The organism is Streptomyces sp. NPDC005962, assembly GCF_040629205.1.
GTDB lineage: Bacteria > Actinomycetota > Actinomycetes > Streptomycetales > Streptomycetaceae > Streptomyces.
On record NZ_JBEXVE010000001.1, the window covers coordinates 774,607 to 830,927 of the forward strand.

50 protein-coding genes and 2 pseudogenes are annotated in these 56,321 nt (G+C 70.6%); 25 read left to right on the forward strand and 27 right to left on the reverse strand.

The genetic code is table 11. From position 1 onward, the window contains the following. Positions 1-210: pseudogene (locus tag ABZ370_RS03705) on the reverse strand (NADP-dependent oxidoreductase); the annotation flags it as partial. Positions 211-434: 224 nt separating this feature from the next. Between ABZ370_RS03705 and ABZ370_RS03710 the strand changes: the two are divergent. Then, a complete protein-coding gene (locus tag ABZ370_RS03710; protein ID WP_358615804.1) occupies positions 435-1,412 on the forward strand; it encodes a TDT family transporter in 978 nt (325 codons plus the stop codon). A 97-nt stretch (positions 1,413-1,509) separates the two neighbouring features. Here ABZ370_RS03710 and ABZ370_RS03715 read toward each other — a convergent pair whose 3' ends face one another. Beyond that, on the reverse strand, positions 1,510-1,863 hold the full coding sequence (locus ABZ370_RS03715; RefSeq protein WP_358615806.1) for a hypothetical protein: 354 nt from the start codon (positions 1,861-1,863) through the stop codon (positions 1,510-1,512). 357 nt (positions 1,864-2,220) lie between these two features. Between ABZ370_RS03715 and hutU the strand changes: the two genes are divergently transcribed. The 4 genes from hutU to hutI all read left to right on the forward strand — a co-directional run bounded on the left by hutU (position 2,221) and on the right by hutI (position 7,830). Next, positions 2,221-3,882 carry a urocanate hydratase gene (gene hutU, locus ABZ370_RS03720; protein ID WP_358615808.1) on the forward strand — a complete coding sequence of 554 codons (1,662 nt, stop codon included), beginning with the start codon at positions 2,221-2,223 and terminating at the stop codon, positions 3,880-3,882. 92 nt (positions 3,883-3,974) lie between these two features. Then, positions 3,975-5,174, forward strand: coding sequence for an allantoate amidohydrolase (locus ABZ370_RS03725; protein ID WP_358616088.1), 1,200 nt, complete (start codon positions 3,975-3,977; stop codon positions 5,172-5,174). Then, the gene (locus ABZ370_RS03730; protein WP_358616091.1) at positions 5,171-6,547 is read left to right on the forward strand and encodes a formimidoylglutamate deiminase; all 1,377 of its coding nucleotides are present in this window, start codon (positions 5,171-5,173) and stop codon (positions 6,545-6,547) included. The genes ABZ370_RS03725 and ABZ370_RS03730 overlap by 4 nt, the downstream gene beginning before the upstream one ends. A gap of 86 nt (positions 6,548-6,633) precedes the next feature. Beyond that, positions 6,634-7,830 (forward strand): imidazolonepropionase, encoded by a 1,197-nt coding sequence (gene hutI / locus ABZ370_RS03735; protein WP_358615811.1) that lies wholly within the window; start codon positions 6,634-6,636, stop codon positions 7,828-7,830. A gap of 102 nt (positions 7,831-7,932) precedes the next feature. Here the strand turns inward: hutI and ABZ370_RS03740 are convergent, their stop codons facing one another. Then, a complete protein-coding gene (locus ABZ370_RS03740) occupies positions 7,933-8,880 on the reverse strand; it encodes an RNA polymerase sigma factor SigF (RefSeq protein ID WP_358615813.1) in 948 nt (315 codons plus the stop codon). 272 nt (positions 8,881-9,152) lie between these two features. Here ABZ370_RS03740 and ABZ370_RS03745 point away from each other — a divergent pair, with 272 nt between their 5' ends. The 7 genes from ABZ370_RS03745 (at position 9,153) to dacB (ending at position 16,167) form a co-directional block, all read left to right on the forward strand. After that, positions 9,153-9,521, forward strand: a complete 369-nt coding sequence (locus ABZ370_RS03745) for an STAS domain-containing protein (RefSeq protein WP_358615816.1) — start codon at positions 9,153-9,155, stop codon at positions 9,519-9,521. A gap of 183 nt (positions 9,522-9,704) precedes the next feature. Continuing rightward, positions 9,705-10,214: an ATP-binding protein gene (locus tag ABZ370_RS03750; RefSeq protein ID WP_358615819.1), complete on the forward strand. Its 510-nt coding sequence runs from the start codon at positions 9,705-9,707 to the stop codon at positions 10,212-10,214. 197 nt (positions 10,215-10,411) lie between these two features. Then, a complete protein-coding gene (locus tag ABZ370_RS03755) occupies positions 10,412-11,203 on the forward strand; it encodes an LPXTG cell wall anchor domain-containing protein (protein WP_358615821.1) in 792 nt (263 codons plus the stop codon). A 10-nt stretch (positions 11,204-11,213) separates the two neighbouring features. Continuing rightward, a complete protein-coding gene (locus ABZ370_RS03760) occupies positions 11,214-12,179 on the forward strand; it encodes a hypothetical protein (protein WP_358615824.1) in 966 nt (321 codons plus the stop codon). Beyond that, the gene (locus ABZ370_RS03765; RefSeq protein ID WP_358615826.1) at positions 12,176-13,228 is read left to right on the forward strand and encodes a neocarzinostatin apoprotein domain-containing protein; all 1,053 of its coding nucleotides are present in this window, start codon (positions 12,176-12,178) and stop codon (positions 13,226-13,228) included. Before ABZ370_RS03760 ends, ABZ370_RS03765 begins: the two co-directional genes overlap by 4 nt. 14 nt (positions 13,229-13,242) lie before the next feature. Then, positions 13,243-14,574 (forward strand): hypothetical protein, encoded by a 1,332-nt coding sequence (locus ABZ370_RS03770; protein ID WP_358615829.1) that lies wholly within the window; start codon positions 13,243-13,245, stop codon positions 14,572-14,574. Between the two features lie 201 nt (positions 14,575-14,775). After that, complete coding sequence (gene dacB / locus ABZ370_RS03775; RefSeq protein WP_358615832.1) at positions 14,776-16,167, forward strand: D-alanyl-D-alanine carboxypeptidase/D-alanyl-D-alanine-endopeptidase; 1,392 nt, start codon at positions 14,776-14,778, stop codon at positions 16,165-16,167. Between the two features lie 96 nt (positions 16,168-16,263). On the opposite strand, the gene ABZ370_RS03780 is transcribed toward dacB, so the two are convergent. Continuing rightward, complete coding sequence (locus ABZ370_RS03780) at positions 16,264-17,793, reverse strand: oligopeptide:H+ symporter (RefSeq protein ID WP_358615835.1); 1,530 nt, start codon at positions 17,791-17,793, stop codon at positions 16,264-16,266. 293 nt (positions 17,794-18,086) lie between these two features. Here ABZ370_RS03780 and ABZ370_RS03785 point away from each other — a divergent pair, with 293 nt between their 5' ends. Both ABZ370_RS03785 and ABZ370_RS03790 read left to right on the forward strand, forming a co-directional pair. Beyond that, positions 18,087-18,767 (forward strand): response regulator transcription factor, encoded by a 681-nt coding sequence (locus ABZ370_RS03785; protein WP_358615838.1) that lies wholly within the window; start codon positions 18,087-18,089, stop codon positions 18,765-18,767. Positions 18,768-18,789: 22 nt separating this feature from the next. Continuing rightward, positions 18,790-20,040: an ATP-binding protein gene (locus tag ABZ370_RS03790; RefSeq protein WP_358615841.1), complete on the forward strand. Its 1,251-nt coding sequence runs from the start codon at positions 18,790-18,792 to the stop codon at positions 20,038-20,040. A 49-nt stretch (positions 20,041-20,089) separates the two neighbouring features. Here the strand turns inward: ABZ370_RS03790 and ABZ370_RS03795 are convergent, their stop codons facing one another. Further along, complete coding sequence (locus ABZ370_RS03795; RefSeq protein WP_358615844.1) at positions 20,090-20,626, reverse strand: GtrA family protein; 537 nt, start codon at positions 20,624-20,626, stop codon at positions 20,090-20,092. A gap of 165 nt (positions 20,627-20,791) precedes the next feature. Here ABZ370_RS03795 and ABZ370_RS03800 point away from each other — a divergent pair, with 165 nt between their 5' ends. From ABZ370_RS03800 to ABZ370_RS03815, 4 genes are all read left to right on the forward strand, one after another. After that, positions 20,792-21,931 carry a 5-(carboxyamino)imidazole ribonucleotide synthase gene (locus tag ABZ370_RS03800; protein WP_358615846.1) on the forward strand — a complete coding sequence of 380 codons (1,140 nt, stop codon included), beginning with the start codon at positions 20,792-20,794 and terminating at the stop codon, positions 21,929-21,931. Beyond that, a complete protein-coding gene (purE, locus tag ABZ370_RS03805; RefSeq protein ID WP_358615849.1) occupies positions 21,928-22,461 on the forward strand; it encodes a 5-(carboxyamino)imidazole ribonucleotide mutase in 534 nt (177 codons plus the stop codon). Before ABZ370_RS03800 ends, purE begins: the two co-directional genes overlap by 4 nt. A 1,042-nt stretch (positions 22,462-23,503) precedes the next feature. Beyond that, positions 23,504-24,703, forward strand: a complete 1,200-nt coding sequence (locus ABZ370_RS03810; protein WP_358615851.1) for a dipeptidase — start codon at positions 23,504-23,506, stop codon at positions 24,701-24,703. 172 nt (positions 24,704-24,875) lie between these two features. Further along, positions 24,876-26,303 carry an alkaline phosphatase family protein gene (locus ABZ370_RS03815; RefSeq protein ID WP_358615854.1) on the forward strand — a complete coding sequence of 476 codons (1,428 nt, stop codon included), beginning with the start codon at positions 24,876-24,878 and terminating at the stop codon, positions 26,301-26,303. 102 nt (positions 26,304-26,405) lie between these two features. Here the strand turns inward: ABZ370_RS03815 and ABZ370_RS03820 are convergent, their stop codons facing one another. The 6 genes from ABZ370_RS03820 to ABZ370_RS03845 form a co-directional block, all read right to left on the reverse strand. After that, complete coding sequence (locus tag ABZ370_RS03820) at positions 26,406-27,173, reverse strand: cupredoxin family copper-binding protein (RefSeq protein WP_358615857.1); 768 nt, start codon at positions 27,171-27,173, stop codon at positions 26,406-26,408. After that, a complete protein-coding gene (locus ABZ370_RS03825; protein WP_358615859.1) occupies positions 27,170-27,736 on the reverse strand; it encodes a YceI family protein in 567 nt (188 codons plus the stop codon). Before ABZ370_RS03825 ends, ABZ370_RS03820 begins: the two co-directional genes overlap by 4 nt. An 83-nt stretch (positions 27,737-27,819) precedes the next feature. Then, the gene (locus ABZ370_RS03830; RefSeq protein WP_358615862.1) at positions 27,820-28,929 is read right to left on the reverse strand and encodes a cupredoxin family copper-binding protein; all 1,110 of its coding nucleotides are present in this window, start codon (positions 28,927-28,929) and stop codon (positions 27,820-27,822) included. Between the two features lie 49 nt (positions 28,930-28,978). Further along, a complete protein-coding gene (locus ABZ370_RS03835) occupies positions 28,979-30,397 on the reverse strand; it encodes a CopD family protein (RefSeq protein WP_358615865.1) in 1,419 nt (472 codons plus the stop codon). Next, a complete protein-coding gene (locus ABZ370_RS03840; protein ID WP_358615868.1) occupies positions 30,325-31,056 on the reverse strand; it encodes a hypothetical protein in 732 nt (243 codons plus the stop codon). The genes ABZ370_RS03835 and ABZ370_RS03840 overlap by 73 nt, the downstream gene beginning before the upstream one ends. A 224-nt stretch (positions 31,057-31,280) precedes the next feature. After that, positions 31,281-32,621: a UDP-glucose/GDP-mannose dehydrogenase family protein gene (locus ABZ370_RS03845; RefSeq protein ID WP_358615871.1), complete on the reverse strand. Its 1,341-nt coding sequence runs from the start codon at positions 32,619-32,621 to the stop codon at positions 31,281-31,283. Between the two features lie 178 nt (positions 32,622-32,799). Between ABZ370_RS03845 and ABZ370_RS03850 the strand changes: the two genes are divergently transcribed. Beyond that, on the forward strand, positions 32,800-33,963 hold the full coding sequence (locus tag ABZ370_RS03850) for an acyl-CoA dehydrogenase (RefSeq protein ID WP_358615873.1): 1,164 nt from the start codon (positions 32,800-32,802) through the stop codon (positions 33,961-33,963). A gap of 53 nt (positions 33,964-34,016) precedes the next feature. On the opposite strand, the gene ABZ370_RS03855 is transcribed toward ABZ370_RS03850, so the two are convergent. From ABZ370_RS03855 to ABZ370_RS03885, 7 genes are all read right to left on the reverse strand, one after another. Next, positions 34,017-34,679, reverse strand: a complete 663-nt coding sequence (locus ABZ370_RS03855; RefSeq protein WP_358615875.1) for a class I SAM-dependent methyltransferase — start codon at positions 34,677-34,679, stop codon at positions 34,017-34,019. Positions 34,680-34,749: 70 nt separating this feature from the next. After that, positions 34,750-35,232 (reverse strand): hypothetical protein, encoded by a 483-nt coding sequence (locus ABZ370_RS03860; protein ID WP_358615877.1) that lies wholly within the window; start codon positions 35,230-35,232, stop codon positions 34,750-34,752. A 121-nt stretch (positions 35,233-35,353) separates the two neighbouring features. After that, positions 35,354-36,202 carry a helix-turn-helix transcriptional regulator gene (locus ABZ370_RS03865; protein ID WP_358615880.1) on the reverse strand — a complete coding sequence of 283 codons (849 nt, stop codon included), beginning with the start codon at positions 36,200-36,202 and terminating at the stop codon, positions 35,354-35,356. Between the two features lie 25 nt (positions 36,203-36,227). Then, the gene (locus tag ABZ370_RS03870) at positions 36,228-36,758 is read right to left on the reverse strand and encodes a DUF6879 family protein (protein WP_358615882.1); all 531 of its coding nucleotides are present in this window, start codon (positions 36,756-36,758) and stop codon (positions 36,228-36,230) included. Then, positions 36,733-36,990, reverse strand: coding sequence for a hypothetical protein (locus ABZ370_RS03875; RefSeq protein ID WP_358615884.1), 258 nt, complete (start codon positions 36,988-36,990; stop codon positions 36,733-36,735). The genes ABZ370_RS03870 and ABZ370_RS03875 overlap by 26 nt, the downstream gene beginning before the upstream one ends. Before the next feature lie 167 nt (positions 36,991-37,157). After that, positions 37,158-37,910 carry a DUF6250 domain-containing protein gene (locus tag ABZ370_RS03880; protein ID WP_358615887.1) on the reverse strand — a complete coding sequence of 251 codons (753 nt, stop codon included), beginning with the start codon at positions 37,908-37,910 and terminating at the stop codon, positions 37,158-37,160. Positions 37,911-38,032: 122 nt separating this feature from the next. After that, a complete protein-coding gene (locus tag ABZ370_RS03885; protein ID WP_358615890.1) occupies positions 38,033-39,349 on the reverse strand; it encodes an LCP family protein in 1,317 nt (438 codons plus the stop codon). Between the two features lie 107 nt (positions 39,350-39,456). Here ABZ370_RS03885 and ABZ370_RS03890 point away from each other — a divergent pair, with 107 nt between their 5' ends. Then, positions 39,457-39,987, forward strand: coding sequence for an acyl-CoA thioesterase (locus ABZ370_RS03890; protein WP_358615892.1), 531 nt, complete (start codon positions 39,457-39,459; stop codon positions 39,985-39,987). A 111-nt stretch (positions 39,988-40,098) separates the two neighbouring features. Here ABZ370_RS03890 and ABZ370_RS03895 read toward each other — a convergent pair whose 3' ends face one another. Continuing rightward, positions 40,099-41,727, reverse strand: a complete 1,629-nt coding sequence (locus ABZ370_RS03895; protein ID WP_358615894.1) for an IS200/IS605 family accessory protein TnpB-related protein — start codon at positions 41,725-41,727, stop codon at positions 40,099-40,101. A 150-nt stretch (positions 41,728-41,877) separates the two neighbouring features. Between ABZ370_RS03895 and ABZ370_RS03900 the strand changes: the two are divergent. After that, a pseudogene (locus ABZ370_RS03900) lies at positions 41,878-42,075 on the forward strand (acyl-CoA thioesterase); the annotation flags it as partial. A gap of 196 nt (positions 42,076-42,271) precedes the next feature. Here ABZ370_RS03900 and ABZ370_RS03905 read toward each other — a convergent pair. Beyond that, entirely contained in the window at positions 42,272-42,715 is a 444-nt protein-coding gene (locus ABZ370_RS03905) for an ATP-binding protein (protein ID WP_358615897.1), read from the reverse strand. A 243-nt stretch (positions 42,716-42,958) separates the two neighbouring features. Here ABZ370_RS03905 and ABZ370_RS03910 point away from each other — a divergent pair, with 243 nt between their 5' ends. From ABZ370_RS03910 to ABZ370_RS03920, 3 genes are all read left to right on the forward strand, one after another. After that, entirely contained in the window at positions 42,959-43,822 is an 864-nt protein-coding gene (locus ABZ370_RS03910) for a DUF5753 domain-containing protein (RefSeq protein WP_358616093.1), read from the forward strand. Continuing rightward, positions 43,819-44,040 (forward strand): DUF397 domain-containing protein, encoded by a 222-nt coding sequence (locus ABZ370_RS03915; RefSeq protein WP_358615900.1) that lies wholly within the window; start codon positions 43,819-43,821, stop codon positions 44,038-44,040. Before ABZ370_RS03910 ends, ABZ370_RS03915 begins: the two co-directional genes overlap by 4 nt. Positions 44,041-44,404: 364 nt before the next feature. Beyond that, positions 44,405-44,935, forward strand: coding sequence for a hypothetical protein (locus ABZ370_RS03920; RefSeq protein WP_358615902.1), 531 nt, complete (start codon positions 44,405-44,407; stop codon positions 44,933-44,935). Positions 44,936-45,230: 295 nt separating this feature from the next. On the opposite strand, the gene ABZ370_RS03925 is transcribed toward ABZ370_RS03920, so the two are convergent. From ABZ370_RS03925 to ABZ370_RS03940, 4 genes are all read right to left on the reverse strand, one after another. After that, a complete protein-coding gene (locus ABZ370_RS03925; RefSeq protein WP_358615905.1) occupies positions 45,231-45,674 on the reverse strand; it encodes a hypothetical protein in 444 nt (147 codons plus the stop codon). A gap of 91 nt (positions 45,675-45,765) precedes the next feature. After that, the gene (locus ABZ370_RS03930; protein ID WP_358615907.1) at positions 45,766-46,548 is read right to left on the reverse strand and encodes an FHA domain-containing protein; all 783 of its coding nucleotides are present in this window, start codon (positions 46,546-46,548) and stop codon (positions 45,766-45,768) included. 7 nt (positions 46,549-46,555) lie between these two features. Then, positions 46,556-48,541 carry a serine/threonine-protein kinase gene (locus tag ABZ370_RS03935; protein ID WP_358615910.1) on the reverse strand — a complete coding sequence of 662 codons (1,986 nt, stop codon included), beginning with the start codon at positions 48,539-48,541 and terminating at the stop codon, positions 46,556-46,558. A gap of 71 nt (positions 48,542-48,612) precedes the next feature. Next, on the reverse strand, positions 48,613-50,049 hold the full coding sequence (locus ABZ370_RS03940) for an LCP family protein (protein WP_358615913.1): 1,437 nt from the start codon (positions 50,047-50,049) through the stop codon (positions 48,613-48,615). A 257-nt stretch (positions 50,050-50,306) separates the two neighbouring features. Between ABZ370_RS03940 and ABZ370_RS03945 the strand changes: the two genes are divergently transcribed. Continuing rightward, positions 50,307-51,326: a glycosyltransferase family 2 protein gene (locus tag ABZ370_RS03945; RefSeq protein WP_358615916.1), complete on the forward strand. Its 1,020-nt coding sequence runs from the start codon at positions 50,307-50,309 to the stop codon at positions 51,324-51,326. 58 nt (positions 51,327-51,384) lie between these two features. Here the strand turns inward: ABZ370_RS03945 and ABZ370_RS03950 are convergent, their stop codons facing one another. From ABZ370_RS03950 to ABZ370_RS03960, 3 genes are all read right to left on the reverse strand, one after another. Then, complete coding sequence (locus ABZ370_RS03950) at positions 51,385-53,016, reverse strand: LCP family protein (RefSeq protein WP_358615918.1); 1,632 nt, start codon at positions 53,014-53,016, stop codon at positions 51,385-51,387. Between the two features lie 70 nt (positions 53,017-53,086). Further along, positions 53,087-54,775 (reverse strand): LCP family protein, encoded by a 1,689-nt coding sequence (locus ABZ370_RS03955; protein WP_358615920.1) that lies wholly within the window; start codon positions 54,773-54,775, stop codon positions 53,087-53,089. A 234-nt stretch (positions 54,776-55,009) separates the two neighbouring features. Next, positions 55,010-56,137 carry an LCP family protein gene (locus ABZ370_RS03960; RefSeq protein ID WP_358615923.1) on the reverse strand — a complete coding sequence of 376 codons (1,128 nt, stop codon included), beginning with the start codon at positions 56,135-56,137 and terminating at the stop codon, positions 55,010-55,012. Positions 56,138-56,321 lie beyond the last annotated feature (184 nt).

Genomic DNA, 56,321 nt, shown 5'->3' on the forward strand with positions numbered 1-56,321 from the left:
CTGCGGCAGGCCGAGGGCGCCGGGGTCGGCCGAGGTCAGCGGGCGCATGGCGGCGGCGACGCTCATCAGCCGGTTGCGTACCAGCACCTGGCCGCGGCCGGCCGTGGGGAGCGGCGCGTGGACGACCTCGAAGTGGTCGGTGGTGAGCGGCCCTTGCGGCCGGGGCCGGGCGGCGAGGCGCACCTCGCGATGGGTGGCGGGCAGGGACACGGCGGGCTCCGGGGCGTGAGGTGGCAGGTGGGGACGCCGTGACGCTAACGAGTCCTTGCGGAATGTTCTTCATGTGGCGCGGCGGCCCCGAAGATCGCGCGTTTCGTGGCTGTCGGCGTCCCCTGTTTGCGTCCCCGGATGGCCTGGCGAAGTCGCGGAGGCGGCCTACGGGGCGCACGGTGGTTTGCGGTGGGCTCACCGGCCGAATCTGAAAGGAGCCGGCGGTGGCCGTACAGCGCATCCCGCTCAACATTTTCGGCATGGCCTTCGGCTTGGCCGGTCTCGGCGGCGCTTGGGTGACCGCTGGTCAGGCCGGGCACGTTCCGGTGATCGTCGGAAGAGCCCTGATCGGACTGGCCTCTGCCGTGTGGCTGGTATCGGTGGGGTGGTACCTGCTCTACGTGGGTGGCGGCAAGGGGAGGCTCCGCGCCGATCTGGAGGACCCCGTGGCCAGTCCGTTCGCCTCGCTGGCGCTGATCGCCCCGATGCTGATGGCGTCCCAGGGGCTGGCGCCGTACAGCCCGGCGGCGGGGAGAATCCTGGTGGACGTCTTTCTCGTGCTGACCGTGTTGTTCGGCGGGTGGCTCACCGGACAGTGGATCTGCGGGCACATGGAACTGGACCGGATGCACCCCGGCTACTTCCTGCCCACGGTGGCCGGCGGCCTGGTTTCCTGCGCCAGCGCCGCGAGGGTGGGACAGACCCGGCTGGCCGAGGTCATGTTCGGCTTCGGCGTGATCTGTTGGTTCATCCTCGGTTCGATGATCACGGGAAGGCTGTTCCACCGTCCTCGCCTGCCCGAGCCGCTGCTGCCGACGATGGCGATCGAGGTGGCCCCCGCCGCCATCGCGAGCGTCGCCTACTTCGCACTCGATCAGGGCCGGGTGGACTTCATCGCGGCCGCGCTGGCCGGATACGGACTGCTGACGGTCATTGTCCAGCTCCGGCTGATCCCTCTCTACAGGCGCCTGCGGTTCACGGTCGGCACGTGGGCCTTCACCTTCTCCTGGGCCGTGGTGGCCACCACCACGCTGCACTGGATCGATGCCGGTGGACCGGCGGGCCACCTGGTTTACACCTACCTCGTTCTCGCGGCCATCACCGTCCTCATCGGTGGCATCGCGGCCCGGACCGTCCTGGCCCTGGCCCGTGGCGAACTGCTTCCGTCCTCGTCGCCCGTCTCCGGGGCGAACAGCTCTTGAGCGTCCTGCGAAGAGGGTGGGCCCAGTGGCCGAACGGGCCTTGGCGGCCCGCCGGTCGAACCGGCGGTCGAACCGGCGAGCCGCCAAGGAGGCGGGATCAGGTGAAGTGGATACACCTGACGGTTTTCGCGGGGGTGATGTTCCTCCAGTGGCCGGCGTCAACGCTCCTGTACAGGCCGGTGCACCTGCCCTGCGAGGGCGCGCCCGAGTAGAGGAACACCTTGCCCGTGGTGGTGTTCTTGACCGATCGCATCGTGAAGGCCGCGATCGACACGTCCTTGAGCGGCGCGGGCCGGAGGAACGTCTTGCAGGTGCCCCTCAGATCCTCCTGCGAGCACAGCGTGACGCTGCCCGCCGCGGAAGACCGTGCCTGCGCCGCTTCGGCGACGGGGACGGTGACCAGCCCGGCGGCAAGCGTGGCCACCACAAGGGTCGTTACCTGCTTGAACATGTCGAGACTCCTGTGGGTGAGCGCGTGACCTGCCGACCGGCAGGGACTCATTCCTGAATTCCACCCAGAAGACTTGAAGAACCCCAATATTCGATACTTGCTAAGGAAATGTTCTATGTGTTCGGTATTGGGCGCCGTTTGTAGCGGCGAAGTGCGGCTGCTGTCCGAGAAGGGTCGGCTAGTTACCGGGTTCGCGTTCGCAGCGGTGGTTGAGGCGGCGGCAGCCGGTCAGCCGGGACGTTGGGGGAATCACCCGGGTGTATGCCACCGCCAGCCCTATTGACTAGCTATATTCATCACAGTCAAGATGTGAATAACTCGATCCAGTGGACGTCGAACGGCAGGGAGGCACGGCCCATGTCAGGACCGCGACCCGTACGGGCCCCGCGAGGTACGGAGCTGAGCGCCCGGGGATGGCAGCAGGAGGCCGCCCTGCGGATGCTGCAGAACAACCTCGACCCGGAGGTCGCCGAGCACCCCGACAAGCTCGTCGTCTACGGCGGCACCGGCAAGGCGGCCCGCGACTGGCGTTCGTTCGACGCCATGGTCCGTACGCTGCGCACGCTGAAGCAGGACGAGACGATGCTCGTCCAGTCGGGCCGTCCGGTCGGCGTCATGCAGACCCACGAATGGGCGCCCCGCGTCCTGATCGCCAACTCCAACCTGGTCGGCGACTGGGCGAACTGGGAGGAGTTCCGGCGCCTGGAGGCGCTGGGCCTGACCATGTACGGCCAGATGACCGCGGGCTCGTGGATCTACATCGGCACCCAGGGCATCCTCCAGGGCACCTACGAGACGTTCGCGGCCGTCGCCGAGAAGAAGTTCAACGGGACCCTCGCCGGGACGATCACCCTCACCGCCGGACTCGGCGGCATGGGCGGCGCCCAGCCGCTCGCGGTCACCATGAACGACGGCGTCGCGATCTGTATCGACTGCGACCCGCGCGCCATCGAGCGCCGTATCGAGCACCGCTATCTGGACGTCCGCGCCGACAGCCTCGACCACGCCCTCCAGCTCGCCGTCGAGGCGCGCGACGCCCGCCGCCCGCTGTCCATCGGCGTGCTGGGGAACGCCGCCGAGCTGCTCCCGCGGCTGCTCACGATGGACGCGCCGATCGACATCGTCACCGACCAGACCAGCGCCCACGACCCGCTGGCGTACCTGCCGATCGGGGTCGACTTCGACGAGATGGCGTCGTACGCCGCCGAGAAGCCCGCCGACTTCACCCTGCGGGCGCGCGAGGCGATGGCCCGGCACGTGGAGGCCATGGTCGGCTTCATGGACGCGGGCGCCGAGGTCTTCGACTACGGCAACTCGATCCGCGGCGAGGCCAAGCTCGCGGGCTACGAGCGCGCCTTCGCCTTCCCCGGCTTCGTGCCCGCCTACATCCGGCCGCTGTTCTGCGAGGGCAAGGGCCCGTTCCGCTGGGCGGCGCTGTCCGGGGACCCGAAGGACATCGCGGCCACGGACAAGGCGCTCCTGGACCTCTTCCCGGAGAACGAGTCCCTGGCCCGCTGGATCAAGATGGCGGGGGAGCGGGTCCACTTCCAGGGGCTGCCCGCCCGCATCTGCTGGCTCGGCTACGGCGAGCGCGACAAGGCGGGGGAGCGGTTCAACGAGATGGTGGCCGACGGCACGCTCGCCGCGCCGCTGGCCATCGGCCGCGACCACCTGGACTGCGGCTCGGTGGCCTCCCCGTACCGCGAGACCGAGGCCATGCTCGACGGCTCGGACGCGATCGCCGACTGGCCGCTGCTGAACGCCATGGTCAACGTCGCCTCGGGCGCCTCCTGGGTCTCGATCCACCACGGTGGCGGCGTCGGGATGGGCCGCTCGATCCACGCGGGCCAGGTGACGGTGGCCGACGGCACGCCCCTGGCGGGCGAGAAGATCCGCCGCGTCCTGACGAACGACCCGGGCATGGGCGTGATCCGCCACGTAGACGCAGGCTACGACCGAGCGGACGAGGTAGCGGAGGAACGGAATGTCCGCATCCCCATGAGGGAGACGGGAGAGTGACTGTTGTGGGCAATCGTCCCGCTGGGCGGGACGGGTGGGCACAACCCACCCACGCACCCGCAGCCGCCGTCGAAACCCCGTCGTTCCACGAGATGTGGCGCGACCTCGCCCCCATCGGCCGCCACGCGGAAAGCGGCGGCTACCGCCGCTACGCCTGGACCGGTGCCGACGCCGACTGCCGCGCCTGGTTCCAGGCCCAGGCGGAGACCCGCGGCCTGACCTACGAGCTCGACCGCAACGGCAACCAGTGGGCCTGGCTCGGCGACCCGGAAGCCGGAGACGCCATCGTCACCGGCTCCCACCTGGACTCCGTCCCCGACGGCGGCGCCTTCGACGGCCCCCTCGGCGTCGTCTCGTCCTTCGCCGCCCTCGACGAGCTACGGTCCGGCGGCGCACAGCTCACCAAGCCGCTGGCCATCGTCAACTTCGGCGACGAGGAGGGCGCCCGCTTCGGCCTGGCCTGCGCGGGCTCCCGGCTCACCGCCGGGCAGCTCGACAAGGACCGGGCGCACGCCCTCCGCGACGGGGACGGGATCACGCTGCCCCAGGCCATGGAGCGCGCCGGGTACGACCCGGAGGCCATCGGGCCGGACCCGGAGCGGCTGGCCCGCATCGGCGCCTTCGTGGAGCTGCACATCGAGCAGGGCCGGGCCCTGGCGGACCCGGTCGACGGGACGGACACCCCCGTCGGCGTCGCCTCCGCGATCTGGCCGCACGGCCGCTGGCGGTTCGACTTCCACGGCGAGGCCAACCACGCCGGGACGACCCGGCTCGACGACCGCCGCGATCCCATGCTCACGTACGCGAACACGGTCCTCGCGGCCCGCAAGAAGGCCCGGATCGCCGGAGCACTGGCGACCTTCGGCAAGGTCGGCGTCGAGCCGAACGGGGTGAACGCGATCGCCAGCCTGGTGCGTGGCTGGCTGGACTCGCGGGCGCCCGACGAGGAGACCCTGGCCGCCGTCGTCGGCGAGATCGAGCGCGCGGCGGTCGAGCGCGGACAGCGCGACGGCGTGGACGTCCGGGTCACCCGGGAGTCCTTCACCCCGATCGTCGAATTCGCCCACGACCTGCGTGACCAGCTGTCCGGCCTGCTCGGCGGCGTTCCGGTCCTCCCCACCGGGGCCGGACACGACGCGGGCATTTTGTCCGCGTCGGTTCCGACCGCCATGCTGTTTGTAAGGAACCCCACCGGCGTCTCGCACTCACCCGCGGAGACGGCGGGCGAGGACGACTGCCTCGCCGGTGTGGCCGCGCTCGCGCAGGTACTGGAGGGGTTGGCGTGTCACTGACGGCGCAGACCTACTGGGCGGAGTACGCCTGGCTGGACGGCCAGGTGGTGCCGGACGTGGTCATCGTGGTGGCCACGAACGGGCGGATCAAGGCCGTGCGGCCCGGGAGTCCGGCACAGCATCCGGCCGGTTCCGTGACCCTGCGCGGGCTGACCGTCCCCGGCCTGGCCAACGCCCACAGCCACGCCTTCCACCGGGCCCTGCGCGGCACCGTGCAGGCGGGCGCCTCGGCCCACCCGTCGGACGGCGCCGCCCCGGACTCGTTCTGGACCTGGCGCACGCTGATGTACCAGGTGGCGGACCGGCTCACCCCGGACAGCTACTTCGATCTGGCCCGTGCCGTGTACGCCGAGATGGCCATGGCGGGCATCACCTGCGTCGGCGAGTTCCACTATCTCCACCACGCGCCCGGCGGCAGCCGCTACGCCAACCCCAACGCCATGGGGGAGGCCCTGATCGCCGCCGCGGCCGACGCCGGTATCCGCATCACCCTCCTCGACACCTGCTATCTCTCCTCCGGTTTCGGCGCGGAGCCCGATCAGCATCAGCTCCGCTTCTCGGACGGCACCGCCGAGGCCTGGGCGGAGCGGGTCTCCGCGCTCAAGGGCGACGGCAACACCCGCGTCGGCGCCGCGATCCACTCGGTGCGGGCCGTCCCCGCCGATCAGCTCGCGACCGTCTCCGGCTGGGCCGAGGGGCAGGCGGCGCCCCTCCACGTGCATCTCTCCGAGCAGACCGCCGAGAACGACGCCTGTGTCGAGGCGCACGGCTTCACCCCCGCCCGGCTGCTCGCCGACCACGGGGTGCTGGGCCCGCGCACGACCGCCGTGCACGCGACCCACCTCACCCCCGGCGACATCCGGCTGCTGGGCCACTCGGCGACCGGCGTGTGCATGTGCCCGACCACCGAACGGGACCTCGCCGACGGCATCGGCCCCGCCGCCCAGCTGCACCGGGCGGGCTCACCGCTCTCCCTGGGCAGCGACAGCCACGCCGTGATCGACATCCTCGAAGAGGCCCGCGCCCTGGAGCTGGACGAGCGGCTGCACACCCGCGCCCGCGGCCACTGGACCGCCGCCCAGCTGCTGCGCGCCGCCACCGCCGACGGTCACGCCGCGCTCGGCTGGGGCGCGGACACCGGCCGGATCGAGGTGGGGGCGCTCGCCGACCTCACCACGATCGCGCTGGACTCGGTTCGTACGGCGGGGCCGCCAGCCCGGCTGGGCGCCGAGACGGCGATATTCGCGGCGACCAACGCGGACGTCCGGCACACCGTGGTCGGCGGCCGCCATGTCGTACGGGACGGGGCCCACCAGCTCGTCCCGCGCGTCCCCGAAGCACTGGCCGCGGCCATCGCGGCCCTGCACGGCTGACGACCAGGCCGACCAGGCCGAGCACACCGGCCAGATTGACCACGCCGACCAGGCCGAGCCGGTCGATGAAGGAGAACGCCCCCACCATGACTACCGCCACGGACACGGCCGCGACCCCCACCACGACCGCTCTCATCCACATCTCCAGCCTCGTCACCAACGACCCCTCCCTCGGCGAAGGCCCCCTCGGTCTGATCCAGGACGCGGCGGTCGTCTTCGACGGTGACCGCATCGCCTGGGTCGGTGAAACAAGCAAAGCACCCGCCACCGACAACCGGGTCGACGCGGCGGGCCGGGCCGCCATTCCGGGCTTCGTCGACTCCCACTCCCACCTGGTCTTCGCGGGCGACCGCACCGAGGAGTTCAACGCCCGGATGTCCGGCCGGGCCTACAGCGCGGGCGGCATCCGCACCACCGTGGCCGCCACCCGCGCCGCCTCGAACAACGTGCTCAACGCCAACGTCGCCCGCCATGTGGTGGAGGCCCTGCACCAGGGCACCACCACCCTGGAGATCAAGTCCGGCTACGGCCTCACCTCGGAGGACGAGGCCCGCGCCCTGTCCATCGCCGCCGCCCACACCGACGAGGTGACGTTCCTCGGCGCGCACATCGTCGCCCCCGAGTTCGCGGACGACCCCGCCGCGTACGTCGACCTCGTCACCGGGCCGATGCTCGACATGTGCGCCCCGCACGCCCGCTGGGTCGACGTCTTCTGCGAGCAGGGTGCCTTCGACGGCGACCAGGCGCGCGCCGTCCTCACCGCGGGGAAGGAGCGCGGGCTCATCCCGCGCGTCCACGCCAACCAGCTCTCCTACGGTCCGGGCGTGCGCCTCGCCGTCGAGCTGGGCGCGGCCTCCGCCGACCACTGCACCCATCTCACCGATGCCGACGTGGACGCCCTGGCACAGGGCGACACGGTCGCCACCCTGCTGCCCGGCGCGGAGTTCTCGACCCGCTCGACGTATCCGGACGCGCGGAGGCTGCTGGACGCGGGCGCCACGGTCGCGCTGTCGCCGGACTGCAACCCCGGCTCGTCCTTCACCAGCTCGATGCCGTTCTGTATCGCCCTGGCCGTACGGGAGATGGGGATGACCCCGGACGAGGCGCTCTGGGCGGCCACCGCGGGCGGGGCGCGGGCGCTGCGCCGCGACGACGTGGGGCGGATCGCTCCCGGCGCCAGGGCCGACCTCGCGCTGCTGGACGCGCCCTCCCACGTCCACCTCGCCTACCGCCCCGGCGTACCGCTGGTCTCGGCGGTCTGGCGCGCGGGCACCCTCGTCTGAGGGCGGGCACCCTCGTCTGAGGCCAGGTCAGAACAGCAAGCGGGCGCGAATAAGGACCCGTCCCGGCGAGCGGGGGCGGGCCCTTATCCGTCTGCGGAAGCGTTACTCCTCGATCATCAGGCCCTTGCGGAGCCGACGGAGGGTGCGCGACAGCAGCCGGGAGACGTGCATCTGGGAGATGCCCAGTTCCTCGCCGATCTCCGACTGCGTCAGGTTGGCGACGAAGCGGAGGGAGAGGATCTGCTTGTCCCGGGCGGGCAGATCGGCGATCAGCGGCTTCAGGGACTCGACGTACTCGATGCCTTCGAGCCCGTGGTCCTCGTAACCGATGCGGTCCGCGAGCGCGCCCTCGGAGTCGTCCTCCTCCGGCTGGGCGTCCAGCGAGCTGGCGGTGTACGCGTTGCTCGCGGCCATGCCCTCGACGACCTCGGCGGTGGTGATGTCCAGGCGCGCGGCGAGTTCGCCCACGGTCGGCGCGCGGTCGAGCCGCTGGGCCAGTTCGTCACCGGCCTTGGCCAGGTCCAGCCGCAGCTCCTGCAGCCGCCTGGGGACGCGCACGGACCAACTCGTGTCCCGGAAGAAGCGCTTGATCTCGCCGACGATGGTCGGCATCGCGAAGGTGGGGAACTCGACGCCCCGGCCCGGCTCGAACCGGTCGATGGCCTTGATGAGGCCGATGGTGCCGACCTGGACGATGTCCTCCATCGGCTCGCTGCGGGAGCGGAAGCGGGAGGCGGCGAACTTGACCAGTGCCAGGTTCAGCTCGACCAGGGTGTTCCGTACGTAGGCGTACTCGTGAGTGCCTTCTTCGAGTGCCTCGATGCGCTCGAAGAGCGTCTTCGAAAGGGCCCTCGCATCGACCGGACTTACCGTCTCAAACGACGGGATTTCCGGCAGATCAGACAATTCGGCCAGCTCGTCGAAGGAATAACCGGCGATCGCCTGGGCATCCGCATCAGGGACGAGCTGTTCGGGTACGCGAGTCGACGAGACGGTGGCCCTGGTACTCCAAGACGGGTCGGTACGCGAGTCGTCGAGCTGGGGTGACATAGTCTCCTCCGTCGTTCTCGGCATATGGCTGCCGGATGCCGTGACGTTGCTGCTCCGGTGAGCGGCGCCTCCAAAGCCGGGCCGTGTTCGGATGTGTCCCTACTACGCCTACCCGTATTCACTGGTGCGTGGCAAGTCCACGTTGTCCATATTTGCCGAATTTGCCGAATTTGCCGAACTATGCGAAATGTTCGGCTACCGGAGTACCGGGTAAGGGCGTAAGGTTCGTTGCGCGCAATCGAAAGCAACGAGACGCCAGAAGAGGTGCGCACATGGACCGCGGGATGGTCGGCAGCGCCAGCAAGGGCCGACTCCAGGTCGAGGTTCGGCACCACGGGGCGAGCGCGGTCGTGACACCGACGGGTGAGTTGGATCACCACACCGCCGAGGTGCTGCGAGAGCCGCTGGAGCGGTGCGTGGAAGGGGGTCGCGTGCGGCTGGTGGTGGATTGCTCCCATCTGGAGTTCTGCGATTCCACCGGGCTCAATGTGCTGCTCGGCGCCCGCCTGAAGGCCGAGGCCCAGGGCGGGGCGGTCCACCTGGCCGGGATGCAGCCGGTCGTTGCCCGCGTATTCGAGATCACCGGCGCGGAGGCCGTCTTCACGGTCCATGAATCCCTTGACGCAGCGCTGGTCGAGTGATCTCCGCCACTCCTGTTTCCGGTATGTCGGCGGTGTTTCCTCGCGGCGTTGTCCGCGTCACACGAGCCGTACCGGAGAAGTGGGTGTTCTCACGCTTTGGCCGGGCAGGAGACAGGCTGAAACTGTTGAAGAGATCAGGTAACCCTTGTCCCTGAATCGGTGAATCGGTGAGGTGAAGCGCTGATGAGCACCACCCGGCCGTACCCGCCGGGCGACCGCGGCCCGGACCCGGACGGCCCTGCCGCTTCGGCTGCCCCACCGGCCACTCCCTCCCCTGGGCAGCATCGTCAGCTCCGCAGGCTCCATCTGATCGGAGCCAGCGGCGCCGTGCCGCGCGCCCGGGACTTCACGCGCGAGGCGCTGCGTGACTGGGGTTGGCTTCCGGCCGCGACCGCCGACCAGCGGGCCGCCGCGGAGGATGTGCTGCTCGTCGTCTCGGAGCTGGTCACCAACGCCTGCCTGCACGCCGACGGTCCCGAGGAGCTGCGGGTCAGCTGCAACGCGAAGGTGCTCCGTCTCGAAGTGGTGGACCTCGGCACCGGTACGCCCGCCCCGCGCACCCCGCACCGCGCCGGCCGGCCGGGCGGTCACGGGATGTTCATCGTCCAGCGGCTGTGCCTCGACTGGGGGGTCGTGCGGAACGCGGAGGGCTCCGGCAAGACCGTCTGGGCCGAGCTGGCCGCGCCCGCCTGAAGAGCACGGCCCCGGCCCCTTTCCGCTCGGATGCCGCTCGGATGTTCCCCGCGCGGGCGCTGAGCGGCGATTAGTTCCACGCCGATTCGGCGTGCTCTGTGTCTTCCCTCGGCAAGGTCCCCGGCGTACTGTCGGCGCCCGATCTGATGTGCCGTCAGTTACATTCGGCTGCGGCGCTTGACGAGAGGGGATCTCAGGTGTCCCAACCACAGCGCCGCGCGGCCGGCCGCGGCGGTGCCCTCACGTTGGCCGCGGCCGTGGCCGGTTCGGCGGTACTGCTCACCGCTCCGGCCGCCCACGCGGCCACGGTGGACGTCAACTATCAGTGCAAGACGCCGATCGGCGACAAAAGTGCCGTATCGCCCATCGATATCAAGGGCGTTCCGAGCGGCGGCGGCTACAAGCTCACCATGTCCTTCCAGAAGGGCGTCTCCTCCAGCCCGGTGGAACTGGGCAAGGGGGCCATGCATCCCAGCGCGCTCATCAAACTGGACGGCGCGGAGATCGGCACGGTGCCGGTCTCGGGCCCCGCCAACGACCAGGCCGTCCCCGCCAATACGCCCATCAAGATCAGCACGCTGACGGGCACGTACACCCCCAAGAAGAGCGGAAAGGTCACCTTCACCGCCTCGACCCTCACCATCAAGGCGCTGGGTACGACCACGACCTGCACCCCGGGCAACAGCCCCAAGCCCTCGCTGACCCTGGACGTCACGGCGGCGGGCGGTACCGGCGGCTCCGATTCCACCGGGGGGACGAGCAGCAGTGGCGGCACCAGCACCACCGGCGGCACGGGCAGCACCGGCGGTACGAGCAGTACGGGCGGCACCGGCAGTACGGGCGGCACCGGCAGCACGGGCGGCGGCCAGCTGCCGCAGACCGGGCCCGCCGACTCCGCCATCGCGCTCGGCACCCTCGGCGGCACGGTGCTCCTCACCGGAGCCGCCGGGGCGCTCTGGCTGACCCGCCGCCGGCGGGCCACCCCCTAGAGCCGCGGGCATGCCGCCCCGTACCGGCGCCGCGTTACGCGCGGGCGCCGCCGCACTGGGTCTCGCCGTGGCGCTGCTGGGCACGCCCCCGACGGCCGCCGCTGCCGCCGGGCCAGGCTGGTCGGCGGCGCCCGCGCCTGGCGCGGGGAACGCATCGGACGCCGCCGACCGGCCGTACTTCTACCTGGAGGGGCGGCCCGGAACCGTACTCCAGGACAAGCTGTCGGTCACCAACAAGGACAAGCGCCCCCACACCCTCCGCCTCCGCGGCGAGGGGACCGAGAGGACCGAGGGGGCCAAGGGAGCTGAGGGGCCCGAGGGGGCATGGATCGCGTTCGCCGCACCCACGGTCCGCGTTCCGGCCCGCACCCGCGCCGATGTCCCCTTCACCGTCACCGTCCCGCCCGACGCGGCGCCCGGTGACCGCTCCGGCGCGCTCGTCGTCACCGGCGGCGGCCACCGGACCGGCGTACGGATGCATCTGCGGATCAGCGGAGCCACGCTGTCCGCGCTCTCCGTCGAGGACGTACGGGTCGTACGGACCGGGGACGGCGGCGGGGCGGCCATCCGCTACGCGGTCGTCAACCGCGGCAACACCGAGCTGACGCCACGGCTGGCCGTACGCGCCGACGGCCTCTTCGGCGCGGTGCTGCGCCGGGACGCCCGGACCCTCCCCGTCCAGGTGCCGCCGGGGGAGCGGGTGCGGCTCACCGAGCGCTGGCCGGACGCCCCCGCCCTCGACGCGGTCGACGTGAAGCTCACCGTCACCGCGGGCGGCGGGGCGCACGCGGCGGCCTCCGCCACGTACACCGCCGCCCCCGGGTGGCTGCTCGCCGCCGCGGCGGCGACGGCGCTGGGCACGGCGGGCGGCGGCACCTGGCTGGTCCGCAGACGCAACCGGAGCCGGAGTCAGAGCCGGAGAGGGAGCCGCGGACGAAACCGGATCGGCGGCACCGAGTCAGGAGCGACCACGTGAACGCCGGTACGCACCACCGTCGGTACGCCGGGCTGCTGGCCGCCCTGCTCACCGCGCTCGCCCTCGTCGTACCGTCCCCCGGACCCGCCGCCGCGGCCGACGACACCCCGACCGCGAAGGTGTCCCGGGCGCAGGCGGGCACGGGCGGCACGATCACCGTGAGCGGCACCGGCTGGCGGCCGCGCGCCCTGCTGACCCTGCTCATCTGCGGTCAGAACATGATCGGCGGCACCAACTCCTGCGCCAACGCCGAGGGCAGGGCGGTCACCACCGGAGCGGACGGCACGTTCCGCCGGGAGCTGCCGGTCGCCGAGCCGCCCAAGCCCTGCCCCTGCGTCGTCCATGTCGCGACCGTCACCGGCGGAGCCGCCGCCGCGGACGTGGCGTTCAAGGTCGCCGGGCATCCTGTCGCGCCCCTGCCCGAGCAGCGCACCGGCGGTGAACGGCTCAGTGTGCTCTCCGCGCGGCTCGACGGTTCGAGCGGGCTGCTGACCTGGTTCGGCGCGCCGCCGCAGCGACGGCTCGTCGTCACCGTCGGCAATCTCGGCTCGACTCCGGCCCGCGATCCGGTCTTCCAGGTGGGCACCTCGCATGGCGTCTTCGCCCCCGGCTGGGAGGAGCAGCAGTGGCGGGGCACCGTCCAGCCGGGGAAGAAGGCGCAGGTCAAGCTACCGGTCGAGTTGTCGGCGGGCGCACACGGCGACTATCAGGTGTCGCTGAAGTACGGGCGCAAGGTGCTCGTCGAACAGCCGTGGAACGTGGGGCGGCCCTGGGGCGTCACGTTCTTCTGGATTCTGCTGTGCGTCGTCGTCCCGGCGGCGGTCTTCCGTATCGGCATGGCCGTCGTGGACAAGGTCCGGCCGCGCACACCCCCGGCCACCCCGGCCGACCCGGCTACCCCGGCCGCTCCGGCCACCGCTCCCGCCGCCGCGGCGCGGGGCGGCACCGTCCTGCCCTGGTTCACCCCGGACACGCTGCCGGGGGACCCCACGCACCACCTTTCCGCACCGTCCGAGGAGAACCGACCGAACTCGAAGGGAACGACGTGAGGACGCAACGAAGAGTGAGTGCGGCCGCTGTCGCACTGCTGCTCGGCGGTGCGGGCGTGCTGCTCGGCGCGAACACCGCGTACGGCGCCGAGGTCTCGTACGAGACCGAATGCCTGCCACCGCCCATCTCCGGACTGCCCCCGGTGGAGGGCACCACGACCGTGGACGTGCAGGCCCCGGCGACCGCCAAGGTCGGCGACGAGGTGGAGGTGGTGTGGAAGACGGTCCAGGCCGCCTCCAAGAACCCGCCGATCCTCGATCTGGAGGAGAACACCGTGCTGCCCACCGGCACGCTCACGGTGGGCGGCACGCAGACCGGTGAACTGGCCATGGAGGGGCCGCGGGAGAATCCGGCGATCCCCAAGGACAGCCCGATGATCCTGTCGGACATGAAGGCCAAGCTGAAGCTGACGAAGGCCGGTGAGGTCACGCTGACGCCGGGTGCGTACAACATCAACGTCAGCAAGCCGCTGTCCACCGACACCAAGTGCTCGGCGAAGGAGACCGTGAAGGCGGCCGCCACCATCAAGGTGACGGAGGGCAGCACGTCGGGCGGCACCACCAGCGGAACGACGTCCGGCACCACATCCGGAACCACCTCAGGTACCACGAGCGGAACCACGAGCGGAACCACCAGCGGAACCACCAGCGGCACCACCGCCGGTGGTGGCGGCGGCGATGGCGACTCGTTCACCGGCAAGGAGGTGCAGGTCGAGTACGCCTGCAAGACGCCCATCGGCGACAAGAGCGCGACCTCCCCGGTCCAGATCAACGCCACCAAGAGCGGCGGCAGCTTCGGCCTGACCGTGAAGTTCGGCAAGTCCGTGATGGACAGCCCGGCCGACATCCCCGCGGACTCGGTCAAGCCGTCCATGGCCGTCAAGGTCGGCGGCGCGGACAAGGGCAGCGTCACGGTGCAGGGCCCGACCAACAAGGGGCCCATCAAGTCCGGCGACCCGATCGCGATCCCGGATCTGACCGGCACCTACAAGCCGGGCGCGACCGGCAAGGCGACGCTCACCCCGGGCGTGCTGACGGTCAAGGCGCTCGGTACGACCACCACCTGTACCCCCGCCAAGGACCCCGGCGCCTCGCTGGAGCTGGACACGACGCAGCAGCCCGGCGGCACCTCGGGCTCCACCACGACCTCCGGCGGAACCAACACCTCCGGCTCCACCGGCACCTCGGGCAGCGGCACCAGTGGCACCAGCGGCGGACTCGCCGAGACCGGCTCGAACGACCACGGCGGCCTCACGGCCCTCGGGCTGATCGCCGGTACGACGATCCTGCTCGGCGGCGCGATCTTCACCCTCACCCCGTGGCGCAAGCTGCGCGGCACCCGCTGAACGAGCCCGCTTCGCCCCGCCCCACACACCGTGCGGCGGGGCGAACGCTTTCCCGAACGCGGAGACCGAAATACGCCGCGTTAGCGGGACGTTAGCCCTTCCCCTTTAGCCTGTGGCCTGCCCGAGTGAACCGTGGAGCTTGCCAAGCGCCCCGTCGCTCGCGCTCTCTCTCCCCCCCCCGCAGCTATTCAGGAACTTCATATGGACGCCGTTCGCACCGATCCCGAATCCCCCTCCACTTCTCGCGCTCCGGCTCCGGTGCGGCACCGGCACCGCAAGCCCAAGGCGATGAGCGCGGCCGCCCGCCGCGCCCTCGTCCTGGCCGCGACCGCGCCGGTGGCCGGGGCCGTGCTGGCCGGGCCGTCGTCGGCCTTCGCCGCCGACAAGAGCACCGCCGCGGCCGCCACCGTCCCGGACGCCGCGGTGCCGGTCGACGATGCCGACAGCACGATGGCCGCGAAGCTCGCCGAGCGCGTCAACAACCCGAGCCTGGCAGGCGACGGCACCCTCAGCGGCGTGGTGCTGGACTCCGCCTCGGACAAGGTCATTTGGGGCCACAACGCCTCGACCGCGCTCATGCCCGCCTCCAACGCCAAGCTCGCCACCGCCACCGCCGCCCTGAACGAGCTGGGCCCCGAGGCCCGGTTCACCACCAAGGTCGTCTACAGCAACGGCACCCTCACCCTGATCGGTGACGGCGACCGCACCCTGTCCGGCGACGACCTCGGCGAGATGGCGCAGACGGCCGTCGACGGGCTCAAGGCGGCGGGCGTGACGAACGTGAAGGTCGCCATCGACGACAGCCTCTTCCCGGAGCCCACCATGGCCGAGGGCTGGCGGCCGGACTACTACGACGACCAGATCTCCCCCGTCCGCGCCCTGTCGGTCGACGGCAAGCTCTCCGCCGACACCGCCCTGGACGCCGGGAAGGTCTTCGCGGCGAAGCTCGCCGACCGAGGCGTCACCGTCGACGGCGACGTCACGCGCGGGAAGGCGGGCACCGGCGATGTGCCGGTGGCGCAGAAGCTGTCGCCGACGGTGGCCGAGCTGATCCGCACGATGCTCAAGCACAGCGACAACGACATGGCCGAGACGCTGCTGCGGAAGACGGCCCTCAAGGCGGGACAGCCCGCCACGTTCGAGGGCGGTACGGCGGCCGTACGGCAGGTGCTGGGCGAGCGGTACGGCATCCCGCTCGACAACGTCGTCCTGCACGACGGCAGCGGGCTCTCCCGCGCCACCCGGATTCCGGCCGCCACCATCGCGGCGATCCTGGACAACGCCACCGAGCCCCGCAACCAGTATGTGCTCGGGCCGATCCTGGACGGCCTGCCGGTCGCCGGTGAGGCGGGCAGCACCCTCGGACCGGAATACGCCCGCTTCGACGACCCGAACTCCAAGTGCGCCGTCAACAAGGTGCGGGCGAAGACCGGAACCCTGACCGGCGCGGTCGCGCTGAGCGGGCTGACCCAGGGCAAGGACGGGCGCTGGAAGGTCTTCTCCTTCGTGGAGAACAACTCCACCGCCAAGACGTCCGAGATCACGGACGCCATGGACGGCCTGGCCGCCACGGTCAACGGCTGCTGGGCGTAAGCGACGTCAAAGGGCCCGGGGCCGAACCGACATCGTCGGTCCGGCCCCGGGCCCTTGCGCGCCAGATGGCAGGCAGCAGAGAGCAGACAGCAGACGTCAGTGCACGTCGGCCATGAGCGCCACGACCTTCTTGCGGTACGTGAAGACCGCGAGCCCCGCGAGCGCCGCCGCCGTCGCCTCCAGCGCGATGACGCCCGGACCGCTCAGGTCGACCCCGGCGATGGACAGCAGCCCCGTGACGCAGTCACCGGCGGTCACGGCGAGGAACCACACGCCCATCAGCTGGCTGGCGTACTTCGCGGGCGCCATCTTGGTGGTCACCGACAGGCCGACCGGCGAGAGGCACAGCTCGCCCACGGTCTGGATCAGGTAGATCGACACCAGCCACATGGGGCTGACCTTCGTACCGTCCGAGGCCATCTGCATCGGCAGGACGAAGACGAAGAACGAGGCGCCGATCATGACCAGGCCGAAGGAGAACTTCAGCGTGGTGTTCGGCTCCCGGTCGCGCCGGGCGAGCCACAGCCACAGCCAGGCGAAGACCGGGGCCAGCGCCATGATCAGCATCGGGTTGACCGACTGGAACCACGAGGACGGGAACTCCAGCCCGAAGATCGTGTCCGCGGTCTTGGTCTCGGCGAAGGCGGACATCGTCGAGCCGCCCTGGTCGAAGATCATCCAGAACACGGCGGCGGCCGCGAAGAACCAGATGTAGCCGCTGACCTTGGTCTGCTCGACGGCGTCCAGCTCCCGGTCCCGCTTGATCCGGACCAGTACCGCGATCGGGATGATCAGGCCGAGCAGGGTGATCGGGACCAGCGCCCAGTTGATCGTCCAGCTGCCGCTGAACACCACGCCGGAGTAGAAGACAGCGGCGACGGCCAGCCAGATCAGGCCCTTGCGCAGCCAGGACTTGCGCTCCTCGGCCGCCAGCGGCATCGGCACGGTGCTGCTGGCGGGGCTCAGATGCCGGGTGCCGATCAGGAACTGGACCAGGCCCAGCGCCATGCCGAGCGCCGCGAGCGCGAAGCCCAGGTGCCAGTTGTACGACTGGCCGACGGTGCCGATCACCAGCGGGGCGGCGAAGGCGCCCAGGTTGATGCCGATGTAGAAGATGGTGAACCCGCCGTCGCGGCGCGGGTCCTGCGGCCCGTCGTAGAGCTGGCCGACCATCGTCGAGATGTTGGCCTTGATCAGACCGGAGCCGAGCGCGACCAGGGCGAGGCCGACGAAGAAGGTCGGCTCACCGGGGACGGCGAGCGCCAGATGACCGGCCATCACGATCCCGGACGCCACCACGACGGTCTTGCGCGGCCCCCAGACCCGGTCGCCGAACCAGCCGCCCGGCATGGCCAGCAGATAGACCATGGCCAGGTAGACCGAGTAGATGGCGACCGCGTTGCCCTCGGTCATGCCGAGGCCGCCGCCCTGGCCGCCGTCCTTGGCGTCCGGGCCGCCGGAGATCAGATAGAGGACGAGGAGCGCTCTCATGCCGTAGAAGCTGAAGCGCTCCCACATTTCGATCATGAAGAGCGTGGCCAGTCCGCGAGGGTGGCCGAAGAAGGTCTTGCCACCGCTGGCAGGGGACTCCTGCGCGGTCGCGCCCTTCGACATGCTGGACGCCATGTGGGGGTTCCTTACAGAACTCAGGGGTGCACTGCCGCGCGTATCAACACGCGTAGAAGCGCCCGTGGGGGGCTGACTCCAAAATGTCCGGACCCGGGCATGACAGAGACCTTCGGCGCGTCGAACCCACCAAAGGTCCCGGAGGAGTGCTACAGACGTTGTTTCACCATACGACACGCACTTGACGCTCTTGGGTGAGACATAGCTCACGAGACGGGCGTGCAACCGGTCGTGCTCCCTGCGTCACCACCTGCGCGCCCCGTGCGTGAACTCAAGCGGACTACCATCACCCCATGACCCGAGTTTTGCTCGCCGAGGATGACGCATCGATCTCGGAACCCCTGGCCCGCGCCCTGCGCCGCGAGGGGTACGAGGTGGAGGTGCGGGAGGACGGACCCACCGCGCTCGACGCCGGTCTTAAAGGAGGCGTCGATCTGCTCGTCCTCGACCTCGGGCTGCCCGGGATGGACGGACTGGAGGTCTGTCGCCGCCTGCGTACCGAAGGCCACGGCTTCCCGGTGCTGGTGCTCACCGCCCGCGCCGACGAAGTGGACACCGTGGTCGGCCTGGACGCCGGTGCCGACGACTACGTCACCAAGCCGTTCCGCCTCGCCGAACTGCTCGCCCGCGTCCGGGCCCTGCTGCGCCGCGGCGCCGTCGAGACCCAGGCGCAGGCGCCCGCCACCCACGGGGTGCGCATCGACGTCGAGTCGCACCGCGCGTGGATGGGCGAGGAGGAGCTGCAGCTGACCGCGAAGGAATTCGACCTGCTGCGGGTCCTCGTGCGGGACGCGGGCCGGGTCGTCACCCGCGATCAGCTCATGCGCGAGGTGTGGGACACCACCTGGTGGTCCTCCACCAAGACGCTCGACATGCACATCTCCTGGCTGCGCAAGAAGCTCGGGGACGACGCCGCCAACCCCCGCTATATCGCCACCGTCCGGGGTGTCGGCTTCAGGTTCGAGAAAAGCTGACGGTGGCTGACACGGTAGGACCATGCGCCGTCGCCTGATCAACTCCACGCTCGCCGTGGTGCTCGTCGTCATCGCCGTCTTCGGTGTCTCGCTGGTCATCGTCGAGACCCGGACCATCGAGGACAGCGCCCAGGAGAGCGTCAGCTCGGACGCGGTGCGGCTGGTCAGCATCGTGGACAGCAGGCTGCTCGGTGGTGAGGGCGTCACCCACAAGGTGCTGCGCGAGCAGATCGAACCCGGGCGCTACGCCCTGATCACGATCCCGCACCACCCGGACGTCGAGATCGGCCGGCGCCCCCCGGGCAGCGTCATCTCCTCCGAGGAGCAGGGCGAGCAGGGCGAGACGGTGCGGGTCGAGGCGTCCCGTACGACGGTGAGCCGGGAGATCGGCCGCACCATGCTGATCATCCTGGCGGTGGCGCTGCTCGCCGTCCTCGCCGCGGTCTTCCTCGCCGTACGGCAGGCGCACCGGCTCTCCGCGCCGCTCACCGACCTCGCCGAGACCGCCGAGCGGCTGGGCTCCGGCGATCCGCGGCCGCGCCACCGCCGCTACGGGGTGCCCGAACTGGACCGGGTCGCCGACGTCCTGGACGCCAGCGCCGAGCGCATCGCCCGCATGCTCACCGCCGAGCGGCGGCTGGCGGCCGACGCCTCGCACCAGCTGCGGACGCCGCTGACCGCGCTGTCCATGCGGCTGGAGGAGATCACGCTCACCGACGACCCGGAGACCGTCAAGGAGGAGGCGACGATCGCGCTGGGCCAGGTCGAGCGGCTCACCGACGTCGTCCAGCGGCTGCTGACGAACTCGCGCGACCCGCGCAGCGGCTCCGCGGTCGCCTTCGACCTGGACGAGGTCGTCAAGCAGCAGATCGAGGAGTGGCGCCCGGCCTCCCGCAGCGAGGGTCGCGCGATCGTGCGCTCCGGCAAGAAGGGGCTGCAAGCCGTCGGCACCCCGGGCGCGGTCGCCCAGGTGCTCGCGACGCTCATCGAGAACTCGCTGATGCACGGCGACGGTACGGTCGCACTGCGCACCCGGGTCACCGGCAACCAGGCGGTCGTGGAGGTCACCGACGAGGGCCCGGGCGTACCGCCGGACCTCGGCGCGCGGGTCTTCGAACGGACGGTCAGCGGACGGAACTCCACCGGGCTCGGCCTCGCGGTCGCCCGCGATCTGGCGGAGGCGGACGGGGGACGGCTGGAGCTGCTGCAGCCGTATCCGCCGGTGTTCGCGCTCTTCCTCAGCCGCGTGGCGGAGGACATCCGCCCGTCCTGAACGGCTACTTCCTGAACGGCTGCTTCCTGAACGGCTGCTTCCTGAACGGCTACTTGCGGACCGGCTGCTTGCCGTTCCGGCGGGTGGCCGGGGCCGGGGGCGCCTCCGCGAGGATCGCCTCCGCGCTCTCCACCGCATCCCGCGCGGGCATCGCCCGGAACACCCAGGTCCGGTAGGACCAGAAGCGGAAGAGGGTGCCGATGCCGATGCCGAGGAACTTGAAGACGTTGCTCGCGAGCGAGCTGTCCCAGCCGAAGCCGTACGTCGCCGTGTAGAGCACGCCGTTCTCGATGATCAGGCCGATCGCGCTGAACAGCAGGAACAGGCTGAGCTCCTTGGTGCGCCCCTGCTTGTCCCGGTCGCGGTAGGTGAAGTACCGGTAGCCCACGTAGTTGAAGCAGGTCGCGGCCACCGTCGCCACGATGCTGGCCCGCACCACGGGCAGCTCCGTGACGTTGCGGACCAGATTGAAGACGGCGAGGTTGACGAAGACGCCGGCACCGCCGACCACCCCGAACTTCGCGATCTCCCGGGCGAGCCGCCCCACCTGGGTGCTCAGCCCGCCGAGCATGCGTCGCTCACTCATGGTGATCGCTCAGCCCCGTTTCGTCATCGTCGACAACATCTCTCCATGCTAACCAGCGCCACGGACACTCGCCGGGAGGCCGCGAACATGAGTCCGGTCCCACTATCTGGAGGATCATCCAAGTGCAGGTCAGGGGCGGTCGTGGCGAGAAGTTACCCTTGGAGGGTGACATTTCCGGTAGTCGGCATGGTCGGCGGCGGCCAGCTCGCCCGTATGACCCACGAGGCGGGCATCCCCCTCGGCATCAGGTTCAAGCTGCTCAGCGACACTCCCCAGGACTCGGCGGCCCAAGTGGTCAGCGATGTCGTCATCGGCGACTATCGCGACCTGGAGACGCTTCGTGCGTTCGCACAAGGCTGTGATGTGGTCACGTTCGACCACGAACACGTCCCGGCCGAGCATTTGCGCACGCTGGAGGCGGACGGTGTCGTCATCCGCCCCGGCATCGAGGCCCTCCTGCACGCGCAGGACAAGGGTGTGATGCGGGAGCGGTTGCGCGCCGCCGGGGTCCCCTGCCCCCGCCACCGCATCGTCGCCGACCCGGCCGACGTGGTGCGCTTCGCCGAAGAGGGCGACGGTTTCCCCGTCGTCCTCAAGACGGTGCGCGGCGGCTACGACGGCAAGGGCGTGTGGGTCGTCCGCACCGCGGAGGACGCCGCCGACCCGTTCCGGGCCGGGGTCCCCGTCCTCGCCGAGGAACTGGTCGACTTCGCCCGCGAGCTGGCCGCCAACGTCGTGCGCTCCCCGCACGGCCAGGCCGTCGCCTACCCCGTCGTGGAGTCGATACAGGTCGACGGCGTCTGTGACACCGTCATCGCCCCCGCCCCCGACCTCTCCGAGTCGCTCTCCGCCCGGGCGCAGGAGCTGGCGCTGAAGATCGCGGCGGAGCTGGGCGTGGTCGGCCATCTCGCGGTCGAGCTGTTCGAGACCCGGGACGGCCGCATCCTCGTCAACGAGCTGGCGATGCGCCCCCACAATTCCGGCCACTGGACCCAGGACGGCGCCGTCACCTCCCAGTTCGCCAACCATGTGCGCGCGGTGCTCGACCTCCCGCTCGGCGCCCCGAACACCCGGGCGAAGTGGACCGTCATGACCAACGTCCTCGGCGGCGACTACCCCGACATGTACACGGCCTACCTGCACTGCATGGCCCGTGACCCCGCGCTGAAGATCCACATGTACGGCAAGGGCGTGAAGCCCGGCCGCAAGGTCGGCCACGTCAACACCTACGGCGACGACCTGGCCGACGTCCGCGACCGCGGCCGCCACGCCGCCGACTACCTCCGAGGGACCATCACCGAATGAGCGCTCCAGTGCCCGCGATCGGCATCGTCATGGGCTCCGACTCCGACTGGCCGGTCATGGAAGAAGCGGCCAAGGCCCTCGACGAGTTCGAGATCCCGTACGAGGTGGACGTCGTCTCCGCGCACCGGATGCCGCGCGAGATGGTCGCGTACGGCGAGAACGCCGCCCCCCGCGGCCTCAAGGCCATCATCGCGGGCGCGGGCGGTGCCGCCCACCTCCCCGGCATGCTCGCCTCGGTGACCCCGCTCCCCGTCATCGGCGTCCCCGTGCCCCTGAAATACCTGGACGGCATGGACTCCCTCCTCTCCATCGTCCAGATGCCGGCGGGCGTCCCGGTCGCCACGGTCTCCATCGGCGGCGCCCGCAACGCGGGCCTCCTCGCCGCCCGCATCCTCGCCGCCCACGACGCGGAGCTGCAGGGCCGGATGCGCGAATTCCAGGACGAGCTGAACGAACAGGCCACGGAGAAGGGCAAGCGCCTCCGCGCCAAGACGGAGGGCACGGCGTCGTTCGGCTTCGGCCACCCCTGACCCCCGGCCCGGTCTTCGTCCCCCACCCCGCCCCTCCCCGAACCCGGGGCGACGCCCCAGCCCCCACTGGGCGCCCCCGCGGGGCTGCGTTCCGGCCCCCGCTGCGGGGGCTCCGCCCCCGAACCCCCGCTCCTCAAGCGCCGGAGGGGCTGGGTGGTGGGGGGATCTCCACCCCCGGGCTGCGGGACGGAGCCCCGCCCCCCGGCCGGGGCTGCGCCACGGAACCCCGCTGGGGCGGTGCCACGGAACCCCGCTGGGGCGGTGCCACGGAACCTCGCTGGGGCGGTGCCCCCGAACCTCGCTGGGGCCGTGCCTCCGGACCCCGCTGGGGCTGCGCCACGGAACCTCGCTGGGGCTGTGCCCCCCCCCGGACCTCGCTGGGGCAGTGCCCCCGAACCCCGCTGGGGGCTGTGCCACGGAACCCTGCTGGGACGGTGCCCCCGAACCCCGCTGGGGCAGTGCCACGCTGGGGCTGTGCCCCCCCCGGACCCCGCTGGGGCAGTGCCCCCGAACCTCGCTGGGGCTGCGCCCCGAACCCCTGCACGGCTCCGTGCCCGGGCCTCCGTGCCTGCATCTCTGCCGGGGTTCCGATCCCGGAACCTTGCGGGGCGGTGTCCTGATCCCCGGCCGGGGCGCGCCCCCGAACCCCGCTGGGGCTGCGCCCTTGGCTCCGGGTGCCTGACCCGGCCGGAGGCGTGCCTTCGGTTCGCTCTGGCGCTCCCAGCCCCGGCCGGTACACCCCAGCCCCTCCGGTGATTGAGGGCCGGGGTGTGGGGGGCGGATGTGTCCCACCCCCCGGCCCCTCCGGTGTTTGGGGAGCGGGGTGTGGGGGCGGATGTGCCCCACCCCCAGCCTCTCCGGCGTTTGAGGAGCGGGGTCCTGGGGCGGAGCCCCGGTGGGGGTTCGGGGGCGGAGCCCCCGCAGCGGGGGCCGGGGCGGAGCCCCGGGTTCGGGAAGGGGCGGGAAGGGGCGGGGTGGGGTGGGCCCGCCGCAGGCGCCCCGCCCCCGTGACTTCCGCCACCACCCGTACGAAGATGCCCAGATGACCGATCACCTCGCGCAAGCCCACGCCCTCCTGGCCGCCCACCCCATCGTGGACGGCCACAACGACCTCCCCTGGGCCCTGCGCGAGCAGGTCCGCTACGACCTCGACCGCCTCGACATCGGCACGGACCAGAGCGCGCGCACCCACACCGACATCCCCCGCCTCCGCAAGGGCGGCGTGGGCGCCCAGTTCTGGTCGGTGTTCGTCCGCTCGGACTTCGGCGGGGACACGGCCGTCAGCGCCACCCTCGAACAGATCGACGTCGTGCGCCGTTTGACCGAGCGATACTCCGACGACTTCCGGCTGTCGCTCAGCGCCGACGACATGGAGACGGCCCGCGCCGAGGGCCGCATCGCGTCGCTCATGGGCGCCGAGGGCGGCCACAGCATCAACTGCTCCCTCGCGACCCTCCGCGCCCTGTACGACCTCGGGGTGCGCTATATGACGCTCACCCACAACGACAACACCCCGTGGGCGGACTCGGCGACCGACGAGCCGAGGGCACACGGCCTGACCCGCTTCGGCGAGGAGGTCGTCCACGAGATGAACCGGCTCGGCATGCTCGTCGACCTCTCCCACGTGTCGCCCGACACGATGCGCGACGCGCTCCGGGCCAGCGAGGCCCCGGTCGTCTTCTCGCACTCCTCCGCCCGCGCCGTCTGCGACCACCCGCGCAACATCCCCGACGACGTCCTGGCCGCGCTCCCGGCCAACGGCGGGGTGGCGATGGCCACGTTCGTGCCGAAGTTCGTGCTGCCGGAGGCGGTGGCCTGGGCGAAGGCGGCGGACGAGAACATGCGCGCGCACGGCCTGCACCCCCTGGAGCTGACGGACGCCGCGAAGAAGGTGCAGCACGCCTTCGAGGAGGCCCGCCCGCGCCCCCTGGCAACCGCGGCCACCGTCGCCGACCACATCGACCACATGCGCGAGGTGGCGGGCGTCGACCACATCGGCATCGGCGGCGACTTCGACGGCACCCCCTTCACCCCGTCCGGCCTGGACGACGTCGCGGGCTATCCGAACCTCATCGCGGAGCTCCTCGACCGCCGCTGGTCCGAGACCGAACTCGCCAAGCTGACCTGGCAGAACGCCGTCCGGGTGCTGCGCGACGCCGAGGAGGCCGCGCGCGGGCTGCGCGCCCTCAGGGGCCCGTCCATCGCCACGATCGACCAGCTGGACGGCAACCCCGAAGCCTGACCACCCGACCGCCCGTATACACCCCACCAACCGTCCTTTTACCGGCGCTTGGTGCCTTTGCGATGTGTTGATGCATCGTTCACGTAATGCGTCTCTTCCCCGTCGCCGGCATGGCGAGAGAGTCATCAGCGGTCTGACGATCGCTCATGCACAGAAACGGGAAAGAGGCGTTATGCCCGACTTCACCCGCCGTAGGCTCCTTGGTGCCGCCGCCGGTTCGCTCGGGGCGGGCGCGGCCATGACGCTCCTGCCGCCGAGCGTGCAGCAGGCGATAGCCGCCGGGCCGCCCACGGGCGGCTCGCTCGACGACATCGAGCACGTCGTCCTGCTGATGCAGGAAAACCGCTCGTTCGACCACTACTTCGGCACCCTCAAGGGCGTACGCGGGTTCGCCGACCCGGACGCCCTGACCCTCTCCACCGGCAAGTCGGTCTTCCACCAGCCGGACGAGGTGAACCCGGACGGCTACCTCCTCCCGTTCCACCTGGACACCCACTCCACGAGCGCCCAGGCGATCCCCTCCACCAGCCACGCCTGGTCGGTGCAGCACGAGGCGTGGAACAACGGCCGGATGGACAAGTGGCTCCCGTCCCACCGCAAGGCGGACGGCGAGAACGGGCCGTACGTCATGGGCTACCACACCCGTGAGGACATCCCGTTCCAGTTCGCCCTGGCCGAGGCGTTCACCGTCTGCGACAACTACTTCTGCTCGGTCTTCGGCCCCACCTGGCCCAACCGGCTGTACTGGATGACGGGCACGCTCGACCCGGCGGGCGTCAAGGGCGGCCCGGTCCTGGAGAACAAGGCGCCGACGCCGTACCGCTGGACGACCTACGCCGAGCGCCTGCAGAAGGCGGGCGTCAGCTGGAAGGTCTACCAGGAGGAGGACAACTACGGCTGCAACCTCCTGGAGGAGTTCCAGCAGTTCCAGGACGCGCGGCCCGGCGACCCGCTGTACGACCGCGGCATGGTGCACAGCCCCGCCGGGACGTTCGAGGAGGACGCCCGCAACGACCGGCTGCCGACCGTCTCCTGGATCATCCCGACCGCCGAGGTCTCCGAGCACCCGGACTACCTTCCGGCGGCCGGTGCGGACTACGTGGCGTCCAAGATCGAGGCCATCGCGTCCAACCCGGAGGTGTGGCGCAAGACCGTCTTCATCCTCAACTACGACGAGAACGACGGCCTGTTCGACCACGTGCCGCCGCCCACCCCGAAGGCCGGGACCGTGGACGAGTTCGTCGGCGGCCTCCCCATCGGCGGCGGCTTCCGGGTGCCCTGCCTCATCGTCTCGCCGTGGACGGTGGGCGGCTGGGCCGCGGGCGAGGCGTTCGACCACACCTCGGTGCTCCAGTTCCTGGAGCGGCTGACCGGGGTGAAGGAGCCGAACATCAGCCAGTGGCGGCGCCGTACCTTCGGCGACCTCACCTCGGCCTTCGGCTTCGGCCACGCCGCGCCGAAGCCGCCGAAGCTGCCGGACGACACGGCCGAGCAGCTGGAGAAGGCCAAGGAGGAGGTCGAGAACCTCCCCAAGCCGACCCTCCCGGGCGCCGGCCAGAAGCCCCCGACGCAGGAACGCGGCCACCGCCCGCGCCGCTGACCCCGTGCACGGCTCCGCCCCCGCCGGATGACATCCGGCGGGGGCGGACGGGTTTCGGACGCGGCAGCGGCGGTAGCGAACCGTCGCTCCCGCCGCGTTCGCTCAGGAGCCGGCCGAAGACGCCCCGGTGTCCGCCGCGCGGGCGGTCGCGGTGCGTGAGCCGACCAGCAGCAGACACAGGACGGACACCCCGGCCACCGCTCCGGCGAGGACCAGCAGCGGATCCAGCGGCCGCCCCGCTCCGGCGGGCGCGGACACCGCGGCCTGCGGCGGCGGGGCGGTGGCCGGGGGCGTGCTCGGGGCGGCGGCCGACGGTGCGCCCGCGGCGGCGGACGTGCTCGCGTCCGACGCGGGCGTCGGCTCGGCGCTCCCGGAGGCCGACGAGGGGGCTTTGGCCGACGCCGTGGCCGCCGCGCCCGTCCGTACCCCCGCGCTCGCCCCGGCCGTCGGCGGGGCCGCGGACGGATGGGAGCCGCCGTGGTCGCCGTGGGCGTGGGTGGGCGCGGCCGTTGTGGCCGGTGCGGCGGGCTTGACGACCAGGTTCCCGGTCATGCCCGGGTGCACCGTGCACAGATAGCCGTAACTGCCGGCCGCGGTGAACGTGAAGCTCCAGGTGTCTCCCTTGTTCAGCATGGGGGAGTGGATCGCGGCCGGGCCGGAGGTGGTCTTCACATCGTGAGGGGCGGTGTCCTGGTTGACCCAGGTGACGGTGTCCCCGGCGCTGATGGTGAGGGTGCGCGGCCCGAACGCGTAGCCCTTCATGACGATCCGGTGGGAAGCGGCCGACGCCTCGCCCGCGGTCAGCGGCACCAGCGCGAGCGCCAGCAGACCCGCGGCGAGGACGGCCCGTACCGCCCGTACCGCCTTCATGTGAACTCCGCGGCCACGAGCAGCCGCAGACGCCCCGCGGGCGCGGTGCGCGGCAGGGTGAACCCGGTCGCGCGGCGCAGCGGACGGTACGGGACCTCGGCGGCGCCGACGACGAGCAGCCGGTCCGCGGCCCGCCCCGCGACCCGCAGCCGCAGCGTCGTGGCGAGCGGTACGCCGCGCACTTCCAGGTCCCCGTGGACTTCGAGCCGCTGTCCGTCGTCGGCGGGCTCGATGCTTTCGGAGCGGAAGACCAGACGCTTGTGCCGCGTGGCGTACAGCCCTCGACTGCCGCGCAGCCTGCCGTCGCCCAGCAGCCTGCCGGTGCGCAGCGAGGCGCTGTTCATCTCGATGTGCAGCGCACAGTCGGCGGGGTCGTCGGCGACGGTGAGGGCGGCGTCGGTCAGGTCCAGCCGCCCCCGGAGGGTGGCGACCGGGCCGAGCCGCGCCGTGAGTTCGACGATGCCACGGTCCGGGGCGACGGCGTACGTGCCCCGGCGCGGCAGCCACTCCGGGCCGGTTCCGGGTGGTGGGGCGGGGGAGCGGGGCAGGGTTTCGGTGGTCATCCCGGTCTCCAGAGGGAAGCGAGGGGGCTAGGGTGCGGAAGGCGACGGGCCGGCCGACTGCGACTCGGCCGGCCCGCCGTCCGTCAGCAGTTGCCGGTGATGTAGTCCTCGGTGGGCTGGAGCAGGTGCTCGGCCCAGACGGTGTGCATCTTCACGTAGCTGTCGAGGTTGAGGGCGTCCTGGATCTGCTGGCCCAGGGACTCCTCCAGATGAGCGGTCTTGACGTGCTGGAGGATGACGGACAGCGTCTTGTCGGCGACCGCGCCGCCGTCCTCGACGGCCGGGTTGAGGATGCTCTCCACCCAGACGGTGTGGGTCTTGATGTACTGGTCGAGCTGGAGGGCGTCCTGTACCTGCTCGCCCGGGGAGCGCTCCAGGTGGGCCGAATTCAGATGGTGGAGTATCGGCATCAGGACCTTCCGGACGTCGGCGCACTGGCCGTCGTCGCCGGAGCCGCCGCCGGAGCCGCCCGAGGAGGTCCCGCCGCCGGTGCCGCCGCCGCTCGTGCCGCCGCCGCTCGTGCCGCCGCCGGTGCCGCCGCCGCTCGTGCCGCCGCCGCTCGTGCCGCCGCCCGAGGTGCCGCCGGTGTGGCCGCCGCCCGAGGTGCCGCCGGAGGAGTGCCCCCCGCTGTCCCCGCCGGTCCCGCCGGACGTGCCGCCGCCCGTGCCGCCGCCCGTGCCGCCGTCGGTGCCGCCGTCGGTGCCGCCGTCGTCCGGGAGGACCGTGATGGACGCGGTCATGTCCGGGTGCACCGCGCAGTAGTACTCGTACGTGCCGGGCGTGGTGAAGGTGTACGACCAGGAGTCCCCCTTCTTCAGGGTCCCGGAGTCGAACTGCTTCGGGCCCTTGGTGGTGGTGACCGTATGCGGGGCCTCGTCCGAGTTCGTCCACTGCACCGTGTCGCCGACACGCACCGTCAGCTTCGCGGAGCCGAACTTCATGCCCTTGATGTCGACCTTGTAGTCGGCGGCCGCCGCGGGCTGTTGGGCGGCGGCCGGCTGCGCCGCCTGCTGGGCGGCCGCGGGCGCCGGGGCGGCGGTCGCCCCGGAGGCCGCGGACTGGATCAGCCCCAGGCACAGCACGGCCGACCCGGCCGCGGCCAGCCCGCCCGTCAGCAGAGCCCGGTTGCCGAATCGGGAGCGCGGCCGCTGCCCCGGTTCCCGCACTGCCTGCGCGGTGTCGTTGTCGCTCATGGTCCTGTGGACTCCCTTGATTCTCGGGGGATGGGAAACAGATGCCGGTTCAGCGGCCGGGATCGGACGTGACCAGCAGACTCGTCGCCGCGAGTACGACGAGGACGAGCCCCGTCTCCGCGGCTACCGAGTAGCCGAAGGGCCGCACGGAGGCGGCGTCGCCGCGCAGCAGCACGGCGAAGTCGAGGCGGTTGCGCACCCACAGCCGGCTGCTCTGGGCAACCAGCAGCGTGACGGCGAGGACCGCCACCTTGATCAGCAGCAGCTGCCCGTACGCGGTGTGCAGCAGCGCGTCGAAGGAGCCCACCACCTGCCAGGCGAGCACCAGCCCGGCGGCGGCGATGGCGGTCACCGAGACAGCGGCCAGCGTCGAGTAGCGGGGCACGACGGCGGCCAGTTCGTCCGGGCGGCGGCGCGGCAGCACGGCGACCGCGAGCATGGCCAGCCCGCCGATCCACAGCGCGACACCGAGCAGATGCACCAGGTCGGCGGTGGCGCCCCAGCCCGGGGCGGCGCCCTCGGAGCTGTGGCCGGACATGCCCGCCGTACGCAGCAGCCCCAGGGCGACGGCTGCCGCGCCGACCCGCCATCCGGGGGAACGGGCGGCCCCCGCACCGCCCTGCAGCACGGTGGCGAGTACGACCGCTGCCAGCACCCACAGCAGCCCGCGGGTGGCCAGGACGACGCCGACGTCGGTGTCGAGGATGTCCCGGTACGAGGCCGGCGCGAGCGCGTCGCCGAGCCCGCCCATCGCCACGTACGCCCCCTGGAGCCCCCAGGTGGCGACGGACGCCAGCAGTCCGCACAGCCAGGACGCCGCTAGCAGGGCCCTGGCCCGCCGGTCGGCGGCGCCCTGTGGCCACAGCAGGGCGACGAACGCCAGCCCGCCCACGAACAGGGCGAGGGAGAGATAGCCGAACCAGCGGGAGGTGACCAGGCCACGGTGCACCGCGGTGGACGGCCCGGTGGGCCCGGACGCCGCCTGGTGTCCGCTCGCGTCGTGCTCCGCGGCGCCGCCCGCGCCCGTACCGGCGGGGACCCGGAAGCCGATCCGTCCCGAGCTGGCGTGGCCGTCCTGTTCGTCGATCACCCGCCAGGCCAGGGTCAGCCGGCCGTGCCGGGGCTCGGACTTCGTACGCAGGAGGGCGGTGACGGTGTCCTTGCGGCCGTCTGCGGCCCGGCTCACCGGCAGCCGGGTGCCGTCCACGGTGGCCCGTACCTCGTCCGGTTCGACCGGTTCGCTGAAGGTGAGGGTGACGCGGCGGGGCGGCTGGTGGAGTTGGGCTCCGTCCTTGGGGCTGGAGCCGCGCAGCTCGGTGTGGGCGGAGGCGGTGGGGGCGCACAGCAGGACGGTGAGGAGCGTGAGCAGCACCGTGGCGGTGGTGCGGCGGGCCGTCATGGAGCGCCCGGCGAGGGCGAATCGGACGGGGAGGCCGAGGCCGAGGCCGGGAGCCAGGGGCCGACGCATATGTCCGCCGGAACCGTCGAAGCCGTCGTGGCCGTCGAGTCCGTCGTGGCCGACTCGGCTGCCGGGTCCGGCGGGCCCGGCGGGCCCGCGGAGTCCGCCTGGTCCGTCGGTTCCGCCGAGGGCGCCGTACCGGAGGGGCCGCTGGGCAGGTCGAGCACGCCGGTCAGGGGCGCGGTGAGCCGCTGGAGCACGGGCTGGACGAGATGGACCGAGCCATCGGCGCACGAGCCACGGGGGTCGTCGTCCCGGGCATCGTCGTCCGGGGTGGAGGGGGACGGCGAGGGGCCGGGGTCCGGCGAACCGGCGTCCCCGTTCCCGCCATGGCCGTCGTGCGCGCCGTGGTCCACCGGCAGGGGCGCCGGCGGCGGCACGACCGGGAGACCGCCGCCGCCCGGGTCCGGGGCGACGGGTGCGGGCGCTGGTGCGACAGGCGCGGGTGCGGCGGGCGGTGTGGGGGAGTCGTCGGGCGGGCCGGGGCTGGGTGGTGCGGCGGCCGTGGGCGGAGTGGGTGGGGGGACGGCTGCCTGGGCATCGGCGGCGCGCGTGCCGCCGATCCCCGAGGCATAGCCGAGGACGACCACGACGGCGCCGACGAGCGCGCCCGCGACGATCTCGTCACGGTGATCCCCTGGCCAGACCGCCCTGGTGAAGAAGGGCATAGCCCCCTCCTGGCATGGTCAGTTCATGAGTGAGCCATCAGGAGACCGGAGGGGGGATTCTCCTTCACTACGCGTTAGTTAACCGCTGATTGCGGCCCTCTCATCGGGCAGTACCGCCACTGTGAGATCGGGCGATAGCCGTCGACACCTCGCATCGCGCCGCGTGGAGGAAGACCGCTGGTTGTGGAGGGGGAGTGAACGCGGGCCGTGGGGAGGGCAGGCGGCTACGCCATGGGGCGGCCCAGCGCGCGGTACGTCCAGCCCGCGTCGCGCCAGTAGTCGGGGTCGAGCGCGTTCCGCCCGTCCAGGATGCGGCGCTCGGCGACCAGCTCGCCCAGGCCCACCGGGTCCAGCTCGCGGAACTCGCGCCACTCGGTCAGGTGCAGCACCGCATGGGCGCCCTGGGCCGCCTCCTGGGCGCTCGGGGCGTAGGCGAGGGTCGGGAAGAGGGCGCGGGCGTTGTCCATGCCCTTGGGGTCGAAGACGGTCACCTGGGCGCCCTGGAGCTGTATCTGCCCGGCCACGTTGAGCGCGGGGGAGTCCCGTACGTCGTCGGAGTCCGGCTTGAACGTGGCGCCCAGCACCGCCACCCGCTTGCCCAGGAAGCTGCCGCCGACGGCCTCGCGGGCCAGCTCGACCATGTGGCCGCGGCGCCGCATGTTGATCGAGTCGACCTCGCGGAGGAAGGTCAGGGCCTGGTCCGCGCCGAGTTCACCGGCGCGGGCCATGAAGGCGCGGATGTCCTTGGGCAGGCAGCCGCCGCCGAAGCCGATCCCGGCGCGCAGGAACTTACTGCCGATCCGCTCGTCGTAGCCGATGGCCTCGGCGAGCTTGACGACGTCTCCGCCCGCCGCCTCGCAGACCTCGGCCATGGCGTTGATGAACGAGATCTTCGTGGCGAGGAAGGAGTTCGCCGAGGTCTTCACCAGCTCGGCGGTCGGGAAGTCGGTCACCACGAACGGCGACCCCTCCGAGATCGGCGTCGTGTACACGTCCCGCAGCACCTTCTCGGAACGGTCGCTGGTGACCCCGACCACGATCCGGTCCGGGTGCAGCGTGTCCTGGACGGCGAAGCCCTCGCGCAGGAACTCCGGGTTCCACGCCAGCTCGGCGTCCGCACCGGCCGGGGCCAGCTCGGCCAGCCGCGCCGCCAGCCGGTCCGCGCTGCCCACGGGGACGGTGGACTTGCCGACGACCAGTGCCGGGCGGTGCAGATGCGGGGCGAGCGACTCCACGGCGTTGTCGACGTAACGCATGTCACACGCGTACTCGCCGTGCTTCTGCGGAGTGTTCACACAGATGAAGTGGACATCGCCGAACTGCCCGGCCTCCTCGTAGGAGCTGGTGAAGCGCAGCCGCCCGGTCGAGCCCTCGGCGCCGACCACATGCCGCTTCAGCAGATCTTCCAGGCCTGGCTCGTACATGGGCACCCGGCCCTCGGAGAGCATCGCGATCTTCTCCGGCACGATGTCCAGGCCCAGCACCTCGAAGCCCAGCTCGGCCATGGCCGCGGCGTGGGTCGCGCCCAGGTAGCCGGTGCCGATCACGGTGATCTTGAGGGCCATGTGGTGCTCCAGAAGCGTTGGTCTCAGGTGCGCTGCCTGAGCATAGTCGGCACCTCCGACAGCGCTCAGCGGCGTCTTGTCGGGTAGCTCACGTACAGGCCACGTATACGTGTCGGGACGACGGCCCTAGACTTCGGTTACTTAACGGTAGTTAGCACCACAGGGGAGTGAGAAGACCTTGGCGTCCTCGGGAAACGCAGACTTCGACCTGTACCGGCCGTCCGAGGAGCACGACATGCTCCGCGATTCGGTCCGCTCGCTCGCCGAGGCGAAAATAGCCCCCTTCGCGGCCGAGGTCGACGAGGAGGCCCGCTTCCCGCAGGAAGCGCTGGACTCCCTGGTCGCCAATGATCTGCACGCGGTGCACGTCCCCGAGTCGTACGGCGGCGCCGGTGCCGACGCGCTCGCGACCGTGATCGTCATCGAGGAGGTCGCCCGCGTATGCGCCTCCTCCTCCCTGATCCCCGCGGTCAACAAGCTGGGCTCGCTGCCGGTCATCCTGTCCGGCTCCGAGGAGCTGAAGAAGAAGTACCTCAGCTCGCTCGCCAAGGGCGACGCGATGTTCTCCTACTGTCTCTCCGAGCCCGACGCTGGCTCGGACGCGGCCGGGATGAAGACCAAGGCGGTGCGCGACGGCGACTCCTACGTCCTCAACGGCGTCAAGCGCTGGATCACCAACGCCGGAGTCTCCGACTACTACACGGTGATGGCCGTCACGGACCCCGAGAAGCGGTCCAAGGGCATCTCCGCCTTCGTCGTGGAGAAGTCCGACGAGGGCGTCTCCTTCGGCGCCCCGGAGAAGAAGCTCGGCATCAAGGGCTCCCCGACGCGTGAGGTCTACCTCGACAACGTCCGCATCCCCGCCGACCGCATGATCGGCGAAGAGGGCACCGGCTTCGCCATCGCCATGAAGACCCTCGACCACACCCGCGTCACCATCGCCGCCCAGGCCCTCGGCATCGCCCAGGGCGCCCTCGACTACGCCAAGGGCTACGTCCAGGAGCGCAAGCAGTTCGGCAAGCCGATCGCCGACTTCCAGGGCGTCCAGTTCATGCTCGCCGACATGGCCATGAAGCTGGAGGCCGCCCGCCAGCTGACCTACTCGGCCGCCGCCAAGTCCGAGCGCGTCGATGCCGACCTCACCTTCTTCGGCGCCGCCGCCAAGTGCTACGCCTCCGACGCCGCCATGGAGATCACCACGGACGCCGTCCAGCTCCTCGGCGGCTACGGCTACACCCGCGACTACCCGGTCGAGCGCATGATGCGCGACGCCAAGATCACCCAAATCTACGAGGGCACCAACCAGGTCCAGCGCATCGTCATGGCGCGCAACCTGCCGTAGCGGGGCTGACCTGCGGGAACGCCATGGCCCCCGGCATCGTGCCGGGGGTCGGCTCAGCCGGACACCGCCCGGACGATCAGTGTTCCGATATGCCCCTCGGTCGGTGCGTCCAGGACGGCCGCCTCGATATCCCGGAAGCCGCTCCTCGCGAGCAGTGCGGCCCATTTTCGTGGGGTGTAGCTGTAGCGGTACGTGAACATGGCCTTCCCCGCGAAACCGCCCTTGTACATGCCCTGCGGACCGTACGCGCCGGGGATGGCCGGGGGCTGGGAGAAGACGAGGGTGCCGCCGGGGTTGAGCCGCTGTGCGACCAGAGGCAAGAGCTTTGCCGGGTCGGTGAACCACACGGCCCCGAAGATCGAGTAGATCGCGTCATAGGTGTCGGCGTGGGTGCCCAGATGCTCCAGTACTTCCGCGCAGATGAATTCCCCGCCCCTCGCCCCCCAGCGTTCGGTCAGGTGCTTGACCGCCACGGGCGACAGATCGACCCCCGTGACCTTGACGCCCCGCTTCAGCAGGAAGGCCAGTGCACGCCCAGTACCGCACCCAATCTCCAGGGCCGTTTTCGGCGATCCCAGGAGTTCCGGGCCGGGACCGTGCCCGGCGTACTGCGTCCAGCAGAACACCGGATCGGCTTCCAGAGCCTTGTCCCGGGTGCTCTCGGCGAAGGCGTCCCAGAGTTCTCGTTCGGAGTCGATGTCGTACCGAGCGGGCAAGTGTCTTCCTCAAGCTTTCGGGGAGGTCCTCCCCTCCGCCCCGGAGCGGGGCGGAGGGGATACTGCTCGGCTAGTGGCTGTCGGGCACCTTGTCGTCGCACGGTGAGCACTCCGCCGCGTCCATGGCCCACAGCTCATCGTCCACGGCGAACCCGTTCCCGCGCAGGATGTCCGCCGTCCGGGTGACGGTGCCGTCACACCGCCGCCGGATCAGCGGTGCGTGGTGCTTGTACTGGCCGCCGTGGTACTCGTCACACAGGGCGAAGTAGACCGGGGTGTCCAGGATCAGGGCGTGAACGGCCACATCCACGGTGTAGCCGACGCCCATGTCCACGCCCTGACACTCCATGGCGGTGATGGTGTAGGCGATGGCCTGACCCAGGAGCCGCTCGGCGGTGTCGCGGGTCATGACGGCGTTGTCGCGCAGCAGGAGGGCGGTCTCCCGGGCCCACAGCGTCGGCTCGGTATCGGTGATCAGGCTGGGGACGCGGTGGGCCAGTGCGTTGAGGAGGAGCTGCGGGTCACGCGTGCGTGTCGGTGCGGCTGTGCTCATCGTGCGTACCTCCAGGAGAGGGTTCCGTGGAGCGGATCTGATCCCGGCCGAATGACCGTGCAACGACGATAGAGACAGCGTCCTCTGCCGATCCACGTTCTTGCACGGCATTGCATGTGGATTACCGGAGGGTGTTGATCGCCTCGGTGATGAGGGCACGGGCGGCGGTGCCGTGGACAGCGATCTCCGCCAATTGGGAGAAGGCTTTGGCGTATACGGCGATCTCGCTGGGAGCCGACACGTTCACCGCGGCTGTCAGCAGCTCGACGCTCGCGCGGTGGTCGTCGAAGAGGTAGAAGGCCTCCAACGGCCACACGCGGCGTTCAGCGGTGAACGGGATGATGCCGAGGCTGACGTTGGGAAGAGCCATCACCGCCAGGAGGTAGCCGAGCTGGCCGGCCATCGTGTCGGCGTCACCGATGCGGTACCGCAGCACGGTCTCTTCCAGGAGAAGCGCGAAGGTGTGTCCGCCCTCGTGGACCACGTGCGAGCGCTCGATGCGGGAGGCGGCGGCCTGCGACGAATCGTCAGGGGTCTCCTGGAAGGTGGCGATAGTGGAGAGCAAGGCGGCCGCGTATGCCTCCGTTTGTGCCATGCCCGGGATGACGTTCGAGCAGTACACGCGGAAGTGGCGAGTGCTCTCGTACAGGGGGACTACTTCCTCCTGCGCGCGGCGCATCCCATGCCGGTGCAGCTTCTTCCAGTGCACGTACATGTGATCGGCCTGGCGGTTCGCCGCGACCAGATCGTCCGCCTGGCCTTCCGCCCCGCACGCCTTGCACCATGCCCGGATGTCCGCGTCGGAGGCAGGTGTCCTGGCTCGTTCGACACGTGATGATTTCGCGGGGCTCCAACCGCACCGGAGAGCCAACTCGTGGCCGGTCAGCTCGGCGTCTCTGCGCAGTTCCCCGAGCCGAGCGGCGAGGGCTTCGCGGGCAGCCTGGGCACTGGAGGACGGGGATGCCGACATAGATGACTCTTCGATGCTCCGTTGGTCAGACCGTGTACTTCTGGTGGGGAACGCCGCGCTCCCAGACGGTTTCGAACGCCGACGCCGCCAGCCGAACCACGGCCTGCTCGGTTCGGACCTCCCAGCCCGGCCCGGACCAGTCGCCGCAGCCGGAGAAGTGGTTGAAGAGGATGGCGGTTTCGTCGAACACCCAGCAGTCATTCCCGGGCAGCGCGATGTCCGACGCCTGTCGCCTGGGCAGCCAGCGGACATGTTCCCCCGCGTGGACGTTGACGACGGTACCGGCGTGCTCGTACCGGATGTATTCCGTGACCGGCTCGGAGACGATGCGAGCACGGCGGACGGCCACGCCTCTGGCCACCGTGGAACGCATCAGATCGACCCAGGGGGCCCAGTAGGCGGACGCGGGGTCCACATCACGTTGCCCGGTACGTTTCCACGTCTCGAAGTCCTCGGCCTCGTCACCCACGCCATACACATCCCGCATCTCCAGGTGCAGGGCCGAGTGCTTGGCAGAGGCCAGCAGCTCATCAAAGCCAGGTTCGTTCCGCGACATCGCACGCCTCCCTGAGCATCGGCACCATGCGGGCCGGAATCCGGACCAGGGCCTCGTGTGCCGGGATTCCCGGAAGGTGCCCGGGAGCCTCGAACGCGGCACACTCCGTCTCCAGTGCCTTGTCCGGCTTCCAGCCCTGGAGCACCAGTTCCCTCTTCTCCTCGTCCACCCAGATGGTGGGGGAACCCTGCTGACCCGTCTCCGGATCAATCCCGATGAACCGCAGTGCCATGGCTGCCTCCGGTGTCGAGTGGCTTACGCCAACTTGCATGAGCTTTGCTGCGGCGGCTCTACGGCGTCAAGGGCGCAAGGAGGTGATTCCGGGGGCGCGTACGGAGGGCTCATGAAAGGCCGGGGCCTCGGGTGGGGCCGCGGCCTTCGGGGGCTGGTGTGCCGCCGCTAGTGGCGACCGCCGGGTCGCCAGACGGAGAAGTCCGCGAGGTGGAAGTGGCTGGCCACGGTGCGGAAGCCGAACCAGCCGGTGGTGTAGGGCTCCGGGTCGCGGTGGTCGAAGAGGAGCTCGCCGTTGCTCCAGTACTGGACGGTCCGCCCGGCGGACACCAGGCGGACGCGGTACGGGGCGTTGGGGGTGAGCAGCGGCTCGGTGAGGTCGAAGAGCAGGGGGCGGTTGCCCGGCTCGCCGACGTAGCGGCGCATGCGGGTGGTGGTGTTGAGGTTGGCGCCGTAGCCGACGTAGTAGGTCTTGAGGAAGTCGTAGTCGGCGAAGCTGCCGCTGCGCCGCGTGGCGAAGAGGTCGCCGGGGGAGCGGACGTCGCGGGCGTTCCAGAAGGCGTTGAGGTCGGTCACCTGGTCGTTCGGGCCGCCCGCCGAGACCGGGGTGGCCGTGTACTCGATCACGTACGGGCCGGTCAGCTCGCGGGTGAACCAGACCGTGGCGCCGCCCGGTACGTCGACGTCGAGCACGCCGTGCCGGGCCCGTACCGTCCCGCCGCTCTCCAGCTCGGCGGTCCACTGGCCGGTGCCGTGGCGGAAGTCGTCGTGGGCGATCCGGGTCCATCGGCGGCCGGTCGTGGTGGCGGCGAGGGCGGCCGGGGCGGCGCTGGTCCCGGCGGCGGTCGCGGCGGCGGTCGCGGCGGCGAGGGTGAGGCCGCGGAGCAGGCGTCTGCGGCCGGGGGCGGGGCGGTACGTCATCGTGGTGCGGTTCCTTCCCGGAGGTGGTTGAACCGTTTCAACTCGTAGCGCGGGACGAACCTAACAGACGACCGCCGCCGGGCGCTCGGCCCGGCGGCGGTCGTCGTGCGATGGCGTCGCGGTCAGTTGCCGGAGACGGTGACCTTGTCGTCGTTCTTCAGCTCGCCCACCAGCTGCTTGACCTTGGGCATGTCCCACTGGACGGCGCTGCCCTTGGGGGTGGAGAGGCCGGGGTTCGAGACGGGCATGTTCATCTGCTTGCCCTCGCCGTTGGAGACGCTCTTCATCGCGAAGAACATGTCCTTCAGGTCCCACAGGCCCATGTCCTTGTCGACGATCAGGCTGTCCAGCCCGGCGCCCAGCATCGGGTAGAGCTTGAAGGGGTTCATGACCGTGCTCGGCGTCGCCGCCTTGTTGGCGAGCGCTGCCAGGAACCGCTGCTGGTTCTTGGTGCGGTCCAGGTCGCCGCCCGCGAGGCCGTGGCGCTGGCGGACGAAGGCGAGCGCCTGCTGGCCGTCGAGCGTCTGCTCGCCCTTCTTGAAGTCGGACCCGGAGAACTTGTCGTTCATGTCCTGCGGGATGTTGATGTCCACCCCGCCGACCCCGTCGACGATCTTGGCGAAGCCGTCGAAGCCGATCTCCGCGTAGTGGTCGATCTTCAGCCCGGTGTTGTACTCGATGGTCCGGGCGAGCAGCTGCGGGCCCTCCGAGGAGTACGACGCGTTCAGCTTGTTCTGGCTCGCCGGAATCCGGTTGCCGGTCTCCGAGCCGGTGAAGGCCGGGATGGTGACCCAGGAGTCACGCGGGAGGCTGACCATGGTGTTCCCGTTCTCACCGACGTGGAGCAGGATCATGGAGTCGGTGCGGCGGCCCTCGGCCGAGCCGGTGTGCAGCTTCTTCTTGTCCTCGGCGGACATACCCTCACGGCTGTCCGAACCGACGATCAGGTAGTTGGTGCCCTTGCCGCCGGTCGGCCGGTCCTCGACCTTGCTGAGGTCGACGTCGCGCTTGAGCTTGCCGTCGGCCCAGAAGTACGTCCCGATGCCGACCGCGAGCAGCAGTACGACCAGGGTGACCAGGCCGATGGTTATCCGGCGCTTCCAGTTCACGGGGCCTCCTGCCCGCCCGCCGCGTCCGCCGCGGCCGGGTCCACCGGGCCCGCCGGGGCCATGGCCACCGCCGCCGTAGACCTGGCCGGTGTTGTAGCCGTCGCCGCCGTGGCCGCCGTAGTCGTCGTAGCTCGGGGAGGGCCCCGGAACGTTCCCCCGCGGTGAAAGCTCAGGGGGCAGCGGCGGCTCGCCGGGCTGCTGCCCGCCGCCGCCCGGTGCCGCCCGCCGTACCTGCGGCATGGACCGGGCCCCCTCTGGCTGGGAGCCACCGCTGCCGCGTCCGTACCGGTCGTTGCGGTCACCGGTGTAACCCTGGGGCCATTCGCTCATGCATGGAAGTGTGCCTGGTCGGCCCCGCTGTCTTACAGGGCGGGTGCCGGATCGCGGCATGGCTGTTGCAGAGCTGATAAGAACCCCGCCCGCATAGGGTGGACGCCATGACCAAACAGGCCCAGGGCGTGGACCTTCCGGGCAAGCCCACGTCCGCCTCCCGTACCACGCTGTCGCACATCATGACGGCCGCCGACACGAACTTGCTCGGCACGGTCCATGGTGGCGTGATCATGAAGTTGGTGGACGACGCGGCCGGAGCAGTCGCGGGGCGGCACTCGGGCGGGTCCGCCGTAACAGCGTCCATGGATGAAATGGCGTTTCTCCTGCCCGCCCGTGTGGGCGATCTTGTGCATGTTCACGCACAGTGCAATTGGACTGGCCGAACGTCCATGGAGATCGGCGTACGTGTCGAGGCCGAACGCTGGAACGAGTCGACGCCAGCACAGCAGGTCGGATCGGCCTACCTGGTGTTCGCCGCGGTCGACGCCGACGGCAAGCCGCGCACGGTCCCCCCTGTGCTTCCCGAGACGGAGCGCGACAAGCGGCGCTTTGAAGAGGCGCAGATCAGACGTACGCACCGGCTTGCCCGCCGCCGTGCCATTCGGGAGCTGCGCGAACAGCGCCCGGGCGAGTAGAAGGCGGGTGCCCCGTCGCGAAATCCCGACGGGGGCGACCGGCGTTTCTGGTTCTCGACGTAGTCCTTGATCACCTGGAGCTGGCCGAGCGCTGGAACGAATCCACCGTTCCTAAAGACTGAGCGGGGGTGAGTCCTGGTGCCAGAACTCATGCTCAGCCGGGTGCCCCGGACGGTGTTGGGCACCCTGGTCGCCCGCGTTCGCTCCGCGTCCGGTGCGCGCGCATCGTGTGCGTGGTCCGGGGATGCGGGGGCGGGTTTCCTCACGTCCTGGGGTGGCCGGTCGGGCCTGGGCGGTCCGATGCCCCGCACGATCGCTCTGGTCGTGTGGGGGCGGTGCCGTCCGTCGCCGGATCGGGTGTCCCAGGGCGCGCCTTCCGATCGACACGGCGGCCGCGTCGTGGCGAGTGGTCTTCCTGTTCTTGCTGGTGAGGGGTTTTTGCCAGTGCTGGGCGCCCCACTTGGAGGTGTAGGCGGGGTCGATGGCCACGATGGTGATGCCGAGTTCGGTCGCCATCGAGGCCAGCCGTGCCCGCAGCTTGGAGGTGGGCATGCCGGAGATCAGCTTGCGGAATCGTTTGCGTCTGCCGTGCTTTTCCCGGGTCTTCTCCGCCTGGAAGTCCAGATCCTCGATCGCGATGCTCAGGCCGTGGCGCCTGGCCCAGTGCAGCAGGCGCACCAGCGCGTGCCGTACTTGTGCGTCGCGGTAGGTGGCCGGTCCGTTGAGGTCGAAGGAGAACCGGCGTGGGTCGCCGACCGGGTTGCCGTACTCGTCCAGGCGCCATGCCGCGAGGTGGTCGGCGTTGGTATCGACGCCGATCAGGCCACCAGCGCGGGCCTGAGTCAGCGGAACGGTCTTGACCGGCGGGATTGTCCAGGAGGCGGTGATGTACCAGCGGTGGCGGTCCGCGTCCAGGTGGATGCGGTAGGCCACGGATCGGTTCGCCGACACTCGGTCGGCCCACTCCTCGCGCCGGTGGCGGAAGGCGACGGTGCCGGTGAGGACGTACCGGCCATGCTCGGCGTTCGCCAGATGTGCCAGTGGTGCCGGGAGTCTGATGCTGACCTGGCCGTCAGGCGTGACGCGGATCGTCTCGTTCCCCAGCCGCTTCCCGCTCTCACCGTCGGCTTGGAGGAACCAGCGTCCGGCTTCCCACCGCTGCCGCCACCTGTCCTCGGTGAGCTGCCCTTGTGTGAGGTGGTGACGGATGCGGGCCAGCCGCTTTCCCCCTCGCACTACGCGTACACGGCCCGCTTCGCGGTCGGCGCGCTCGGCAGCGAGCCGGTCTTGTAGGAGGTGCAGGCGGCGTGCCTTGGTGAACCACTCCTGTCGGGTGCGGTAGCCGCCCGGGGTCCGCTTGGTTCCCTTTGCGCCTACCGGCAGCGACAGCCGGTGGGTGATGGTGCGCACACCGGCTTCCAGAGTCTGGATGTGGGCGTACTGCGCACGCCGCGACAGCGCCCACTGGTCGTGCGTGGCCTTGGTGATGCTGCCCGCCCACCGCGACGAGGACTCCCCGGTCAGAGCGCGTTTGCGCTTCGGCCACGTGTCCGTGGAGTGCTCCAGCCCCTCGGCACAGCGCCGCTTGAGGTCACGCGAAGCCAGTGTTCCAAGTTGCGCGCCGACCAGCCGCAGCACCTCCTCGTCCCCCATGGTCAGGCCCTTGAGCCGCGTACGGATCGCGACACCGGACGGGCCGGGGACGATGAACGGCGCAGACAGCTCACGCAGCACACCCACTCCGCCCCTCCCTTCCACGAGCCCGGCGGCAATCCGCCTGCCACCCACCCAACGACCACACCCGCGAAAAGGTCACGCTTTCGATCCAGGAACTCCCGTTCCTCCCCCCCAAAACCATGCAACCAACAGCAGTTTTCACCCCCGCCACCCCAGGTCGGCAGCGCCTCTCTGGTCTTCGCCGCGGGCGACGCCGACGGCAAGTCCCGGCCCGTACCGCCGGTCATACCGGAGACCGAGCGCGACAAGCGCCGCTACCAGGGGGCCGAGATCCGCCGCACCCACCGGCTGGCCCGCCGCCGCGCGACCAAGGAGCTGCGCCACGAGCTCGATGGATCGGATACCGGCTAACGCGTCCATGCTCATCCCTTCGTTGGGTGTGGTGGCGGACGGATTGGTGATCAGTGCGGGGGCTGGTGGGGGCATGGCTCATACCTTCCGTGGTGTCGGATTTCGCCTTGTACGCTCGACCGCGGCGGGCCGGTCCGGGGTCCACATCACTCCGGGGCGGCCCGTTTTGTGTCTGGTCAGACGTGGTAGCGCACTGTCATGACCCCTTCACCTCGGCCCGCACGGTCTTGCCGAACGGGGCGTCGTCCACTCCCCACGAGCCGGGGCGCAGCGCGTCGAGGATGATCAGGCCGCGCCCGCGGTCGCGTTGTGCGGACGCGGGACGGAGGCGCGGGCGACGGCGTACGGGGTCCCGTACCTCGACACGCGTCCGGGTGTCGTCGACGCTGAGCGTCACCCGCAGGGAGTCGCCTGGTTCGGTGCCGTACCGAACCGAGTTGGTGACCAGTTCGCACACCACCAGGACGACCGCGTCGATGTGGTCCTCGGATGCGCCCGGAACGTGGTACGCGATGAACTCGCGTGCGAACTCGCGGGCGGCTTTGGGGGATTCGAGATCCTTCGCCAGTAACAGAATCGGCGACGGACCGTCTGGCAGTGAGCTGCTGGCGGGCAGAACGGCCCGCCGTCGTTCGATCATGCCTGTCCCCTCACGGGAAAGCGCCGCAGCGCGCACTGGATTCCGTAGCGCTGTGACGATGCAGTTGCGTTACGTCACATCAGATTGCTCCCTCGGCGCTCGCTCGCGCAAGTCATCCCACACTTTCGTAGAAAATTGCATATGGCGATGCTATGGGAGTGCAGAGTGTCAAGTGCGCAGGTGACAGCCGAAGTAGAGGCACGGCAGACTGTCGAGCAAGTCATTGGATCGGAGGGGGCGAACGTGAGTGCGCCTACAGTGCGCCGTCGGCGCCTCGGTGCGAAGTTGAAGGCGTTACGGGGCGAACTCACCCTCGAAGAGGTCGCGGAGAAGTCCTGCGGCCGGTTCGTCTCCTCGAAGTTGTCGAGGATCGAGACGGCCAAGAGTCCGGCCAAGGCGAAGGATGTCGAGGCCCTGCTCGACCTGTACGTCGAGTTGGGGCGCGAGGTGAGCGACGAACTTCGCGCCGCGCTGCTCACGCTCACTAAAGAGGGGTCTCAGCGCGGTTGGTGGCACTCGTACCGGGGTGTCCTCACGCCTGTGTATGAGGACCTGATCAGCCTTGAGGCCGAGGCCGAATCGGTCTCATCGTGGCAGCTGGGCGTGATTCCCGGCCTGCTCCAGACCGGTTTGTACGCCCGCGAGATCATCCGGGCGACGGCCATGTCCGAGGCGGTCGAGGCGCGCGTCGACGCGCTGGTCGAGGTCCGGCTTGCGCGTCAGGCGGTGCTCACCCGCGATGCCCCGCTCACCCTCTGGGCGATCATCGTCGAACAGTCCCTGCGTTCGACCTCGGATGTAGACGGCCTCATGCATGAGCAACTGGGTCGGCTGCTCGCCATGGGACAGCGACCGAACGTGAACATTCAGGTGTTGCCCGCCAACGCGTCGTTGCACGTCGGACAGTTGGGCAGCTTCACGATTCTGGGGTTCGGCCCGCATGCTGACCTCGACGTCGTCCACATGGAAGGGCTGACCTCCGCCCTGTACGTCGAGGAACGCGACCAGGTCGCCGCGCACCGGGATGCCTGGCAACGGCTGACCTCCGCCGCGCTCTCGGTCGAGTCGTCGGCGGATCTGATCGCAGAGATAAGGAAGAACACATGAGCCATGTAGACGACGCCTCCGCCCTTCCTGTGACGTGGTGGAAGTCCTCGTTCAGCGACAGCGGGGCGCAGTGCGTCGAGTGCGGCGTCGTCGACGCCGAGACGGTGGCCGTTCGGGACAGCAAGCGCCCGAACGGCCCCGCGCTGCTGTTCCCCCGCGAGGCGCTGTCCGCGTTCGCCGCTGCTGCTGCCTCGGGGGAGTTCGGCAGCGTCGAGTAAGTGCGCCACCTGCACAACGACGGCCCGCCCCCGTGGTATTCGGGGCGGGCCGTCATCGTGTGCGTCGACCGGAGCCTACGGGAGCAGGCGATCGAGGGAACTCGTCAACGCCCCCCATGCGGACCATGAGCGACTGCGCGGGGCGTTGCTAAACGCGCGGGTGGCGAACTGCCGCAAAGGCGGGCAACGCCGATCACGCCGACCAGAGCGCCGACGGACGGCAGAGGACACCGGGCTTCGTCGAGCGATCCTTGCGACGTTCACCCGAGACCGGGTGGTGCCATCCTCAAGGCCTGCAGAATCCGGCGGTGTCTACGCAGCAAGTCGCTGCGCGCTACCCACAAGGCGAGCAAGAATCCATGCTATGAATCAGGGGCTGGTGGCTCTTCTAGGGGCAAGCGTGGCAGTCGTAGGAACGTTGGGCACCGGCGGCCTGACGTACATAGCGACCCGTCGCCAAGCAGGGGATCAGGGGGAAATGGAGCATCGTAAACAGTTGCGCGAAGAGCGCCGCGATTCTTACAGGAAATTTCTGGAGGCTGCCGAGCCTCTGGACCGGGCGATTTTCGCTCTTGTCGAGCAAGCGCGCATTCAGTTGGAATTTGATTCGCAGTTTGCTAGGGACGTAGTGCAGGATGCAATGGAGGGCCTTGAGTCGGCGTCACACGCTCTCTATAGAGAGCGTGTGAGTGTTGCGCTGGCGGGGCCGGATGCGGTTGGTTCTCTCGCTCATGAACTCTGGGATTGCGCGGCAGTCCTGCAAACCTCGTTATCGTTCTACCTGGCGGGTGGATTAATGACTGCGGGCGAGTTTGAGGCCGCTGTTGATGGCATTGAAGTCGCCAAGACGGCGTTTGTTGAAGGTGCGCGAAAAGTACTGGAAGCTGCCCCGTAGCTGATATGAATCAGCTCTCGCGCTTTCCTGCTCATGTCTTCTTGGTGGGATCGGTGGGTCCAGGGGGCCTGGGTATGACTCGTTTCTTTTGCAGTTCGCATGGCTTAGGAAGCTTGGCTGCCCGGAGCGAGGCGGAAGTCCAAGCCGGTTAGATTGAGTTCGCGGGCGATCTGGACTCCGAGTATTTGCCTTGGTGTGTTACCGGAGAGCCTGCTTGCGGTCGGTATCGGTGATCGTCTTGCGAACGGCCCACCTCTCGGGTACGCCAACGGCCCGGGCCGAAACGAGGCCAGATTCAGAACGTGGGGCAGAGGTTCGCGTGTACGGCCTTGACGATAAGCGTGGCGGTGGCTTGCCCGAAGCCCTCCGGGTGACTGGGGGAGGTGAACCGTTGGTTCGCGAGGTCAGCCTGCTTCGCGGCATCCTTCGGGAAGTTGTGAATGGTGCTGCACTGGTCGCGGCCTCTGCTTACCGCCTTGTCCTCGTCTCCGTCGACGATCCCAGGATCGATCGCGGTCAAGGCGCGGATGTACGCGGCTTGCGTTGCGGCGTCAGGCTTCGGCGGGATGCCGGTGGCGGTCTCGGCGTCCGTCTTGGGCTTCGCGGTCGTGGCCGCGGTCGTCGCCGAGGTTGCCGGTGCCTTCTCCGGCGCGTCCGTCTTGGAGTCGTCGCTGCCGCACCCGCTGAGTGCGGCGGTGAGGGCGACAGCGGCCAGAGTGGCGGCGGTTCTGCGGTGCATGGTTCCCCTACCCCTGTTGTGTACGTCCTGTGTGAGACGCGTGGGGGATCGGTGAGGTTGTACGGGATGGCGCGACGACATCCCGCTCCGGTCAGGGCGGGTCGATCAGGGTCAGGTCCGGGGGGACGAGGGTGGTGGATGTCATCAGGGCTCGGATCAGGTGGTCGTTGAGGGCGTTGCCGACCGGTTCGCCGACTTCCTCGCGGGTCAGATAGGGGACGCCGTCGCGGGACAGGGTCGTGCGGACCCGGTTGACCAGGTGCTCGACGCGTTTCTCGCGCCAGCCCGCGCCCGGGCGCAGCTCGGCGAGGTGTTCGGCGGTCTGCCGCCAGGTGAGGGGCTGGGGGCGGGGCTCGTGGCGCAGGTAGCGCTGGCCCAGGACGACGAGGGCGAGCTTCTCGTCTTCGGTGAGCAGCCACACCCGGGGCGGGCGGGTGACGTCGCCGGGGCGGGGTGGGGGCGGTGCGTCCTCGGGGCCGGTGACGAAGACCTCCAGGAGGTGTTCGCGGTGGCCCGAGCCGCGGACGAACAGCGGGGTGTAGCCGGTGGCGAGGGGGAGCGGTTCCTCGCCGGTGAACAGCAGCCGGGCCGGGCAGCGGAGGGGGAGCCGGCCGGTGCTGGTCACCCACCAGCGGCCGTCGCGGTGGGTCAGCTTGCCGTGGCGGCGGCTGACCCGGGCGTCGTCCTCGCCCAGGCACACATGGACCTCGGGCCGGTTGCGGCCGAAGATCAGCTCGCGGCCGTCGCCGGGGCCCAGCGTCATGCCGCCGGTGAGGGCGAGGGCGAAGACGGTGCCGGGCACCGGGGAGGTCACGCCGCGGGCGAGACTGCCGTGGGTGGCCGGCAGCGCGCGGAGGGGGCCCGGCGTGGTCATGGCGTGCTCATGGCGTCGGGAGTTTCTTCGCGGCCGTGGCGGCGAGCGCCTTCGCGGTGCGGCAGAGCTTCCGGGGCGGCTGCGGTCCGTAGGCGTTCAGCGTCATGAGTTCGACGGTGGGGTCGCCCAGGGCGTTGCGGTACGAGCGGTGGAGTGTGCGGACGACGCAGCTGTCGTCGCCGAAGTCCGCCGGGGTCACGGTGGTCTTCCGCCCGGCGAGGACCGTGGGCTGCCCGTCGTCCGTGTCGAACGTGCTGCTCCGGTCGAATTCCAGCTCCACTCCGGTGTCGCCCGAGCCGTCCTCCCACTCGCACCGCCAGTTCCCGAAGCCCGGGTCCGAGGGCCGCGCCCCGACGCCGGGGAGCCGCCGCAGCGCGGTGGCGTCGAGCAGTTCGCACGCGTTCACCCGGGCCAGGGAGCGCGCGTTCGGCGCCGAGGTGCGCCGGGGGACCTGGCCGCGGTCCAGCACCGCGACGGCGTGATCGGTGGCGGCGTCGCCCAGTGCGCACGGGTCGGGGGCGGGGGAGCCGAGCCGTTTGGCGATCACCCGGATCTGTTTGCGGTCGGCGAGCGCGAGGGTCCGCTCGCAGATGTCGCCGTCGCGCGGGGACGTCATGACCGTGACGTTGCCGATCCTTCGGGCGGGCCGTTCGTCGCCCGGCTCGGCCGGATCGGCGTCGAAGTTGATCTGTACGTCCGCGACGTCGTCACCGCTGTCGCCGTGTAGGAGGACGTCGCATCGGTCCAGCTCCCCGTAGTCCGGGTCGAGCTCGGTCTCGCCGAAGCGGCTCAGTGACGCCGCGTCGAGCAGGGCGCAGGGGTCGGCCGTCCGGGCGTCGCCGATGGTGCCCGCCCGGCGGGCGGCAGAGGGCTTCGCGTCGCCCGTGCCGCGTCCGCCGGGGGAGTCGCGGGAGTCGTCGGAGGAGCCGCCGGACCAGGGGCCGAAGAGGGCCAGGCCGGTCGCCAGGGCCGCCACGGTGACCAGCGCGGTCGCGGTGATCACCACCCCGCGGCCCGGGCGGCGCCGGGCCCGGCCGCCCGCGGGCGGCGGCAGCAACCGCAACGTGCGGAGGGTGCGGAAGGTCCGGTTCAGCGCGTGCGGTTCCGCTGGGGGTACGGCCGCGGTGGGCGCGGCGGCTGTAGGTGTGGCGGCCTGCCGCAGCAGCCGCAGCGCCTTGGTCGCGGCGGGACGCTGCCCCGGCTCCACCTCCAGCAGCGCGGCGAGCGGTTCGCCGAGCGGTCCGGCCCGGTGCGGGGTCGCGATGGAGCCGTCGATGGCCCGTGCCACGTATGCCATGGGGTGGGCGGCCTCGCCGTACGGCGACCGGCCCTCGACCGCCGCGAAGAGCGAGGCGCCCAGCGAGAAGATGTCGGACTTCCGGTCGGCCGTGCCGCCCCGGGCCACCTCGGGCGGCAGATACGGCGGCTTGCCCTGCACCCCGCCGGTCATGGTGATGGTGACCTCGCTCCACAGCGCCCGGGAGATGCCGAAGTCGGTCAGCTTGGCGACCCCGTCCCCGGTGACCAGGATGTTCTCCGGGGTGACGTCGCCGTGCACCACACCCTCGGCGTGGGACGTCGCCAGGGCGGCCGCGATCTGGCAGCCGATGGAGGCCGCCTCCTCCGGGGAGAGCGGGCCGCGCTCCCTCACCAGCTCCGCGAGGCTGGCGCCGGGCACGTACTCCATGACGATCCAGCAGACGTCGTACCCCTCGCCGAAGCGGCCCTCGCCGGAGCCGCCCTCCACGGAGCCGCCCTCCACGAAGTCGAAGACCGCGACGATGTTCGGGTGGTGCAGCCGCGCCGCGTTGCGCGCCTCTTTCTTGAGCCGCTGTGCGGCGCGCTCGTCGTCCGGGCGGGCGCACTTGACCGCGACCCGCCGGTCCAGCAGCTCGTCGTGGGCCCGCCAGACGATGCCCATCCCGCCTCTGCCGATGGGCTCCTGGAGGAGATACCGGCCCGCGATCCTGTCCCCGGCTCCTGTCCTCACCACGTACCCCCGTACCCCGCCTTGGTCAGGACACGGAGAGTACTTCAGTCGTCACTCAGCTGAACAGGGCTTCGCTAGGCGCACGAGACCTCGTCGCCGGTGACGGCGGCGATGCCGGGCCGGTCCCGGCGCGGGTCCTCGGTGCGTACCGGGCGCACGTCCTTGTAGTCCGCGCCGACCGTGACCTGCATGACCCCGCCCTGCCCCGGCACCGGCTTCAGCTGCGCACCGGGCAGCGCGGCGGCCAGGGTGCGCACCGAGCGGTCCCAGACCGGGTCGTACGTGATGACCGTGCGCGCCAGGTCCTTGGTGGCCGCGTCGGCGGGGGAGCCGGTGGTGGCGAAGCCGGTGGCGTGCAGCGCCCGGTCCGCGCGGCGGGCGAGCCCGGCGGTCCCGGTGCCGTTGAGCACGTGGACCCGGACCTGCTGCGGGCCCACGTCGACGATGGTGGCCTTGGGCCGTGCGTGGTGGCTGGTCAGCGGCCGGTCCGCGCGGATGGCGTCGAACAGCTGCTCGGCCCTGGGCCGGTCCCAGTGGAGCGTGGAGCCGACGCCCTTGAGCTGCCGCCCGGGCAGAACCACCGGGACCGAGGCGAACTCGGAGGACGCCGGGGTGAGGCCGTTCATGGCCCGGCCCAGCGCCATCAGGTCCTCCGCGCCGAAGCCGTGGTCGGCGCGGACCGAGCCGAGCAGGGTGGTGGCGACGGTGTTGAACCGCACCGGGTTCAGCAGGATGCCGCTCGCCGTCGTCTGGTGGAGCACCGAGGCCAGGAAGCGCTGCTGGCGCTGGATACGGCCGAGATCGGAGGTGCCGTCGGTGTGCCGGGAGCGGACGTACTGCAGCGCCTGGCCGCCGCCCAGGACATGGGCGCCGGGCGGCAGGTCGAGGCCGGTGTGGTCGTCCTTGAGCCGCCGGGCCGTGCACACCTTCACCCCGCCGACCACGTCGACGGTCTTCATGAAGCTGGTGAAGTCGACCTCCAGATAGTGGTCGATGTGCACCCCGGTCGCGTGCTCGACGGTGCGCACGGTCAGGCTGGGCCCGCCCTCGGCGTACGCGGCGTTGAGCCGCTGCGGATGGGCGCGGCGCTGCTTCCCGGCGCGGTCGGTGTACGTGGGGATCACGGCGTACGAATCGCGCGGGAGGCTGACCAGGGAGGCCCGGCGGCGGTCCGCCGACAGATGGACCAGGATGATCGTGTCGGTGCAGTGGCAGGGCGCCCCGCCGAGCCGGTACAGCGCCTTCTCCTGCGGGGTGATCCGGTCCCGGCCGTCGGTGCCGACGACCAGGAAGTTGACGCCGCCGCCCGCGCTCTTCGGCCGGTCGTCCAGGCCGCCGAAGGCGTCCACCCGGTGGATGCCGGATTCCAGCTCCCGGACCAGCAGATGCCCGATCGCGCTGACGGCCAGCACCAGGCACGCGACGAACAGGGCGATCCGCAGCCCCCAGCGACGGCGGCGGCCGGAGCGGGACCGGGGACGGGGGCGCGTCGATCGGGCCGGTGCACTCACCGAAGGAGACCTCCGTGAACGGGCCCGGCGTGAACGGGCCCGGGCGGGGCGCTGGCGGGTCGGAACCGGCCCGGGCGGGGTCTTGGCGGGTCGGAACCGCTGTCACGGTAGGGCCATACGATGAGCGTCCCGGCGCCCCACGCCGCCCGTACCGCCCGCTGCCACCCGGGCGGCGCGTTCCGGTGCCGCCATTCGCGGTACCGTGGGCCCGCTACTGCAGTCTCCTGGGGGCCCGGCCCCCGAAACCCCGAGGTGCCATGGACCCCCGTCAGCTCCCGGCCGTCTCCGTGATCATGCCGGTGCTCAATGAGGAACGCCATCTGCGCAACGCCGTGCGGCACATCCTGGAGCAGGAGTACGACGGTGAGATGGAGGTGGTGATCGCGGTCGGTCCGTCCTCGGACCGCACTGAAGAGATCGCCGCCGAGCTGGCCGCCGAGGACCCGCGGGTGAACACCGTGCCCAACCCCACGGGCCGCACCCCGGCCGCGCTGAACGCCGCGATCAAGGCGTCCCGCCACTCCGTGGTGGTCCGGGTCGACGGGCACGGCATGCTTTCGGCGAACTACATCGCGACCGCCGTGCGGCTGCTGGAGGAGACCGGCGCGCAGAACGTCGGCGGCATCATGTACGCCGAGGGCGAGAACGACTGGGAGCGGGCCGTGGCCGCCGCCATGACCTCGAAGATCGGCGTCGGGAACGCCGCCTTCCACACCGGCGGTGAGGCCGCCCCCGCCGAAACGGTCTACCTGGGCGTCTTCCGCCGCGAGGCGCTGGAGCGGCAGGGCGGCTACAACGAGGAGTTCATCCGCGCCCAGGACTGGGAGCTGAACTTCCGCATCCGTGAGGCGGGCGGGCTGGTCTGGTTCTCGCCCGACCTGAGGGTCTCGTACCGCCCGCGGCCGAACGTGCGGGAGCTGGCCAAGCAGTACCGGAACTACGGGCGCTGGCGCCATGTCGTCGCCCGCTTCCACCAGGGCTCGATCAATCTGCGCTACCTCGCCCCGCCGACCGCCGTGGTGGCCATCGCGGCGGGCGCCGTGGTGGGCGCGGCCGTCACCCCGTGGGGCTTCCTGGTCCCGGGCGGCTATCTGGCGGCCATCGTCGCGGGCTCGATCCCGGCGGGCAAGGGGCTTCCGGTGGGGGCCCGGGTGCGGATTCCGCTGGCGCTCGCGACCATGCACATGACGTGGGGCTGGGGCTTCCTGACCAGCCCCCGGGCGCTCGCCAAGAAGGTCATCGCCAGCCGCCGCCCGGCGGTCATGGCGCAGGGCTAGAAGCGCTGACGACTTAAGGGGCCGGACCAGGTGGTCCGGCCCCTTACGCCGTGCGCGCTCAGAAGCTGTAGTCCGGGTTGACCGTCATGCACGCCTTCTTGTCCTCGCCGTTGAGCGCGTCGGCGCTCTCCGGCGTCTTGTCGTCGTCGGCTGCGGCCGCCCCGGCCTTCGGGTAGGCCGTGCCCGCGCGCCAGTCGTTGCCGACCACCACGGTCACGTCCTGCACCGACTTCGAGGACTTCACCGCGCTCTTGGGCAGCCCCAGAGCCTTGGCCACGGCGAGCGCGTCGCCCTGCTCGGCCTCGTTCGGGTAGGCCACGGTGGTGTCGGCCTGCGAGATGAGCACCGTGTTCGCGGCGGCCTTGGTGTAGCCGAGCCCGATCAGCTCATTGGTGATCACACCGGCCCGGCCGGAGACGGGCCCGTACACCATGGAGGCGGTGCCGTTCTGCACGACGACCGGGACCTCGCTCTTGGGCGCGGTGGGGGCCGGGGTCTTGTCGGGCTTCTTCTTGTCCTTGCCGTCCAGCGCGGTGTCGTTGCGCAGCAGCGCGAAGGTCTGCTCGGCGTCGCCGGGCTTGGGCTCCACGAACTGCTCGTCCGCGCTGTACTGCCAGGGCATGGTGACCATGGTGGTGCGCTCGGTCGGCACCCGCTTCAGGTCGTTGCCCAGGTTGTAGAGCTTCTTGACGTCGCCGAGGCCGTGGTCGACGGTCAGCGCGTCGGTGGCCGCCTCCGCCAGGTCCATGAGCTTGCCCGGGTCGCTGAGCTTGGTGCCCTTCTTCAGCTGACGGATCATCGAGCTCATGTACATGTGCTGGGCCTTGGCCCGGCCGATGTCGGTGTTGTCCTCGAAGCCGTAGCGGGTGCGCAGCCACTGGAGGGCCTGGACGCCCTTGACGGAGTGGGTGCCCTTGGTCAGCCGCAGCCCCGAGCCATGGCCCTTGCTGTCATGCGAGTAGACGTTGTCCTTCACGCACACCGGGACGCCGCCGACGGCGTCCGCCATGGAGACCACTCCACTGAAGTCGATCATCATGAAGTGATCGATGTATATGCCGGTCAGTTCCTTCCAGGTGGCCACCGTGCAGCCCGGACCGCCGTGCTGGAGCGACTGGTTGATCGCCGCCTCGGTCTTCGGGTAGACGCGCCCGCCGTCCGGGTCGGTGCACCGGGGGATGGTGACCCGGGTGTCGCGCGGAATGCTGATCACCGACATGTTGCTGCGGTCGGCCGAGACGTGCACCAGCATCTGCACATCGGCCAGCGGCTTGCGGTCGGCGTCCTGCTTGGCGCCGCCCAGCTCGACGTTCTCCGCGGTGTTACGGCCGTCCGAACCGATCAGCAGTATGTTCAGCGGAGTCTGCCCGGCGGCGTTCGGCTCGGGCTTGCCCAGCTTGCTGTCGCCGAGGTCGAGGGCTTCCTTCTTCAGATTGCCGTTCAGGTGGTTGTAGTACACATAACCGCCGGCTGCCGCGCCCAGGACCAGCACGGCGAGCGCCAGGGCGCTCCACCGCACCATCCTTAACCCCCGGCCGCCCTTGGCCGTGGTCCGCTGACCGCCGTGGCGGCGCCCCGCGTCGCCGGACGCGGGGCCTTCTCCTCCGGGCGGGCTGTCACCCTCACCGGTGCCGCGGGGTTCGGGCACGGCTTGCCGCCGCCCCTCCCCCCGCACACTGCTCTGCCGCATCGGGCCCCTCCCCGTACTTCTGTGCTCGTCCGGACCGATGGGCGAGGGCGCTCCGACGGGCCGGGAGTGGTCACTTGGCGCAGACGTTCTTGTCGTCGGCCTCGACCTTCTGAATGTCCTTCGGCGCCTGGGCCGGAGCGGAGATGGGAGTTCCCGCGCCCTTGAAGTCGGCGCCGAGCGTCAGTGTCATCTCCGCCCTGGGGGCGGCGTCCTTCGTGCCTTGCTTCATCGCGGACGAGGGCAAGCCCATGCTGTCGGCCAGCCGGCGTGCCTGGTCCGCCTGGTTGGGAGCGTACTCCAGAGTGGTCTTCTCCAGATCTGCCGGAGCGTTTCCGCCGTTGCTGGTGAGCGGCATCCCCTCGATGTTCTGCATCCAGTCGAGGGTCTCCTGGGCGGCTCCGGTCTGCCCGCTGCCGTTCAGCACCTTGGCCCGGACCTCCGACGCGTCGGCCTTCGGCCCCTTGAGGAGGGCCGCCTGCTTGTCCTTGGCGGCCTTCTCCTTCTTCTTCACCTCGGTCAGCGACACATCCTGCTGGACCATGGTGAACAGCGGCTCGGCCTTGGTCTGGTCGAGGAGCACCGTCGCGCCGTCGTCGTTGTCGACGACCGGAACCGTCGTGAAGGTCATGTTCTTCAGGTTGACCTTGCCGAGCGCCTTCCCCAGCGAGACCAGCTTGTCGACGGTGCCGATGCCGGTGTCCACGGTGAGCGCCTTGGTGGCAGTGTTGGCCAGGCCCCACATCTTGTTCGGGCTGCTGAGCGTCCCGTTCCCCTTCATCTTGCGCATCATGGAGCTGAGGAACTGCTGCTGCAGCTTGATCCGGTCCAGGTCGCCGCCGAAGCCGACGGTGTGCCGGGTCCGGACGAACGCCAGCGCGTCCTCGCCCTTGATGTTGTGACGGCCGGCCGACAGCTTCAGATGCGACTTGGGGTCGTCGATGTCCTTGGCGAGGCAGACGTCGACCCCGCCGACCGCCGTGGACATCGACTTGACGGCGTTGAAGTCGGCCATCATGAAGTGGGTGATGTCCAGCCCGGTGATCTTCTCGGCCGTCTTCATGGTGCAGCCGGGGTCGCGCCCCTCCTGCCCCAGGCTGGTGTTGAAGCGCACCTCCTGCTCGCCCGGGACGACCTTCTCCGAACCGTCCTCCTGCTTGGTCGTGCAGTCGGGGATGTCGGTCACCATGTCGCGCGGGATGGAGAGCACCGTCGCGTTGGTCCGGTCGCCGGAGACATGCATGACGAGCGTGGTGTCGGCGTGGCCGACGCTCCCCGCGTCCCCGTAGCCCTCGTTCCCCTTGCCATCACGCCGGTCGGTGCCGATGAGCAGGATGTTCATCGGTCCGTCGGTGACCGCGGCGTTGTTCTCGCCGATGTCCACCTTGCTGATGTTCCCGTTGAGGTGCTGATAGACGAAGTACGCCGCGGCGGAGCCGCCCACCAGCACGAATGCCAGGGTGCCGCTGCCCCAGTACAGCGCCTTTCTCGTCTTCGTCTTCTTCGGTTTCGGCTTTCGCCTGCTCGCGGGAGCCGCCGCCTTCTCCGGCTCCCGTTTCGCCGCCGCCCGCCTGCGCCCCCGTGGTTCGGACTGGGGGGTGCGACGGCGGCCTGCGGTTCTGGGGGCCGGGTGGGGCTCGGCGGCCGAGGCCGTCTCCCCCGCAGGGTTCAGCCTCAGCTCATAGTTACCGGTGTTCGGGTCGAACACCCACTGATCGGCGGGGTCGATGTCACCGTCCCGCCCAGGGCCTTGCGCGTCCACGGTCGCCTGTGTCCTCCGTCGGTGCCACGCGGGCGCCTCCCCCTCAAGGCGCTCGGTCCGTCTTCATATACAGTGCGCGGTCACATCTCGGAGCGGCGCACCGGATCGCTCACACTATCCGCCCGGATCGGCGTCAAGCGACGCCGGTGACAAATTCCACTTCCCTACAACTGGGCAATCTGCCCAATCCTTTCGAGATTCTTCACGAGTCCAGGCGCTTCCCCATGACTGCCTTTACTCGCAGATGTCACGTGCCGCGGTGGTTCCTTGGTACGGAGTGCGGTCCGCGCCCTTGGGGTCCTCGCCGTGGGCGGCCGTGACGGCTCGCGTCACCGACACCGGGCGGTCCAGGCGGAGTTGCTTGAACAACCGGTCGGCGTCGGGCTGGACGAGTTCATCACGGTTCTTGTTGTACGTATACGGCTGTCGCGGAATCGTCAGGAAACGGATCTTGTCGCGTGGGATGTCCCGTACCCCGCGCACCAGCCCGTACAGGTCCTTGAGGGTGTCCAGACCCGGGTCCGTGGTCAGCGCGGAGGTCGCCGCGCTGAGCACGGGATACAGCTTCGCCGGATTGAGCAGCACACCATTGCTCTGCACTTTCTTCACAAGGGAGCTGAGGAACTCCTGCTGCCGGGCGATGCGCTCCGTATCGCTGCCGTTACCGATGGAGTAGCGGGCGCGGACATAGCCCAGCGCCTTCTCCCCGTGCAGAACCTGACGGCCCGAGGGCAGCCGCAGATGCGCGTCGTCGTCGTCGACCGGCTCCGTGAGGCACACCTCCACGCCCCCGACCGCGTTCACCAGCTTCTTGAAGCCGCTGAAGTCCACGATCACATGGTGGTCCACCCGGATGCCGGTGAGCTTTTCCACGGTACGGATCGTGCAGGCCGCGCCGCCGAACTCGAACGCCCAGTTGAACTGGGCGAACCGGGCCGCCAGCCGGCCGCCGCCGTTCGGCCGGTCGCAGTCCGGGACGTCCACCATCAGGTCGCGCGGGATGGAGACGGCGGTCGCGCTCTTGCTCCCGGCCTGGAGGTGCAGCAGGATCGTGGTGTCCGAGCGCTGGGTGCCGGTGTCCTTGCCGTACTTGCCGTTTCCCTTGCCGCCCCGGTTGTCGGAGCCGATCACCAGGATGTTCTGCGCGTCGCGCACCACCGACACCGGCCGCTCGGCCTCGTACTTCCTCAGCTCGTCCGCGGTCCGGGTGTCGGTGCGGATGTTGCGGTCGAGGCGTTCGTAGAACCACCACCCCGTCCCGGCGACCGACAGCACCAGCAGGGTCGCGCCCAGCGCGACCACGCGCGGCCAGCGGCGTCTTCGCCCCGGCGCAGGCGCCGGCTCTTGGCCGTCAGTCGTCACGTCCGCGTCCTCCCGCCCCGTCTCCCGCCCGGCAGCGGACGGGAGCGGTATCGCGTGCTGGGCCGATCATTAGGACAGACATGCGAACCCCGCACATGGTTGTACGTATCCGTCGATCATCGCGCGGGGTGCACGCCGGGGCGCGCGGGCTCGGCCCGGCAGTCCGCCGGACGGGTCAGACGGT

Excerpts from the sequence above, each read along its gene's own strand:
- ABZ370_RS03715 (WP_358615806.1), bottom strand. The coding sequence starts at position 1,863 with ATGTTCAAGCAGGTAACGACCCTTGTGGTGGCCACGCTTGCCGCCGGG.
- hutU (WP_358615808.1), top strand. The coding sequence starts at position 2,221 with ATGTCAGGACCGCGACCCGTACGGGCCCCGCGAGGTACGGAGCTGAGC.
- ABZ370_RS03725 (WP_358616088.1), top strand. The coding sequence starts at position 3,975 with ATGTGGCGCGACCTCGCCCCCATCGGCCGCCACGCGGAAAGCGGCGGC.
- hutI (WP_358615811.1), top strand. The coding sequence starts at position 6,634 with ATGACTACCGCCACGGACACGGCCGCGACCCCCACCACGACCGCTCTC.
- ABZ370_RS03740 (WP_358615813.1), bottom strand. The coding sequence starts at position 8,880 with ATGTCACCCCAGCTCGACGACTCGCGTACCGACCCGTCTTGGAGTACC.
- ABZ370_RS03745 (WP_358615816.1), top strand. The coding sequence starts at position 9,153 with ATGGACCGCGGGATGGTCGGCAGCGCCAGCAAGGGCCGACTCCAGGTC.
- ABZ370_RS03750 (WP_358615819.1), top strand. The coding sequence starts at position 9,705 with ATGAGCACCACCCGGCCGTACCCGCCGGGCGACCGCGGCCCGGACCCG.
- ABZ370_RS03760 (WP_358615824.1), top strand. The coding sequence starts at position 11,214 with ATGCCGCCCCGTACCGGCGCCGCGTTACGCGCGGGCGCCGCCGCACTG.
- dacB (WP_358615832.1), top strand. The coding sequence starts at position 14,776 with ATGGACGCCGTTCGCACCGATCCCGAATCCCCCTCCACTTCTCGCGCT.
- ABZ370_RS03780 (WP_358615835.1), bottom strand. The coding sequence starts at position 17,793 with ATGGCGTCCAGCATGTCGAAGGGCGCGACCGCGCAGGAGTCCCCTGCC.
- ABZ370_RS03785 (WP_358615838.1), top strand. The coding sequence starts at position 18,087 with ATGACCCGAGTTTTGCTCGCCGAGGATGACGCATCGATCTCGGAACCC.
- ABZ370_RS03790 (WP_358615841.1), top strand. The coding sequence starts at position 18,790 with ATGCGCCGTCGCCTGATCAACTCCACGCTCGCCGTGGTGCTCGTCGTC.
- ABZ370_RS03795 (WP_358615844.1), bottom strand. The coding sequence starts at position 20,626 with ATGAGTGAGCGACGCATGCTCGGCGGGCTGAGCACCCAGGTGGGGCGG.
- purE (WP_358615849.1), top strand. The coding sequence starts at position 21,928 with ATGAGCGCTCCAGTGCCCGCGATCGGCATCGTCATGGGCTCCGACTCC.
- ABZ370_RS03810 (WP_358615851.1), top strand. The coding sequence starts at position 23,504 with ATGACCGATCACCTCGCGCAAGCCCACGCCCTCCTGGCCGCCCACCCC.
- ABZ370_RS03815 (WP_358615854.1), top strand. The coding sequence starts at position 24,876 with ATGCCCGACTTCACCCGCCGTAGGCTCCTTGGTGCCGCCGCCGGTTCG.
- ABZ370_RS03820 (WP_358615857.1), bottom strand. The coding sequence starts at position 27,173 with ATGAAGGCGGTACGGGCGGTACGGGCCGTCCTCGCCGCGGGTCTGCTG.
- ABZ370_RS03825 (WP_358615859.1), bottom strand. The coding sequence starts at position 27,736 with ATGACCACCGAAACCCTGCCCCGCTCCCCCGCCCCACCACCCGGAACC.
- ABZ370_RS03830 (WP_358615862.1), bottom strand. The coding sequence starts at position 28,929 with ATGAGCGACAACGACACCGCGCAGGCAGTGCGGGAACCGGGGCAGCGG.
- ABZ370_RS03835 (WP_358615865.1), bottom strand. The coding sequence starts at position 30,397 with ATGCGTCGGCCCCTGGCTCCCGGCCTCGGCCTCGGCCTCCCCGTCCGA.
- ABZ370_RS03840 (WP_358615868.1), bottom strand. The coding sequence starts at position 31,056 with ATGCCCTTCTTCACCAGGGCGGTCTGGCCAGGGGATCACCGTGACGAG.
- ABZ370_RS03845 (WP_358615871.1), bottom strand. The coding sequence starts at position 32,621 with ATGGCCCTCAAGATCACCGTGATCGGCACCGGCTACCTGGGCGCGACC.
- ABZ370_RS03860 (WP_358615877.1), bottom strand. The coding sequence starts at position 35,232 with ATGAGCACAGCCGCACCGACACGCACGCGTGACCCGCAGCTCCTCCTC.
- ABZ370_RS03865 (WP_358615880.1), bottom strand. The coding sequence starts at position 36,202 with ATGTCGGCATCCCCGTCCTCCAGTGCCCAGGCTGCCCGCGAAGCCCTC.
- ABZ370_RS03870 (WP_358615882.1), bottom strand. The coding sequence starts at position 36,758 with ATGTCGCGGAACGAACCTGGCTTTGATGAGCTGCTGGCCTCTGCCAAG.
- ABZ370_RS03875 (WP_358615884.1), bottom strand. The coding sequence starts at position 36,990 with ATGGCACTGCGGTTCATCGGGATTGATCCGGAGACGGGTCAGCAGGGT.
- ABZ370_RS03880 (WP_358615887.1), bottom strand. The coding sequence starts at position 37,910 with ATGACGTACCGCCCCGCCCCCGGCCGCAGACGCCTGCTCCGCGGCCTC.
- ABZ370_RS03885 (WP_358615890.1), bottom strand. The coding sequence starts at position 39,349 with ATGAGCGAATGGCCCCAGGGTTACACCGGTGACCGCAACGACCGGTAC.
- ABZ370_RS03890 (WP_358615892.1), top strand. The coding sequence starts at position 39,457 with ATGACCAAACAGGCCCAGGGCGTGGACCTTCCGGGCAAGCCCACGTCC.
- ABZ370_RS03905 (WP_358615897.1), bottom strand. The coding sequence starts at position 42,715 with ATGATCGAACGACGGCGGGCCGTTCTGCCCGCCAGCAGCTCACTGCCA.
- ABZ370_RS03915 (WP_358615900.1), top strand. The coding sequence starts at position 43,819 with ATGAGCCATGTAGACGACGCCTCCGCCCTTCCTGTGACGTGGTGGAAG.
- ABZ370_RS03920 (WP_358615902.1), top strand. The coding sequence starts at position 44,405 with ATGAATCAGGGGCTGGTGGCTCTTCTAGGGGCAAGCGTGGCAGTCGTA.
- ABZ370_RS03925 (WP_358615905.1), bottom strand. The coding sequence starts at position 45,674 with ATGCACCGCAGAACCGCCGCCACTCTGGCCGCTGTCGCCCTCACCGCC.
- ABZ370_RS03930 (WP_358615907.1), bottom strand. The coding sequence starts at position 46,548 with ATGACCACGCCGGGCCCCCTCCGCGCGCTGCCGGCCACCCACGGCAGT.
- ABZ370_RS03945 (WP_358615916.1), top strand. The coding sequence starts at position 50,307 with ATGGACCCCCGTCAGCTCCCGGCCGTCTCCGTGATCATGCCGGTGCTC.
- ABZ370_RS03950 (WP_358615918.1), bottom strand. The coding sequence starts at position 53,016 with ATGCGGCAGAGCAGTGTGCGGGGGGAGGGGCGGCGGCAAGCCGTGCCC.